59 protein-coding genes and 3 riboswitches (1 of these 62 running past the window's edge) are annotated in these 57,671 nt (G+C 45.8%); of the genes, 10 read left to right on the top strand and 49 right to left on the bottom strand.

Annotation, left to right across the window (positions count from 1 at the left end; translation table 11 throughout):
• From ureC to urtA, 8 genes are all read right to left on the bottom strand, one after another.
• Positions 1-500: the start of an urease subunit alpha gene (gene ureC, locus ADA01nite_RS05190; protein ID WP_146808911.1), read on the bottom strand. 1,213 nt of this gene lie to the left of the window's left edge; the window shows 500 of its 1,713 coding nt (coding positions 1-500); it begins with the start codon at positions 498-500; the stop codon falls past the left edge of the window.
• A gap of 50 nt (positions 501-550) precedes the next feature.
• Positions 551-859: an urease subunit beta gene (locus ADA01nite_RS05185; RefSeq protein ID WP_146808894.1), complete on the bottom strand. Its 309-nt coding sequence runs from the start codon at positions 857-859 to the stop codon at positions 551-553.
• A gap of 32 nt (positions 860-891) precedes the next feature.
• The gene (locus ADA01nite_RS05180) at positions 892-1,194 is read right to left on the bottom strand and encodes an urease subunit gamma (RefSeq protein WP_146808893.1); all 303 of its coding nucleotides are present in this window, start codon (positions 1,192-1,194) and stop codon (positions 892-894) included.
• Between the two features lie 17 nt (positions 1,195-1,211).
• Positions 1,212-1,913 carry an urea ABC transporter ATP-binding subunit UrtE gene (gene urtE / locus ADA01nite_RS05175; protein ID WP_146808892.1) on the bottom strand — a complete coding sequence of 234 codons (702 nt, stop codon included), beginning with the start codon at positions 1,911-1,913 and terminating at the stop codon, positions 1,212-1,214.
• Positions 1,891-2,667 carry an urea ABC transporter ATP-binding protein UrtD gene (gene urtD / locus ADA01nite_RS05170; RefSeq protein WP_146808891.1) on the bottom strand — a complete coding sequence of 259 codons (777 nt, stop codon included), beginning with the start codon at positions 2,665-2,667 and terminating at the stop codon, positions 1,891-1,893. The genes urtE and urtD overlap by 23 nt, the downstream gene beginning before the upstream one ends.
• Complete coding sequence (urtC, locus tag ADA01nite_RS05165; protein ID WP_146808890.1) at positions 2,636-3,727, bottom strand: urea ABC transporter permease subunit UrtC; 1,092 nt, start codon at positions 3,725-3,727, stop codon at positions 2,636-2,638. The genes urtD and urtC overlap by 32 nt, the downstream gene beginning before the upstream one ends.
• Positions 3,728-3,737: 10 nt before the next feature.
• Positions 3,738-4,643, bottom strand: a complete 906-nt coding sequence (gene urtB / locus ADA01nite_RS05160) for an urea ABC transporter permease subunit UrtB (RefSeq protein ID WP_146808889.1) — start codon at positions 4,641-4,643, stop codon at positions 3,738-3,740.
• A gap of 90 nt (positions 4,644-4,733) precedes the next feature.
• Entirely contained in the window at positions 4,734-5,942 is a 1,209-nt protein-coding gene (gene urtA / locus ADA01nite_RS05155) for an urea ABC transporter substrate-binding protein (RefSeq protein ID WP_146808888.1), read from the bottom strand.
• 712 nt (positions 5,943-6,654) lie between these two features.
• On the opposite strand from urtA, the gene ADA01nite_RS05150 reads away from it, so the two are divergent.
• The 5 genes from ADA01nite_RS05150 (at position 6,655) to ADA01nite_RS05130 (ending at position 13,522) form a co-directional block, all read left to right on the top strand.
• The gene (locus tag ADA01nite_RS05150; protein WP_146808887.1) at positions 6,655-7,803 is read left to right on the top strand and encodes an iron-containing alcohol dehydrogenase; all 1,149 of its coding nucleotides are present in this window, start codon (positions 6,655-6,657) and stop codon (positions 7,801-7,803) included.
• A gap of 9 nt (positions 7,804-7,812) precedes the next feature.
• Complete coding sequence (locus ADA01nite_RS05145; protein ID WP_146808886.1) at positions 7,813-9,516, top strand: GAF domain-containing sensor histidine kinase; 1,704 nt, start codon at positions 7,813-7,815, stop codon at positions 9,514-9,516.
• On the top strand, positions 9,516-11,033 hold the full coding sequence (locus tag ADA01nite_RS05140) for a sigma-54-dependent transcriptional regulator (RefSeq protein ID WP_146808885.1): 1,518 nt from the start codon (positions 9,516-9,518) through the stop codon (positions 11,031-11,033). The genes ADA01nite_RS05145 and ADA01nite_RS05140 overlap by 1 nt, the downstream gene beginning before the upstream one ends.
• A gap of 165 nt (positions 11,034-11,198) precedes the next feature.
• Positions 11,199-12,719 (top strand): aldehyde dehydrogenase, encoded by a 1,521-nt coding sequence (gene adh / locus ADA01nite_RS05135; RefSeq protein WP_146808884.1) that lies wholly within the window; start codon positions 11,199-11,201, stop codon positions 12,717-12,719.
• Positions 12,720-12,808: 89 nt separating this feature from the next.
• The gene (locus ADA01nite_RS05130; RefSeq protein WP_170230152.1) at positions 12,809-13,522 is read left to right on the top strand and encodes a creatininase family protein; all 714 of its coding nucleotides are present in this window, start codon (positions 12,809-12,811) and stop codon (positions 13,520-13,522) included.
• A gap of 41 nt (positions 13,523-13,563) precedes the next feature.
• On the opposite strand, the gene ADA01nite_RS05125 is transcribed toward ADA01nite_RS05130, so the two are convergent.
• From ADA01nite_RS05125 to ADA01nite_RS05035, 19 genes are all read right to left on the bottom strand, one after another.
• Complete coding sequence (locus ADA01nite_RS05125; RefSeq protein WP_146808882.1) at positions 13,564-14,985, bottom strand: VWA domain-containing protein; 1,422 nt, start codon at positions 14,983-14,985, stop codon at positions 13,564-13,566.
• A gap of 16 nt (positions 14,986-15,001) precedes the next feature.
• Positions 15,002-15,907, bottom strand: a complete 906-nt coding sequence (locus ADA01nite_RS05120; protein ID WP_146808881.1) for an AAA family ATPase — start codon at positions 15,905-15,907, stop codon at positions 15,002-15,004.
• Between the two features lie 120 nt (positions 15,908-16,027).
• A complete protein-coding gene (locus tag ADA01nite_RS05115; RefSeq protein WP_146808880.1) occupies positions 16,028-17,245 on the bottom strand; it encodes an iron-containing alcohol dehydrogenase family protein in 1,218 nt (405 codons plus the stop codon).
• Between the two features lie 89 nt (positions 17,246-17,334).
• Complete coding sequence (mftF, locus tag ADA01nite_RS05110; RefSeq protein WP_146808879.1) at positions 17,335-18,840, bottom strand: mycofactocin biosynthesis glycosyltransferase MftF; 1,506 nt, start codon at positions 18,838-18,840, stop codon at positions 17,335-17,337.
• 19 nt (positions 18,841-18,859) lie between these two features.
• Complete coding sequence (locus ADA01nite_RS05105) at positions 18,860-19,729, bottom strand: electron transfer flavoprotein subunit beta/FixA family protein (protein ID WP_146808878.1); 870 nt, start codon at positions 19,727-19,729, stop codon at positions 18,860-18,862.
• A gap of 13 nt (positions 19,730-19,742) precedes the next feature.
• A complete protein-coding gene (locus ADA01nite_RS05100) occupies positions 19,743-20,027 on the bottom strand; it encodes a ferredoxin family protein (protein WP_146808877.1) in 285 nt (94 codons plus the stop codon).
• A gap of 12 nt (positions 20,028-20,039) precedes the next feature.
• A complete protein-coding gene (locus ADA01nite_RS05095; protein ID WP_146808876.1) occupies positions 20,040-21,338 on the bottom strand; it encodes an FAD-dependent oxidoreductase in 1,299 nt (432 codons plus the stop codon).
• The gene (locus ADA01nite_RS05090) at positions 21,335-22,372 is read right to left on the bottom strand and encodes an electron transfer flavoprotein subunit alpha/FixB family protein (RefSeq protein WP_146808875.1); all 1,038 of its coding nucleotides are present in this window, start codon (positions 22,370-22,372) and stop codon (positions 21,335-21,337) included. The genes ADA01nite_RS05095 and ADA01nite_RS05090 overlap by 4 nt, the downstream gene beginning before the upstream one ends.
• Positions 22,373-22,384: 12 nt before the next feature.
• Positions 22,385-24,334 (bottom strand): mycofactocin system FadH/OYE family oxidoreductase 2, encoded by a 1,950-nt coding sequence (locus tag ADA01nite_RS05085; protein WP_146808874.1) that lies wholly within the window; start codon positions 24,332-24,334, stop codon positions 22,385-22,387.
• Entirely contained in the window at positions 24,334-26,289 is a 1,956-nt protein-coding gene (locus ADA01nite_RS05080) for an oxidoreductase (protein WP_146808873.1), read from the bottom strand. Before ADA01nite_RS05080 ends, ADA01nite_RS05085 begins: the two co-directional genes overlap by 1 nt.
• A 33-nt stretch (positions 26,290-26,322) precedes the next feature.
• Positions 26,323-27,354: a mycofactocin radical SAM maturase gene (gene mftC / locus ADA01nite_RS05075; RefSeq protein ID WP_146808872.1), complete on the bottom strand. Its 1,032-nt coding sequence runs from the start codon at positions 27,352-27,354 to the stop codon at positions 26,323-26,325.
• Positions 27,344-27,610 carry a mycofactocin biosynthesis chaperone MftB gene (mftB, locus tag ADA01nite_RS05070; RefSeq protein ID WP_146808871.1) on the bottom strand — a complete coding sequence of 89 codons (267 nt, stop codon included), beginning with the start codon at positions 27,608-27,610 and terminating at the stop codon, positions 27,344-27,346. The genes mftC and mftB overlap by 11 nt, the downstream gene beginning before the upstream one ends.
• A gap of 19 nt (positions 27,611-27,629) precedes the next feature.
• Positions 27,630-28,436 carry a mycofactocin-coupled SDR family oxidoreductase gene (locus tag ADA01nite_RS05065; RefSeq protein WP_146808870.1) on the bottom strand — a complete coding sequence of 269 codons (807 nt, stop codon included), beginning with the start codon at positions 28,434-28,436 and terminating at the stop codon, positions 27,630-27,632.
• 57 nt (positions 28,437-28,493) lie between these two features.
• Entirely contained in the window at positions 28,494-28,607 is a 114-nt protein-coding gene (gene mftA / locus ADA01nite_RS05060; RefSeq protein ID WP_146808869.1) for a mycofactocin precursor MftA, read from the bottom strand.
• Between the two features lie 372 nt (positions 28,608-28,979).
• Entirely contained in the window at positions 28,980-29,201 is a 222-nt protein-coding gene (hfq, locus tag ADA01nite_RS05055) for an RNA chaperone Hfq (RefSeq protein ID WP_146808868.1), read from the bottom strand.
• Positions 29,202-29,658: 457 nt separating this feature from the next.
• On the bottom strand, positions 29,659-30,558 hold the full coding sequence (locus ADA01nite_RS05050; protein ID WP_146808867.1) for an NAD(P)-dependent oxidoreductase: 900 nt from the start codon (positions 30,556-30,558) through the stop codon (positions 29,659-29,661).
• Complete coding sequence (locus ADA01nite_RS05045; protein ID WP_146808866.1) at positions 30,555-31,346, bottom strand: hydroxypyruvate isomerase family protein; 792 nt, start codon at positions 31,344-31,346, stop codon at positions 30,555-30,557. The genes ADA01nite_RS05050 and ADA01nite_RS05045 overlap by 4 nt, the downstream gene beginning before the upstream one ends.
• Before the next feature lie 401 nt (positions 31,347-31,747).
• Positions 31,748-32,491, bottom strand: a complete 744-nt coding sequence (locus tag ADA01nite_RS05040; RefSeq protein WP_146808865.1) for a YheC/YheD family protein — start codon at positions 32,489-32,491, stop codon at positions 31,748-31,750.
• 137 nt (positions 32,492-32,628) lie between these two features.
• A complete protein-coding gene (locus tag ADA01nite_RS05035) occupies positions 32,629-33,090 on the bottom strand; it encodes a PepSY-associated TM helix domain-containing protein (RefSeq protein ID WP_146808864.1) in 462 nt (153 codons plus the stop codon).
• Between the two features lie 223 nt (positions 33,091-33,313).
• Between ADA01nite_RS05035 and ADA01nite_RS05030 the strand changes: the two genes are divergently transcribed.
• From ADA01nite_RS05030 to ADA01nite_RS05015, 4 genes are all read left to right on the top strand, one after another.
• Positions 33,314-33,988 (top strand): response regulator transcription factor, encoded by a 675-nt coding sequence (locus ADA01nite_RS05030; protein ID WP_146808863.1) that lies wholly within the window; start codon positions 33,314-33,316, stop codon positions 33,986-33,988.
• Positions 33,978-35,396 (top strand): sensor histidine kinase, encoded by a 1,419-nt coding sequence (locus ADA01nite_RS05025; protein WP_246147225.1) that lies wholly within the window; start codon positions 33,978-33,980, stop codon positions 35,394-35,396. Before ADA01nite_RS05030 ends, ADA01nite_RS05025 begins: the two co-directional genes overlap by 11 nt.
• Before the next feature lie 113 nt (positions 35,397-35,509).
• Positions 35,510-35,926 (top strand): hypothetical protein, encoded by a 417-nt coding sequence (locus tag ADA01nite_RS05020; protein ID WP_146808861.1) that lies wholly within the window; start codon positions 35,510-35,512, stop codon positions 35,924-35,926.
• A 1-nt stretch (position 35,927) separates the two neighbouring features.
• Entirely contained in the window at positions 35,928-36,596 is a 669-nt protein-coding gene (locus ADA01nite_RS05015; RefSeq protein WP_146808860.1) for a PspA/IM30 family protein, read from the top strand.
• 110 nt (positions 36,597-36,706) lie between these two features.
• Here ADA01nite_RS05015 and ADA01nite_RS05010 read toward each other — a convergent pair whose 3' ends face one another.
• The 16 genes from ADA01nite_RS05010 to ADA01nite_RS21910 form a co-directional block, all read right to left on the bottom strand.
• Positions 36,707-37,093, bottom strand: coding sequence for a DoxX family protein (locus ADA01nite_RS05010; RefSeq protein ID WP_146808859.1), 387 nt, complete (start codon positions 37,091-37,093; stop codon positions 36,707-36,709).
• Between the two features lie 165 nt (positions 37,094-37,258).
• Positions 37,259-37,885, bottom strand: coding sequence for an arylformamidase (gene kynB / locus ADA01nite_RS05005; protein WP_146808858.1), 627 nt, complete (start codon positions 37,883-37,885; stop codon positions 37,259-37,261).
• A gap of 24 nt (positions 37,886-37,909) precedes the next feature.
• Positions 37,910-38,758 (bottom strand): tryptophan 2,3-dioxygenase, encoded by an 849-nt coding sequence (gene kynA / locus ADA01nite_RS05000; protein WP_146808910.1) that lies wholly within the window; start codon positions 38,756-38,758, stop codon positions 37,910-37,912.
• Positions 38,759-38,833: 75 nt separating this feature from the next.
• Positions 38,834-40,120 (bottom strand): kynureninase, encoded by a 1,287-nt coding sequence (gene kynU / locus ADA01nite_RS04995; RefSeq protein ID WP_146808857.1) that lies wholly within the window; start codon positions 40,118-40,120, stop codon positions 38,834-38,836.
• 179 nt (positions 40,121-40,299) lie between these two features.
• Positions 40,300-41,337 carry an aliphatic sulfonate ABC transporter substrate-binding protein gene (locus ADA01nite_RS04990; RefSeq protein WP_146808856.1) on the bottom strand — a complete coding sequence of 346 codons (1,038 nt, stop codon included), beginning with the start codon at positions 41,335-41,337 and terminating at the stop codon, positions 40,300-40,302.
• Positions 41,338-41,360: 23 nt separating this feature from the next.
• A complete protein-coding gene (locus ADA01nite_RS04985) occupies positions 41,361-42,107 on the bottom strand; it encodes an ABC transporter permease (RefSeq protein WP_371863538.1) in 747 nt (248 codons plus the stop codon).
• 157 nt (positions 42,108-42,264) lie between these two features.
• A complete protein-coding gene (locus ADA01nite_RS04980; RefSeq protein WP_371863536.1) occupies positions 42,265-43,044 on the bottom strand; it encodes an ABC transporter ATP-binding protein in 780 nt (259 codons plus the stop codon).
• Positions 43,045-43,080: 36 nt separating this feature from the next.
• Positions 43,081-44,265, bottom strand: a complete 1,185-nt coding sequence (locus ADA01nite_RS04975; protein ID WP_146808854.1) for an LLM class flavin-dependent oxidoreductase — start codon at positions 44,263-44,265, stop codon at positions 43,081-43,083.
• A gap of 266 nt (positions 44,266-44,531) precedes the next feature.
• Entirely contained in the window at positions 44,532-45,323 is a 792-nt protein-coding gene (locus ADA01nite_RS04970; protein WP_218029534.1) for an enoyl-CoA hydratase, read from the bottom strand.
• Positions 45,324-45,368: 45 nt separating this feature from the next.
• Positions 45,369-46,100: an ABC transporter permease gene (locus ADA01nite_RS04965; RefSeq protein WP_146808852.1), complete on the bottom strand. Its 732-nt coding sequence runs from the start codon at positions 46,098-46,100 to the stop codon at positions 45,369-45,371.
• Positions 46,094-46,903 (bottom strand): ABC transporter ATP-binding protein, encoded by an 810-nt coding sequence (locus ADA01nite_RS04960; RefSeq protein WP_146808851.1) that lies wholly within the window; start codon positions 46,901-46,903, stop codon positions 46,094-46,096. Before ADA01nite_RS04960 ends, ADA01nite_RS04965 begins: the two co-directional genes overlap by 7 nt.
• A gap of 14 nt (positions 46,904-46,917) precedes the next feature.
• Positions 46,918-48,030 (bottom strand): ABC transporter substrate-binding protein, encoded by a 1,113-nt coding sequence (locus ADA01nite_RS04955; RefSeq protein ID WP_146808850.1) that lies wholly within the window; start codon positions 48,028-48,030, stop codon positions 46,918-46,920.
• 67 nt (positions 48,031-48,097) lie between these two features.
• The gene (locus tag ADA01nite_RS04950; RefSeq protein ID WP_146808849.1) at positions 48,098-48,856 is read right to left on the bottom strand and encodes a CoA-transferase subunit beta; all 759 of its coding nucleotides are present in this window, start codon (positions 48,854-48,856) and stop codon (positions 48,098-48,100) included.
• A gap of 6 nt (positions 48,857-48,862) precedes the next feature.
• Positions 48,863-49,882: a CoA transferase subunit A gene (locus ADA01nite_RS04945; RefSeq protein WP_146808848.1), complete on the bottom strand. Its 1,020-nt coding sequence runs from the start codon at positions 49,880-49,882 to the stop codon at positions 48,863-48,865.
• Positions 49,883-49,973: 91 nt separating this feature from the next.
• Positions 49,974-50,074: riboswitch (SAM riboswitch) on the bottom strand.
• 508 nt (positions 50,075-50,582) lie between these two features.
• Positions 50,583-50,753, bottom strand: coding sequence for a Fur-regulated basic protein FbpA (gene fbpA, locus ADA01nite_RS23005; RefSeq protein WP_170230151.1), 171 nt, complete (start codon positions 50,751-50,753; stop codon positions 50,583-50,585).
• Positions 50,698-50,835 (bottom strand): hypothetical protein, encoded by a 138-nt coding sequence (locus ADA01nite_RS21910; RefSeq protein WP_170230150.1) that lies wholly within the window; start codon positions 50,833-50,835, stop codon positions 50,698-50,700. The genes fbpA and ADA01nite_RS21910 overlap by 56 nt, the downstream gene beginning before the upstream one ends.
• A gap of 14 nt (positions 50,836-50,849) precedes the next feature.
• Positions 50,850-50,957, bottom strand: a riboswitch (SAM riboswitch).
• A 268-nt stretch (positions 50,958-51,225) separates the two neighbouring features.
• On the opposite strand from ADA01nite_RS21910, the gene ADA01nite_RS04935 reads away from it, so the two are divergent.
• On the top strand, positions 51,226-51,522 hold the full coding sequence (locus tag ADA01nite_RS04935; protein ID WP_246147224.1) for a DUF2325 domain-containing protein: 297 nt from the start codon (positions 51,226-51,228) through the stop codon (positions 51,520-51,522).
• A 225-nt stretch (positions 51,523-51,747) separates the two neighbouring features.
• Here ADA01nite_RS04935 and ADA01nite_RS04930 read toward each other — a convergent pair whose 3' ends face one another.
• From ADA01nite_RS04930 to ADA01nite_RS04905, 6 genes are all read right to left on the bottom strand, one after another.
• On the bottom strand, positions 51,748-51,951 hold the full coding sequence (locus ADA01nite_RS04930) for a YezD family protein (protein ID WP_146808845.1): 204 nt from the start codon (positions 51,949-51,951) through the stop codon (positions 51,748-51,750).
• A gap of 172 nt (positions 51,952-52,123) precedes the next feature.
• Positions 52,124-53,263 (bottom strand): sulfate/molybdate ABC transporter ATP-binding protein, encoded by a 1,140-nt coding sequence (locus ADA01nite_RS04925; protein WP_146808844.1) that lies wholly within the window; start codon positions 53,261-53,263, stop codon positions 52,124-52,126.
• Positions 53,264-53,275: 12 nt separating this feature from the next.
• On the bottom strand, positions 53,276-54,145 hold the full coding sequence (gene cysW / locus ADA01nite_RS04920) for a sulfate ABC transporter permease subunit CysW (protein WP_146808843.1): 870 nt from the start codon (positions 54,143-54,145) through the stop codon (positions 53,276-53,278).
• Between the two features lie 3 nt (positions 54,146-54,148).
• Complete coding sequence (gene cysT, locus ADA01nite_RS04915) at positions 54,149-54,991, bottom strand: sulfate ABC transporter permease subunit CysT (RefSeq protein ID WP_146808842.1); 843 nt, start codon at positions 54,989-54,991, stop codon at positions 54,149-54,151.
• A gap of 15 nt (positions 54,992-55,006) precedes the next feature.
• Positions 55,007-56,020, bottom strand: a complete 1,014-nt coding sequence (locus ADA01nite_RS04910; protein WP_146808908.1) for a sulfate ABC transporter substrate-binding protein — start codon at positions 56,018-56,020, stop codon at positions 55,007-55,009.
• A 162-nt stretch (positions 56,021-56,182) separates the two neighbouring features.
• A riboswitch (SAM riboswitch) is annotated at positions 56,183-56,287 on the bottom strand.
• A gap of 366 nt (positions 56,288-56,653) precedes the next feature.
• Complete coding sequence (locus ADA01nite_RS04905) at positions 56,654-57,532, bottom strand: hypothetical protein (protein ID WP_146808841.1); 879 nt, start codon at positions 57,530-57,532, stop codon at positions 56,654-56,656.
• Positions 57,533-57,671 lie beyond the last annotated feature (139 nt).

Genomic DNA, 57,671 nt, shown 5'->3' with positions numbered 1-57,671 from the left:
CCGGTAGCCGGTCCTGTTCCTCCTCCAATCATCGTCGTAATTCCGGACGCCAAAGCTGTTTCAATCTGCTGCGGACAAATAAAGTGGATGTGGCTATCCACTCCTCCTGCCGTGACAATCATTCCCTCAGCAGCAACGACCTCTGTCGAAGCGCCAATCAACAGGTTTACACCATCCATCAATAAGGGATTCCCGCTTTTGCCAATCCCTGCGATCCTTCCGTCGCGAATTCCGATATCCGCTTTGTAAATCCCCGTATAGTCTATAATAACCGCATTGGTAATGACGGTATCGAGCACCCCTTCCGCACGGGCAGCCAACGGATGTTGTCCCATCCCGTCACGGATCACCTTGCCGCCGCCGAATTTTACTTCATCACCGTAAACGGTAAAATCCTTTTCAATTTCAATAAACAACTCCGTGTCCGCGAGACGAATCGCATCCCCTGTTGTCGGTCCAAACATGTCTGCGTACTGTTTTCTTGACATTTGAAAACTCATCATCAGTCATCCTTTCTTTTTATCCGCTCCCGCATGCTTTTCGTTTTACATTAATCCAGTTCTCCGTTGGTTTTATTATTCAATCCGTACACTTGGCGCAGCCCGGAAAACGGAACGACCTCTATCTCTTTAACATCCCCGGGTTCAAAGCGGACCGCCGTCCCTGCCGGAATATTTAAATGCATACCAAACGCCTTTTCACGATCAAATTCCAATGCTCGATTGATTTCATAGAAATGAAAATGTGAACCAATCTGTACCGGCCGATCGCCTCGATTGAGGACCGTCAGTTTCACGGCCGCCTTTCCCGCATTGCAAACAATTTTCTCCTTGCACAGTCGATATTCTCCTGGAATCAAATCTTCCCACACCTTTCTTTGATGATAGCAACCTACCGGATGGGGTCATGGACAGTCACCAATTTTGTTCCATCCGGAAACGTCGCTTCCACTTGAATCTCCCGAACCATTTCCGGCACCCCTTCCATGACATCCTCCCTGGTCAAAATCTTTGTCCCCTCTCTCATCAATTCGACCACTGACTTTCCGTCTCTCGCCCCCTCCATAATTTCATACGTAATAAGGGCCACCGCTTCCGGATAATTCAGCTTCACGCCGCGATTTTTGCGGCGGAGGGCCAAATCGGCCGCCACAACGACCAACAATTTTTCTTGTTCCCTTGGTGAAAGTTTCATTCGTTTTCTCTCCTCATTTAAACGACTAAGTATTGTTTAATCGCATCCTCATTAAACGACCGGGTATCCCCCTGCGTAACGATGGAGGACTTATCGATCACATAAAAGTAATCAGCGCATTCCAAAGCCAAATCCAGACTGTGCTCTACGAGCAGAATGGATACGGTCTTCATTGCGGCAATCCGTTTAATGACATCCGCGATTAACAGAACAATGGAGGGTTGAATGCCTTCCATCGGCTCATCTAGCAAAAGCAGCCTGGGCTTTCCGACCAGCGCCCGGGCAATGGCCAGCTGCTGCTGCTGTCCGCCGCTCAAATCTCCCCCTTTGCGGTGAAGCATCGTTTTTAATACAGGAAACATGTCATATATATCTTCCGGAATCCCGTTTTTCCATTCTGCTTTCGGGAGGGTTTCAAGCCCCAATAAAAGGTTTTCTTCCACTGTAAGGGTAGGGAAAATATCTCTTCCCTGCGGAACGTAGCCAATTCCTCGCCTGGCTCTCATTTCAGGCGGCAGCGCGGTAATGTCTTTCCCCATAAATTCAATTGTCCCTTTTTTTGCTTTGAGCAACCCGACGATGCTTTTTAATAATGTAGTCTTGCCCACTCCGTTTCTTCCCATTAGCGAGACGACGGTTCCCGGCTCAATGCGGAGATCGATCTCCCGCAGCACCATACTCTCCCCGTACCCGACATCAAGTTGCGACACTTTCAGCATGTTCTGCCTTCCCCTTCCCGAGATATACTTCCGCCACACGGGGATCCCGCTGTACTTGCTCCATTGTTCCTTCACACAGAATCTTTCCCTCATGCATAACGGTTACTTGTTTGGAAAACGTCCGCACGAAATCCATATCATGTTCAACTACAATGACAGAGCAAGTCTGAGCAATTTCACGGATAAGTTCTCCCGTACGCTCCCGTTCCGTCCCCGTCATCCCCGCGATAGGCTCATCCAGAAGAAGGAGCTTCGGCTCCTGCATAAGCTGCATGCCAATTTCAAGCCATTGCTTCTGCCCATGGGAAAGCAAGCCCGCCTTTCGTTCGGCTTGATCAGCCAAGCCGATTTGCGCAAGCACCTCCATCATCCGTTTTCTTTGCCCACTGTCAATCCTGGCTCGCAAAACGGCCCATAGATGCCGGTTTTGCTTCATTGCCAGTTCTAAATTTTCAAACACGGTAAGATTTAAAAAAATAGATGGTGCCTGAAATTTACGCGCGATGCCCAGGTTAACAATCTCATGCTCTTGCTTTTTCACGATGTCAATCCTGTTATGAAACCATATCTGTCCGCTCAACGCTCTCGTTTTCCCGCAAATGACGTCGAGCATCGTTGTTTTTCCCGCCCCATTCGGTCCAATAAGAAAGCGAATTTCCCCTTCTTCAATCGTCAAATCGACTCCTTGAATCGCCTTGAATCCATCAAAGTCCACCACGATATTACGACACGACAGTATGGGTTGCCTGCTCATCTTTCGCCCCTCTTTCCCTTGTAATAAACAGTTTGCCTTTGATTTTTTCAAAAAGACCTACAAGTCCGTTAGGCAAAAACAGCACAATGATGACAAATGAGGCACCTAATAAGATCAACCATATTTCTGGATATGACTCGCTAAAAAAGCTTTTCGCCCCGTTGGTTACTATCGTTCCGATAACCGCACCAATCAACGATTGACGCCCGCCAACGGCCACCCATAGAACCATTTCAACGGAAGGAATAATGCCCATCATGGCCGGAGAGATAATTCCCACTTGAAGCACAAACAAAACACCGGATAAGCCCGCGAATGCAGCCGATAAACAATAAACAAACACACTATAACCGGTTGGGTTGAATCCGCAAAAGCGCACACGATTCTCCCCATCACGAATGGCGATAAGCAAACGCCCTAAACGGCTGTGAACCAGCCAGAGACAAAACGTAAAGACGAGTCCAAGCACGGCTAACGTAATCCAGTAAATCGCTACCTGTACCTCGGGAGCAGCGAGCCCAAAACCAAAAACCGTGGAAAAATTCGTCAGTCCGTTTGTTCCACCCGTATATTCCTGCTTTCCGATAAACAGCGTGACCAGAATGATAACAAGAGCTTGAGAAAGGATCGAAAAATAAACACCGCGAATCCGGTTGCGAAAGGTTAAATAGCCAATCAGCGCCGCCAATAAGACAGGAATGAAAATCGCTGCGCCCAGCGCAAAGACCGGGCTGGCAAAAGGCTTCCAAAACCAGGGAAGGGCGGTTAATCCGCTCCATTCCATAAAGTCGGGCAGATGGCCTCCCGCGCTTTCCAGCTTCAAATACATGGCCATGCAATAGGCGCCCAGTCCAAAATAAACGCCATGACCCAAACTAAGAATACCGGTGTACCCCCAAATTAAGCAGAGTCCGAGTGCCAGAATCGCCAAAGATAAGAATTTTCCTAATAAATTCAAGCGAAAATCGGATAAAAACAACGGGGCGATAGCAAGCACTGCCGCAAAAGTCACATATCCGATCCACTGCATACGGGACCGTGAGCGAATCAAACTGTTCATCCTGCACCTCCTAATCCAATGCTCTTGTTCGCATATTGACAAGTCCGGAAGGCTTCCATTGCAAAAATGCGATAATAAGCGCAAATACAATCACTTTAGCCAGCGTAGCCGTAGTTGAATATTCAAGAAACGTTCCGAGCAAGCCAATAAGAAACCCACCGGCTACTGTTCCGGCCAGTTTACCTACGCCTCCCAACACAACAACCATAAAAGCGTCGACAATGTAATAAGAGCCAATGGACGGTCCAATCGGTCCAATCAAGGTCAAAGCACATCCGGCAATCCCCGCTAGCCCTGACCCTAACGCAAATGCATAGGCATCAACCTTTCGGGTAGAAATTCCCAGGCAGGATGCCATCCCTCGATTAAGGGTCACCGCCTGCATTCGGCGTCCAGCGGAAGTCCGGTACAGGTAGAAATACAATCCGACGATACACGCGACCACAAGAAAAATGATAAACAAACGCTTGTAAGGAAACGTTACGTTCCCCATTAGCGTAAGTCCGCCATTCAGCCAATCGGGGGCGGTGACTGCAACGTTCGGCGCCCCGAAAATGCTCCGGGCAATCTGCTGCAAAATCAAACTGATTCCCCACGTGGCCAGCAAACTGTCTAAGGGACGGCCGTACAGATGGCGAATCAGAAAATGTTCCAACAATAATCCAATAAGTGCAGAAACAAGAAAAGCGATGGGGATCGCGATGAGAAAATAAAAACCATGCATCGATTCGGGTGCATAATGGGAAAAGAACAATTGAGTGAGATAGGTCATATAAGCCCCGATCATGATCAACTCTCCGTGAGCCATGTTAATCACATTCATCAACCCGAACGTAATCGCTAAGCCCAGGGCGATTAATAGCATAATGGAACCCAGACTCATTCCGTTAAACAACTGAGTTAACATAACATCCATATGGTTACCTCCTTATTCGGATCGGACTTAATAAGGAAAAGAGGGATTAACCCGTGTGAATGCTTCACCACTCCCTCTTTTCCTCCTTTTTTAATTCCCCTGGCTCAGTCCGCTTCCCCAAGGATAGCTTTTCAAGTACGGATCCGGCTTTACAGCTTTCCCCGAATTCCACAGTTCCTTAAACTGTCCATCAGATTGGATTTCTCCAATACGGACGGTTTTCCAAAGATGCTGATTCTCACCCTCGATTTTGACCGTTCCGCCCGGTGCCTTGAATTCAATTCCTTTGGCTGCCGCCTTGACTTTCTCCACCTCAAAAGAGCCGGCTTTCTTTACCGCTTCCGCCCACAGGTGAACCGCATCATAAGCCGCTTCAATCGGATCATCCGTCACCCGATCGTTGCCGTATTTCTCCTTGTACTTCTGTACAAATGTCTTATTCTCCGGCGTGTCTGTCGTTTGGAAGTAATTCCATACCGCTAAATGGCCTGCCAGAATATCTCCGCCAATGCCACGTATCTCTTCTTCTGCGATACTTACAGACATTACGGTCATATCGCCCGGCTTAATCCCGGCATCTTTTAATTGTTTAAAGAAAGCTACGTTACTATCGCCATTTAACGTATTAAAAATGACATCAGGCTTTGCGCTCTTAATTTTGCTAATGAGCGTATTGTAATCCGTATGACCCAGCGGCGTATATTCTTCACCCAGCAACTCTCCGCCTTCCGCCTTTAACTGGGCTTTAATGATTTTGTTGGCTGTGCGGGGAAAAACGTAGTCAGATCCAATCAAGAAAAATTTCTTTCCGCGATTCTCAAGCAACCAGGATACTGCGGGCACAATTTGCTGATTTGTCGTTGCTCCGGTATAAAAAATATTAGGAGATGATTCCATTCCTTCATATTGTACGGGGTACCATAATAGCCCTTTGTTCTGCTCTACTACCGGGAGCATCGCTTTACGGCTGGCCGAAGTCCACCCGCCGAAGATCGTAGCTACTTCATCTTTCTGTAAAAGCTTCTTGGCTTTTTCCGCAAAAGTCGGCCAGTCGGAAGCACCGTCTTCAATGACAGGCTCAATCTTCTTACCCAACAGTCCACCCGCTTGATTGATTTCATCAATAGCCATCAGTTCGGCATCCTTTAAAGAAACCTCACTAATCGCCATCGTTCCGCTTAAAGAGTGCAGCACTCCGACTTTTACCGTATCAGAGGAAGGGGAAGCTCCCGAATCGCCATCCTTCTGCTCTACCGCTTTGCTGCCGCATCCGGCCAGCATCAAAAATATCGCCAACATAGAAATCCCCAGTTTGCTTTTTACACACCTGAACAGATGAATGCACCCCTTTTTTAATTCTAATTATGTAATAATTAACATCAGGCAATGATTTGAAAACTCATTGCCTGGACGAAACACGACCCACTATCGCCGGTCATCGTCTTTTTTGTTATAAAAAATAACATCACCCTTTCATTTTTCGTCATGATTAGAGTCATTCAGGATTGAACATGGTTTTATTATAGAAATGCATAAAAGATAGCGCAAATGACTTGTTATAAAATCTGACATAATTAAGCAAAAATTCTTGCATTACTTGTTTTTCATAGGGGAAGCAAAGATTTTTTTCTGGATTTGTCCGACTGCTCTCCATATATCTTCAAAATGTGTCTGATAACAAAATAAAACCTGACGAATATACTTGACATATTCATCAGGCGTCCTATATAAACATGGATTGAAAACTTGACAAAATCACGATGAAAAATCAAGAAGAGGCAAATATTTGAACAAAAACATATAATACCGGCAGCCAATTTAATGTTATAATATAGTGAATATTTGCATTTTTTGCACGAAACTTTGTTTTTTATTTCTCTTTCTATCCCCCTCGAACCGCATCGAGGGCAAAAATTCACTTCGATAGACATACCTATCCCCTCTTTTACGAAATGACATTTTCTGACTATCCTATCACTTATATACAGAGTTGAAAAGGAGGACCGAACGCATGGAGATCACAAAATTCGTTACTCCCGAGATTATCTTTGGCTCAAACTCTATTTCTCAAATTGGAGACTGTATTCTACGTCTGGGAGGCACAAAAGCTTTCATTGTCACTGATCGCGGAGTCATAAAGGCAGGTTGGGTTAAAAAAGCTGTTGCATATATATCTGAATGCGGAATCGACTATCATATCTTTTCTGATATAACAAGCAATCCAAAAGATTATGAGGTCATGAGAGCTACAAAGGAATATAAGCGTGTACAGTGTGATATTGTTGTTGGAATTGGTGGCGGAAGCTGTCTTGATTCAGCCAAAGCAGTAGCGCTCCTGTCTGCAAATGAAGGGGTTGTCCATGAGTTTCAGGGGATTGATAAAATAGAAAACCCTCTCCCTCCTATGATTATGATTCCTACGACCGCCGGATCAGGAGCAGATATATCCCAGTTCTGCATTATTACTAACACAGAAAAAAAAGTGAAGATAGCCATTATATCAAAGTCTCTCATTCCCGATATTTCAATTATCGACCCTACCACATTAATAACGAAAGAACCCATCTTTACAGCATATACAGGAATGGATGCGCTTACACACGCAATTGAAGCGTACTTGTCAATCGCCTCGACTCCTCTTACCGACCTGCTTGCATTGGATGCGATTCGATTGATTTCAGGGAATCTTCGCCAGTCTGTCCGCTCGAAAACGGATATAACGGCTAAGACGAATATTGCGATGGCCAGCCAGCAGGCTGCCATGGCCTTTTCCAATGCGATATTGGGCGCTGTTCATGCAATGTCACACCCTTTAGGCGGACTGCTTGATATGCCGCACGGAGAGGTAAATTCTATTCTATTGCCGCATGTTATGGAATTTAATAAATCGGCGGTCCCTCATAAATATACAAACATTGCTATCGCTATGGGAGAAAATGTTGAAGGCCTGTCTGATACAGAAGCGGCGCTGCAAGCAATCAACTCTATCAATCGGCTTGCCAGAGATATCGGCATTCCAAAACGACTTTCTGAAGTAGGCTTACAAAAAAAATATATTTCACAGCTAAGCGAGTGCGCCATGGAAGATGCCTGCCTTATTACCAATCCAAAAGAGGTAACACAAACGGATATAGAAGATATTTTTAAAGAAGCGTTTTAAGGAGGAGCTATGTACGATAGTAAAAAAGATGCGTTGGAGAAACTGACGGGTATTCGTTCCTCAAAGAAAAATTATTACATGGAATTAAAAAAAACAATTCAGGAAGTTACAAGACAAAACGTTCAACTGGAAATCATTAATAAGCTTGTACGAAGCATTACTATTGATATGTCTTTTCAGGATATGATGAAAGAAGTTGTATCTAAACTGAGGGAGGTTATTCTTTTCGACCGTCTGGCTTTACTATCAATGGAAAGCAACGAATTACGGATTACTCACGTATTTCCGGATACGCTCACCGAATTGAAGTACGGAGAAAAAATTCCCCAGAAAGACTCGTTATACTGGGAGTCAATTTACAAAAATACTCCTATCTACCATCATGTCTCCTCAGAATGCAATCAATATTTTGAAGATACTATTTTACGTAATCTCAAGATTAAAACGGTTATGGTATTTCCGCTTATCATAAAAAAACAACCCATTGGTGTCTTATCGCTGGGCTGCAGGGATAAGGTCGACTTTCATCAGAATGATATCAATTTTTTGAGCCAGGTTGCGGATCATCTATCTATTTGTATTGATAATGCCTCCTTATATACGAAAATGGCTAACATGCGAACAGATCTGCAAAATATCTTCGATGCGGTTACCGATATGTTAATGCAAGTTGATCTACATTCAAGAATTGTCCATTTCAATCATGCTGTCCCGAAATTTTTCAATAAATCACCCGAACAGATCATGCTGCAAAAATGGAATGACCTGTTCTACAACGGAGAGACACCCCTGACTTCCAGTCCGCTTGAAGAAGTGCTTACAACAAACACAAGCATGACACACCGTATCCATTTGAAGAATGGAAAAATACTCGATGTTTTCTCCCACCCGAAATATAACGATGGAAAATTGTCAGGCATTATTTGTTATGTAAAAGATATTACAGCAAAACTTGCATTAGAACAGCAACTCATTCAGTCAGCCAAGCTTGCGGCTATCGGAGAAATGGCTGCCGGAGTTGCCCATGAAATAAACAGCCCACTTACAGCCATTCTAGGAAATACTCAGCTTCTTATGATGGAAGCTGATCCTAAAAGTGAGGAAACGGAGCTTCTATCGGATATTTACAACTGCGGTGTTCGAAGTAAAAAAATTATCCAAAACTTATTAACGTTCTCCAGGCAGGATCATTACGCATTCGAAGAAACATGCTTAAATACAACAGCAAAACAGGCTCTTAATATTGTCGGCTATCAGATTAACCGGAACAAAATCGCTATTCATCTTCATCTATCTAAAGCGCTCCCAACTATTTTTGCCAGTAAGCAGCATATCGAACAAATTATTATTAATTTTATACTAAATGCCAAAGACGCATTAGTCGGTATACCAAACGGCGAAATTCATATTGAAACAGGGACCGTCAGCCATGACATTCCACTGCTCTTGTATGAAAAAAATAAAAACATTGACACATACGCATATATAGCAGTACGTGATAATGGATGTGGCATTCCACCGGAAAATTTACCGCAAGTTTTCAATCCGTTTTTTACAACGAAAGATTCAACAAAAGGAACTGGACTTGGTCTCTCCGTCAGTCTGGGTATCGCCGATGCTCATAACGGCACCATTCTTATTGACAGCAAAATAAATGAAGGAAGTACATTTACTCTTTATATCCCTGTTGATGGAAAAGGAGGCGTACAATAATGGCTCATATTCTTGTCATCGACGATGAAGTAGAAGTTACCACGTTCTTTAAATATTTTTTGCAAAAGATGCAGCATACCGTCACAGTTGCTCATGACACACGTCAAATTAACGATGTAATTGAGAATGATGTTTTCGATTTGGCCATCGTTGACCTCAAGCTGCCTGATACGGACGGACTCGCTATCTTGAAAAACATTAAAAAGGTTCAGCCGTCTACACAGGTAATTATTATGACGGGGTACAGCACAGTAAAAACAGCGGTTGATGCGATTCATATGGGGGCATACGACTATATCGAAAAACCTTTTGATGACATTCTTAAACTTAAACAAATTATTGAGCAAGCGTTGCACAGTCAAAGCCTGCAGACAGACGAACTCGATATGATTTCTGAAGAGACCGGTTTTATCATAGGAGCAAACCAGGAGATGAGGCGGATTATTGAAATCGCCAAAAAGGTTGCTCCAAAAAACATTTCCATTCTTATTAACGGAGAAACAGGAACAGGAAAAGAAGTATTCGCCCGCTTTATACACCATATAAGCAGCCGAAACAATCATCCTTTTATTGCGGTAAACTGTGGAGCGATTGCTGAATCCCTACTCGAATCTGAATTATTTGGCCATGAGAAAGGCTCTTTCACCGGCGCAAGCCAGGTGCGCAAAGGGGTGTTTGAAATCGCCAATCAGGGAACGTTGTTTCTCGATGAGATTGGTGAGGCAAGTTTGCAAACCCAAGTCAAGCTGCTCCGCGTTCTTGAACTACAAGAATTTATGAGGGTGGGCGGGGAGAAAACAATTAAAACAAATACAAGAATTTTATCCGCTACAAACGTAGATCTTGAAACAGCTGTACAAAAAAAGGAATTTCGTTCCGATCTTTTGTATCGGCTTGAAGGCGTGAAACTATGCCTTCCCCCTTTACGGGAAAGAAGAGAAGATATCCCTTTGCTCATTCAACATTTTACAAAACGGATGCAAAAAACGTCGACTTTCTCTCCTGTTTTTTCGCCTAAAGCTATAGAAGTGTTGCAAAATTACCAGTGGCCAGGAAATATCAGGGAGCTGCATAACGTCATTATGCACACATTGGCTCTGGCTGATAAAGATAGCCGGGAGATCGATATTAAGCATCTTCCTGAAAAAATCCTCGATTCCGTTATAAAAAGACACGTTCCTGCTTCGGCAGATGTTTCATTCGAAGAAAAGTCTTTACATACAAACAACGTAACACCTCTTCGAAAAAAAAGCTGTACAGATGATTTTTCTGCTCTTGCAGATGAATTTTGCAGCGAGTTATTAAAAAAAATTGAAGTGGAAAATGGATTTGATCTGCCAAACTTATTAGCGTTGATTCGTGATATAGAGACAAAAGTAGGACATGAAGTAATCAAAAAAGCGCTGAGACAAACAATGGGAAACCGGAAAGAAGCAGGAAGACTATTAAAAATCAATCCGAGAACACTACGATATTTATTGAACGAAAAGGGAAAATCTGTTCCGTTAGGCGAATAATGTTCTTTTTGTGCCAAAATTCCGTAAAAAAGTGCCGATATATAGTTAACCATCAGGCAATAACTGCGTATGATTCCCTGCTATTCAATGAAAGAAATCTGGCATGTATTTTGAATATACAAAATTATGAGCAATTCATTTCTAAATAGAGGAGGTTTTTTTGTTATGATCGTCGCACAACCAAATCAGGCTGAATCAAAAGTAAAATTCAAAAACAGGTACGATAACTTTATTGGGGGAAAATGGGTTGCCCCCATCAAAGGACAATACTTTGAAAATATTACTCCGGTAACCGGAAAGCCATTCTGTGAAATTGCCCGCTCCACAGAAGACGATATCGAACTGGCACTTGACGCAGCACATGCGGCAAAAGACGCCTGGGGCCGGACTTCAGCTGCTGAACGTTCGCTTATTTTAAACAAAATTGCTGATCGAATCGAAGAAAATCTTGAAATGCTGGCTGTTGCGGAAACATGGGATAACGGCAAGCCACTGCGTGAAACGATGGCCGCTGATCTTCCGCTTGCGATTGACCATTTCCGTTATTTTGCTGGTGTTCTGCGTGCTGAAGAAGGAACAATCAGCGAAATCGATGAGCACACAATTGCTTATCATTTCAATGAGCCGCTTGGCGTTGTTGGACAAATTATCCCATGGAACTTCCCGCTTTTGATGGCATGTTGGAAACTGGCCCCTGCTCTTGCAGCCGGAAATTGTGTGGTGCTCAAACCTGCGGAACAAACACCTGCTTCCATTATGGTTCTTGTTGAACTGATAGAAGATTTACTGCCGCCAGGCGTACTTAATATTGTAAACGGTTTCGGATTGGAAGCAGGCAAACCGCTTGCTTCGAACCCGCGTATTGCAAAAATCGCATTTACGGGTGAAACGACAACGGGCCGTCTGATTATGCAGTATGCTTCGCAAAATCTGATTCCGGTTACGCTTGAACTTGGCGGAAAATCCCCGAACATTTTCTTTGCCGATGTACTTGCGCAGGATGATGCGTTCTTTGACAAAGCAATTGAAGGATTCGTGATGTTCGCCCTCAATCAAGGAGAAGTATGTACATGTCCGTCACGTGCCTTAATCCAGGAATCCATTTACGATGAATTTATGGAAAGGGCACTGGCACGCGTGAAGCAGATTAAGCAGGGGAATCCGCTTGACACAGACACAATGATCGGTGCACAGGCATCAATGGAACAGGTCGAAAAAATTATGTCCTACATTGACATCGGCCTTCAAGAAGGCGCAGAATGCCTGGTTGGCGGAGGCAGAACGGATCTTGGAGGCGATCTTGCAGGTGGCTACTATATCCAACCGACCGTTTTTAAAGGAAACAACAGCATGCGTATCTTCCAGGAAGAAATTTTCGGACCCGTTGTTGCAGTTACAACATTTAAAGACGAGACAGAAGCACTGCATATTGCCAATGATACCCTCTACGGACTGGGTGCTGGCGTATGGACGCGTGATATTAGCAGAGCATACCGCATGGGTAGAGCGATTAAAGCGGGACGCGTATGGACAAACTGCTATCACGCATATCCGGCACACGCCGCTTTCGGTGGATACAAACAGTCTGGTATTGGTCGAGAAACACATAAGATGATGTTGAACCACTATCAGCAAACGAAAAATCTTCTGGTAAGCTACAGCCCGAACGCTTTAGGTTTCTTCTAAAAGCAAGACTGCTGCCTCTCCAGCATGGCAGCAGTCTTGTTCTGCAAAAGTCAAGAAAGAAGAACTACGATTCAAGGGGGCCATGTACTTTGCTACCTTTCTCCGGAGCAACATGGTGTGATATAAAGCAGTATGTACAGAAAAAAAGCAGCTGTATCCTAACAGTTGGCAGCTACGAGCAGCATGGACAGCATCTCCCGCTAGCAACAGACATATTAATTCCTCTGTCGCTTGCAAAAGAACTAAAGAGAAGGACAGATACGGTTTGCTTTCCTCCTGTCTCTGTTGGTCTGTCGGATTGTCATTTATTTTTTCCAGGTACGTTAAGTTTAAGAGCGGACACCTTTTATTGCCTGTTAACCGATATTCTATTGTCTATTTATTCCCACGGATTTACCCACTGCCTGATTATCAACGGCCATGGAGGAAACACACCTGTTATTCAGGATGTGATTGCACATCTTTCCTCTGCCTCGCCAGCATGCAAAACATCCCTGTTTGAATGGTGGAACGACAAAAACGTTCAGGCATATATGTCAGAGGTCTGGAACGAACAAGAGTATCATGCGTCCGCTCCTGAAACATCGCTTATGCTGTATCTTCATCCCGAGCTTGTTGATATGGCTAAAGCTTCAGGACATCCTGTAAATCAATCTACATTGACACCCGATGCCAGACAGTTTTATGAATGGTATCCTTCAGGATCTGCAGGAATTCACCCGCACCTTGCTTCTGCTGTTCACGGCGAAAAAATCTATCGGTATTCGATTTCGGCCTGTCTTCGTCTTCTGCCCTCGGTGTAAAATACAAAGAAAGACGAGTGCGTTGTTTGCACTCGTCTTTCTTACTTCCTTGCAGCCAGACGCTCCTGCGCCATCTTCTCATACTCATTGGATATCGTAACGGAATTTCTGAAGATCGCCATACCGAAATCAGATTCTGATTCTGGCTCTCCTTCCTGTTCCCAGTCAATATTTCTTCCTCCGCGGTACATATTACGGATTAGCTTTTCCACTACGCGGCTTAAATCTTCCACGTTTTTTACTACTTCGATAGCATCTACATGCTCTCCATATTCTTTAATTACACAATCTCCAAGATCCCAGTTCCCTTTTCTTTCAGGTGTTAACCACATCGTAAACACCGATTTTTCTTTAACTTCTTCCAATACCCAGGCGTTTGACTGGTTGTAATTATTTCGTGCATCACCCAAGAATATTACAGCAGGCTGTCCTTTCATACTATCAATAAAATTCTTCTGGAAAGTTAGCAGCGCATGACCATAATCGCTATTTTCATCTACATCCACTACTTCTCCGAGGGAAATCTTGTTCATCGATTGGTGAACATCATATTTATTCAGAAGTTCCGTAACTTCGATCAGCTCTTTAACAAAAACAAAGCTGCGAACGGACAATATTGTATTTTGCAGGCTGTGCATTAGATGAAGCAAAAAACGTGAGGCATAACTGACAGAATAGCTTACATCGCATAATACAACAATACGCGGTTTTTCTTTATTCCTTTTCTTAAAATGCGGCTCAAAAGGAATCATGCCAAAGCGGCTGTTTCTCCGCAATGTCTTTGTAACATGCAGCTTTCCGTCATTTTTCTTCTTTCTCAATTTTTTAATATCTTTCTTTAAACGATTGACCATTTGAATGACCATTTCATCCATTTTGGAAATTTCTTCTTCTGTGTACTCATTAAAATTTTTTCGCTTCCACTGTTCCATTTGTTCTTCATCAACAAAGTACTTTAATTCTCCTGTTGAATAGGTACCTTCCGGATTCGGTGACTGTAAGCGCTCTCCCAAATGCAGATTCGTACTAAGACCAATTCCACTGCCAACCCCAAGTTCCTGTTCAATCAGTTCCAGATCATCCAGACTGACTTCCACATCTTCAAGTTCCTCTGTCTGAATCATAATTTTAAAACCGGAATGCTCTCCACCCTCAGGCTGTTTCTCTCCTTCTGCCAGATGTTTCATTGCGATCGCTGCTTCCCTGACCGCTTCAGAAGGCAATTCCGGCTGTGCCTCTACTATGTTCCATAGAACTTTAAAATACTGGTCAAACCATGTATCAAATGTATCTAAATCTTTTTCATTTTTAATAAGCGTCATCTGCAGTACTGATTTGCATGCCTGTCTGTCACTCAGCCCCACATAATAAAGACCTTTTAAAGCATCCATATTCTCATCAGGGGATACACGAACTCCCCTTCGCCTCAGGCCGTTAATGAATTGTGTTAGAATCCCCTTCATCGTATCAACCCCGATTTTAAATATGAACTGTCTGTATCAACTCATCAACTTTACCATAATCCGAGTGATGCTTAATAAGGGAGCCCATCGTATCTTTAATAACAGACGGATTTATTTCTTTTACTTTTAATAGAGCAAGTGTTTGTGCCCAATCAATTGATTCACTGACACTTGGAGATTTCCGTAAACCAAGCTCTCTTACTTTCTTAAGGAACTCTACAATCTGTCCTGTTAATTCTCTTGAGATTTCCGGCACCTGCTCCTGAATAATCTGGATTTCCCGTTCTGCGCTCGGATAGCCGATATGTAAAAACAGGCAGCGTCTGCGCAGTGCATCAGAAAGCATTCTTGTATTATTGCTTGTCAAAACAACAAGCGGTTTATGCTTCGCGGATACTTGCCCCAATTCCGGAATGGTCACCTGAAAATCGCTTAAGCTTTCTAACAGCAGCGCTTCGAACTCATCATCTGCCCGGTCAATTTCATCAATAAGTAAAACAGACGGTTTATCGGACATAAAGCTGCGTAAAATAGGACGCCTGAGCAAAAAATGTTCTGAGAAAAAAATATCTTCTTCCTTACTCATTTTTTCAACCGCCTGTGAAAGCGTAGATACTCCATCAAGATACTGGTCGAGTGTTCCTCTTAACAACTGGGTATACAGCATTTGTTTGCCGTACTCCCAATCGTATAACGCCTTGCTTTCATCAATCCCTTCATAGCACTGCAGGCGTATAAGTTCACAGTCCATAATGCTGGCCAGCGCTTTTGCAAGCGATGTTTTCCCTACTCCCGGCGGACCTTCGATAAGGATAGGCTTATTCAGTTTGTAGCTTACATAAACCGCTGTAGCAATTTCCGTATCACATATATAATGAGCAGAACGAAGCTGCAAAGTTACGTCTTCGATGGATTGAAACATGTATTTCATTCCTCCCTCTTTTTTTGAGAAAAACAGGAAAATGATAAGAAAGAAAAACTAAGATGTAGAGAAGAAAAAGGGGGCACGAACTCCCCCTCCCCCTTTTCTGGCTGTATGCTCTTACGCCAGTACTTCTGCTTCTACTTCTACCGCAGGGTCCATACACTCTCTAAAGATCTGCTGAATTGCATCTGTCGTTACGATCCTTGGATTGCCTCCTGTGCAGACATCGTTAAATACAACTTCCGAGAAGCGCGGCAGATGGTGTTCTTGCAGTCCAAGTGAGCTGAAGTTTTCCGTAATGCCGATTTCTTTACGCAGAGTATCAAGCGCTTCAACTGCGCTCTCAGCTGCCTGCATAACCGTCATGCCTGTTGTGTCAACCCCCATCGCACGGGCGATATCAGCATAACGTTCCGGACATGCAACCATGTTATAACGGGCTACCGGAACCATCGCAATCGCGTTACACTGACCGTGCGGTGAATCAAACAAAGCGCCAAGGCAGTGTGCAATGGAGTGCGTGATTCCAAGACCTGCACTGTTGAAAGCCATACCTGCCGTATATTGAGCCCATGCTTGTTTTTCACGCGCTTCTGCATTGTCCGGGTTCGCATATGCCTGGCGAAGTCCTTCGTTAATTAACTTAATCGCATGAATAGCCAGACCCTGTGATGTAATAACCCCAAGACGGGATACATACGCTTCTACCGCGTGTGTTAATGCGTCCATTCCTGTCCATGCTGTCAATTTCGGCGGCATCGTTCTCATCAATGCCGGGTCAACAATTGCACGGGAAGTAATAATGGTCGGGTCGAAAATAACCATTTTATATAATTTCTCAGTATCTGTAATAACAGAAGCCCAGCTTGTTTCCGAGCCGGTTCCCGCTGTTGTAGTAATCGCAAGCTGCGGGATAAGTATCGGCTTCTGACATGTATTCATTCCGTTAAACTCACGAATTGACTGTCCGTCATGCGCTTCAACGATACGAACTGCTTTCGCGCAGTCATGAGAAGAGCCGCCCCCGACCGAAATAATGCCATCACACTGCGCCTGTTTATACAATTTGTGAGCTGCATGTACTTCATGATCTTTCGGGTTCGATGTTACGCCATCATACACTGTGACTTCAATTCCTACATGCTTTAAAACACCGGTAATTTCATCAATGATTCCTGTACCGCGCAGTCCAGATGTAACAATGAGGGCATGTTTAATGCCTAGTTTTTTCGCTTCTTCACCGGCCATCCGGTAAGCACCCCAACCGATCAGTGCTCCAGGGGTAGGATGATACATCTTCAACGGGAATTCAGTGTGGTTAACATTAAATGACATAACAATTCTCCTCCTTATAAATTTTTATAAAATCAAAGGGCCTTGCTGGATAATATAGAGGGGCATCACCTCCTTTCATAGAAAAATTGCTAGATAATTGTAATCTGATGAAAAAGCGGAGTTAGATTACGCTCTTTGCAGCATCCCCGTAGAACCCCGCACTGATAGGCCAGCATCTCAACAATGTAAATCAATATAAATACAGGAAATGAAAGTTCCGGCTTTTTGGTAACGTATTCAAAATAGGCCGATAATACATAAACAACAGCCCAGAAAACAAACATCAACGGAAAAATGATACTCAGCGCTAACAGAAACAGAGAATAATAACGTGAAAGTACAGCCGTAAAATGTCCTGCAAACGCAAGGTGCGAACGCCAGAGAGAACGCGCGATTTTATCTGCCGGAAGCGTAAATCCAAGCGCTTTTATTCTTGATTTTTTTACTAGCATTTCGCATACAAAGCTGCATAAAAGGAGAACCAAACAAAAAGTGAAAATGGTTAAAAAGGAATGAATCGAATTGTGATAATTCAAAAAATTATATAGAAATATTCCTGACAGAAGTATGCTGCCATTTATCATGTTCCATGAACTTATGAACATCTTTTTCCGATTAAATGAAAAGTTCTTTTCCAGCAATGCTTCAGAAGCTGCATACTGCGCCCGTCGTACTATAAATTCAGACATTCGATTACGGTGACGATGCAGAATCCTCCCTTCCGGTATGTACCAGCCTTTGTTTCCCTGCTGTAACACACGCCATATGAGGTCCACATCTTCCCCTACACGCATTTCTTCTTTAAAACCGCCGACTTGTAAAAAGGCGCTTCGCCTGATAAATACATTACATGTAGGAATATACGGAATCAGTTTTCCGGGACCGATCTCCCCGCCTCGCTCTCCCATATGCAGCGGCGAACGAACCTCCTCATAACGATCCAGCGCTTTTTTCGAGCTATAGGAATCAACCCCGCCTCCTACAATAGCTATGTTCTCATCTACAAACGGCTGCGTGAGAAGCCGCAGCCAATTATGACTTACTACACAATCGCTGTCTGTAAAAGCGATCACTTCTCCTTTCGCCTCCCTAACACCGATATTCCGGCAGCATGATTGCCCTACATTTTGCTCCATTTCAATCAGGCGAACATCATATTCCTTAATCGCTTCCTTCGTTTCATTGTCTGTAGAAAAGTCATCGATCACAATAATTTCGAAGCGATCACGGGGATAATGGCAGCATAAAACCGATTCAATGCACCTTCTTATATCAGCGGGTCTATTGCGTACAGGAATTACGATGGATACAAACGGAGTGTATTCTTCAATGCTATCTCCTGTATAAATACGGCTAAGTATCCCTCTTTTGGCGAACGAATCAAGAAACTGAACAATTTTTCCCTTTTCAATACCTGGATATTTTTCAATGATTTCATCCAATGTAAGAGAATTTGCGCAATCATACAGCAATCGGTAAGCAGTATCATTTATCCGTATAACACCAAGGGGATGATCTGATAAAAGCACACCGCCCCGCTCATCTTTCATCAGATTCATTCCCGTATGCAAACGATAGCTCCAGGAATATTTCATATCTTTTCCTCCACCTGTATCAAACAAAGCCTTTTCCCTTTAAAAATTGAAATGCTTCTTCCGCCAATTTCTCAGCATCTCCCTCAATCATCATTCCTTTTTTCTGCTCCAGCCCCCCCGACACAATCGCACGAATACGATCAAGTGGATCAAGATTGGAATCCGGGGTAAAAATGGCTTGTGGAACCGGACTAGGAGGAGTAATGCTAACAAGGCGAGTCCGTACGTTCCAGCTTGATATTTCATCTTCTGCTATTCCTAATTCATGCAGGGGAATCTCTTCTATTTGATAGGCAAGCGCTTCCACATAGTGGTTGAGCGACGCATATGGCATTCCGCTGCTTTCCATACCTACCGAAATAACAGCCGGGATTTGCACCTTTATTTTTTCCCTCGCTCCTTTTTCCAGACGACGAAAGGCGATGAGATGATTGCCTGTGTATTTAATGTCGGCCGCTACCCCGGTTACCTGCGGCATGTCCAGCATTTCGGCAACGAAAGCAGGCAGTTGCCTGTTTCCTGTATCACCGGAGCAGCTTCCAAAAAATACAACAGCAGGGTTTATCTCCTGGAGAAATGAGGAAAGAACGAGCGCTTTTCCATGTGTATCAGTCATCTCCAGATTCTCATGCCAAATCCGGCAGACACGCTCCGCTCCTAGCGCTTTTACTTCCTTCAAATAATAATCCGCGTCTTCCGGTGCGATCATAATAACCGTCAGAAATGCATCGTATTTGTTTTTAAAGCGGAGTGCCATTTCCAGCGCAGCTATGCTTCCCGGATCCATTCTATTTATAATAAAATCTTCGTCCAGCATTCCGGTGGCCGCATTAACAACTTCTGGCACATCCATATCTGGTATGAGCTTTAGGCATACCGCGATTTGCATACGTATTCTCCTTTCACAATAGACGGTAAAGCACACCAAACCCGCCCGGCGGATACGTCCAGGTTACCGCTCCCTGATCACACATCACATCACACGTTCCACACTCTACACACCCATCGTAGGCGAATTTTACTTTGCCATCGATTACCCGGTAGCAGGTTGCGGGACAGCCGTATACACATGCTTCATGCGGACATACCTCACATTTAGAGCTATCAACAACAATATGGGCTGTACGATGTATACGTGTCCGGACAAGTGAAAGCTTATTATCTACATCAGACCAGGTTACTTTCATATGCTTTCCCTCCTACCATAATAAACCTCTTCCACCGCTCCATCCGTCTTTTACTATATCCAAGAGACTGACTTTTGAGCCGAATTGACTTTTTGCCATTTTCATGATTTTCTGGCGCGGCTGTCCGTCTGAAGTAAATAGTTTTTCCATGAGCTCTGTAACGCCGGCTGCATACGTATCATGAATTCTTGGATTTTGCACAAAAGAAGAAGCATGTCTGAATTCCTTCAAATCTCGCAGCACAAAGCTTTCTTCTAACAGGGTTTTATAGCAGCTAAGCTGTCCTGCTGAATAATTTTCTGCCCGCAAAGCACGCAAAGCCGCTTTCGCTGCCGCAATCCCGCCGGCCATAGCATAATTCATTCCTTCTAAAGCAAGCCCTGTTGCAAAAACCATTCCTGCCGCATCGCCCACTACCAGCATTCCATCTGTATATAATTCAGGCATCATATTAAATCCGGCTTCCGGAATAAGGTGTCCGCCGTATTCAACAGGAACGCCATCCCGAATCATTTCTTTTACAGTAGGATGATTTTTAAAATCTTCCAACACTTGAACGACCTGTATTTTTTTCTCTTTTAATGCAGCAAGTTCTGCGACAACGCCGATAGAAATCGTATTTTTGTTTGTATAAAGAAAGCCGCCACCTTTAACCGGTATTCCCCCGACAAACTCATTGGCCATCCCCTCCTGGTGTCCGAGCTTAAAACGTTCCTCTATTACCTCTGAAGGTAATTTGAGCACTTCTTTTACACCGACAACGAGATGATGCAAAGAGAAATCTTTACGCAGCCCTGCCTGCCTTGCCAGAAACGAATTGACACCATCGGCTGCAATGACGATGTTTGCATATAAATCCCCATGCTCACGTCTTGTTCTCACACCGGCAACTTTTTTTCCTTCATACAGAAGACTGTCTACCGTTGTGGCAGGAATCAACGTTGCTCCTTGTTCCACTGCTTTTTGGGCAAACCAGTTATCGAATTTAGGACGGAGAATCGTAAATCCGTTATAGGGGGGCTGTGCATATCTACGGCTATTTAATTCAATTGCGACAGAAGCCCGTGAAGACATGAGTGTCAGGAGGCGTTTTGTTACAACTCTTTCAATTGGAGCTTCCTCCCAGAAATTTGGAATTAATTCATGCAGAACACGCCCATAAAAAGCTCCTCCGAACATATTTTTTGAGCCGGGGAATTCCCCTCTCTCAACGATAGCTACATCCACTCCTGCCCGTGCCAGCTGGAATGCGGCAGCTACACCTGCCGGACCCGCGCCTACAACAATCACATCAAATTTATTAGTACTCACCTGATTTCCGCCACCTCTCTTTGCTGTGCCACTGTTTTCTGTTCTTCTTTATACTTTTGGATTTTTTGTATTAATAACGGAATCACTTCATGCATATCGCCTACAAGACCTATATCAGATAATCCAAAAATGGCGGCTGACTTATCATAGTTTATCGCTATAATCGTTCCCGAATCCTTTATTCCCATCGTGTGATGAATCGCTCCCGAAATGCCGCATGCAATGTATAATTTTGGTGCAACGACTTTGCCTGTTTGACCGATTTGCCGCTCGAACGGTACCCACCCCTCATCGGTTGCGACACGCGATGCACCTACCGAGGCTCCCAGCGCATATGCAAGTTCATGAATGAGCATAAACCCTTCTTTGCTTTTCGCCCCGCGACCTCCAGCTACAATCATACCGGCTTCAGAAAGATCAACTGAGCTTGCCTCCGCTTCGATAACACCCAGTACCTGTGTCCGTATATCCGAGGAATTAAGACGGATCGGAACATTGTATACTGGTACTTCCTCTTCACATTGTTTAGGAAGTGCCGGTGGAAAAACTTTCGGTAATACCGTTGCAAGCTGTGTTCTACCTGTGTGAGAGTCAAACGTGCAATGAGCCTTTCGATTGTATATGAACTTTGTCATTAACAATACATCGTCGCTGCCCCAGGTGAATTTTACGCAATCCGTTACGACTCCAGTTTTCATACGTGCTGCTAGTCTAGGCGCCAAATCCCGGCAATTGGTTGTCGAAGGCATGAACAGCAGAAGCGGACGATACATAGTAAGGACACTCTCCAGCGCTGCAACATACGCATCTGTCGTATAGGTAGCGAGCAAGCTGTGTTCTACGCTATAGATTGTCACTACACCATAACGCTTGATATCCTCATAAACTTCTTTCACCTTCTTCCCCATTACAAGGGCATGTACTGTTTTTCCTTTTATACGTGCTAAACGATGGGCTTCATACAGGATCTCTTTACAATTTTCGATCATCTCTCCATCCTGGTATTCAATGAAAACCCATATCTCATCTCTCACGAAGACTCCTCCTTAAATGGCTCTTCCTATTCGATGCCCGTCCAGAACGGCCTGCTCTACTCTTCTTGGCGCAAGACAATCGCCGATTCTATACAATTCCTTTACTTTTCCTTTCAGCGCAAAATACAAATCACTGTCGGGCATTCCCATCGTCGCATACACAACAGAATCTGCTTCAATTTGCCATTCTGCTCCTGAATAATGATTAAACACTGTAATTTTTTTGCCCACGTCTTTTACAACAACATTAGATGTAATCGTAATTCCTTTGCTCAGTACCCTGTCATACCACAGAGGAAGGTCCTGCGTCGGACCGAGATCAGCACCCGCATACAATGCCGCTGTCAACAATTCAACTTCATGTCCGTTATCAATCAGGAACTCCGCTACGCTCGTTGCTGGCTGTCCGCCTGTAAAATCTACGAGTACGACCTTTTTACCAAGCGTCAATCTGTTGTGCAGAACATCTCGCGTATCACCTAAAGGAATGGCGTCTTCGCTTACAGCAAACGGCGGGTATCCTTTCTTGCCTCCTGTCGCAATTACAACTGTATCAGGGTTTTCTCGCATGACCAGATCAGCTGTAACATCTACGCCAAGCTTAATCCTAACGTCTAGTTTCTCTAATTGGTTCAACTGGTTGCGGATATGATCACCAAATTCAGCGCGATTCGGTATTTTTGTAAACAAGCCTACAGTACCGCCAAGCGTCTGTTCTCTTTCATAAATTGTGACGTCATGACCTCTCTCCGCTGCGATTTTTGCCGCTTCCAGTCCTGCAGGGCCACCGCCGACCACCATAACTCGTTTTCGAGTAGAACAGGGTTGTAATGTGTCAATTCCATACTGCTTTTCATTTCCCGCACCGGGATTTTGAATACAGCTCAGGAACCGATTTAGCCCCATACGCCCTACACAGTATTGATTGCAGGCAATACATTTACGGATATCATTCAACCGCCCCTGCTGGGCTTTTATTGTAAATTCAGGATCACAAATTTGGCCTCTGACAACACCGATCATATCGGCATGTCCCTCTGCCAACAGCTGCTCTGCCTGCACCGGGTCATTGATACGCCCGGCCGTAAAGACGGGAATGTTTACAACCTTGCGGATAGCGGAAGCCATATACGTTGCGTATCCGAGGGGAACGTGCATCGAACCTTCTACCATAAACAGATTATGGAAGTTTCCGATACTCGTATTGATATAATCTATTTTTCCTGTTTCTTCTAGCTTCCTGGCAATTTCTAGTGTCTGCTCTAATGTGATTCCACCAGGAATTAACTCATCGCCGCATAGCCGGATTCCCAAAGTAAAATCTCTACCGACAGCTTCACGGATCGCATCAATAAGTTCAATTACATAACGCATCCGGTTCTCCAGCGAACCCCCATACTCGTCGTTTCGTTTATTGGTAGCCGGGGATAAAAATTGCCGAATAAGCGAACTGTGCGATGCCTGAAGTTCCGCGCCGTCAAAACCGCCTTCCCTGACATGCCTTGCTACAATCGCGTATCCTTCCACAACCTGACGGATATCTTCCTTTTCCATTTGCTTCGGAATTTCCCGGAAAATAGGATCTGGTATTGCTGAAGGCCCCCATACGGCCATTCGAGAGTATGTGCTGTTCCCCTGACTGCCATTATGATTAATCTGGGCGAAGATTTTGGTTCCATAGACATGAACAGAGTCAGTTAGCTTTTTATAGCCATGGATAACGCGGCGATCGAACGCATCGATCAACTTCTCATACGCTCTGTCTGTCGGATGAACGGATTGCTCCTCCGTAATAATGAGACCTGCGCCGCCCTTCGCCCGCTCCGTATAGTAGGCAATATGCTTGTCAGTGACTACGCCTCCCGCTCCGTTGTTTGTCATATGAGCCGAGAATACAACACGGTTTTTCACAGTTACACTTCCAATTTTTAAAGGGGAAAATAAATAGTTATAATCGTTCATTACACTCTTCTCCCTACCTGGTTTCCTTCAACAATTGCCATCCCGATGCCACGGGGCGCTACACAATCCCCGACCCGGAACACCTGCCGAACGCTGTCTTTTATTTCATAGTACAAGCTCTCCTGCGGCAGCTCAGGCAAGCAGAAAATAACGGTATCAATCTCACGCAATACACTTTCTACCTTGCTGAATCTCTCAAAAATATGTACATCCCTCTCTGTAATTTTTTTAATTCGTGAACGAGGAATCATCGTAACACCTAACGAGTACACCCGCTGGTTCCACAGTGAAATATCCAATGTTTGTGCCAAGCTAACACCAACGAACAGTTCACTGGTGATAGCGGTTACATTTTTGCCTTCTCTTGCTATCTTTTCGATAAGCGTGGTCGACTGATAGCTCCCCACCTCGTCTACGATAACTACATTGTCTCCGATATCCGCCCCATTCCAGGCATCAAAGCCCGTAATAACATGGGGTAAGCTTCCTCCCTCGTATTCATGGGGCAGCCGGTGGACTGACCCTGTTGCAAGAATTACCGTATCAGCAGCAGCTGATACCACCTGCTTTTTATCTACATACGTATTTAGATATATATCTACACCGAGATGCCTTAGCTCATTTTCCAAATACCGAACAACTCCGGCTATCTCTTCACGTCCCGGCCCCTTCATTGCTGTATTTACCTGGCCACCAAGCTTGCCTGCTCCATCGTATACACTGACATGGTGACCGCGAATAGCCGCAATACGGGCCGCTTCCAATCCGGCAGGACCACCACCAATCACCATTACTTTTTTCTTGTTCCGCGAAGGCTTTATTACACTGGCGCCAAGCTCCTTCTCGTATCCAGCGGCCGCATTGTGAATACAGCTTACTTTCCTGTTCAGGCTCCCATATACGCTGCACTCCTGATTGCATCCAATACAGGGACGGATACGGCCTATCTGATTATCTTTATATTTCGTTACCAAAGCAGGATCAGCAATTTGCGCCCGCGTCATTTCTACAAAATCCATTTTCCTGTCTTCTAAGAAGGACTCAGCCTGCTCCGGATGTACAATACGCCCGCCTCCCATTACAGGCAGATTAGAAACCGCTTTTATACGGGCTGTATAATCTGCCGCAAATCCCTGTGAGACATACATAGAAGGTCTTGTCATATGTGTAGAATAGATGCTTCCTACACTTGTGCTAAAGAAATCGAGCATTCCATCGACCGTAAGAAGGTGAACGATTTCCTCCGCCTCCTCCGGAGTAATCCCTGCCCAGGGTGCATATTCGTCTACAGTAACCCGCAGCCCAATTGGAAAGTCACGTCCTACTTCTTTTCGGATAGCAGCGATAATCTCTCTAACAAACCGCAAACGATTTTCCAGCGTTCCCCCGTATTCATCCTGCCGATGATTCGTTAGTCCTGACATAAACTGACGAATCAATGAACGCTGCCCGCCATTTAATTCGATGCCGTCAACGCCCGCCTCCTTAACATGCCGGGAAGAGGTAACAAATCCCCGTACTACCGCCTGAATATCTTCCTGCTCCATAATCTTCGGTACTTCCGCATCTGTCTGAAATCCGGAAGGTGACCATAGTTCCCGCTGGCTCAGGCTGCTGTCTGCCTGGCTCCCGCTGTGACCTAACTGTGCAAATATCTTTGTACCATACTTATGAACAGCATCAGTGAGCTGCCTGTATCCTTCCGTTACTTCCGGTTTATAAGCTAGAATGGCATATTCATAAGGAAAGTCAGACTCGTGCACATATCCTTCTTCTACAATGATAAGACCGGCTCCGCCTCTGGCTCTTTCTTCGTAATAATGCAGATGCCTTTCCCCCGGTATATTTTTCTCGGCAAAGTTTGTCGGATGCGCCCCAAAAACTACACGGTTAGGTATCTCTATGGAACCTATAGTTAAGGGAGCGAGCAATTGTTTTTGCTTTGTTATACTCACAGTTCCCCCGCCTCGCAATACGTTAATTTACCTTTATACCGTTACCTCTTTTCTTTTTGTCTTCCTGTAAGAAATCAGACATTCCGGGTCTTTTTCAAACAAATCGCCTGTTAAATGGTAGCTCACCGCATGGCATCCACCACCGCAATCGTTGTAACTTGGACAGCCCAAACATGCTTTAACCCTTGTCGTGCGGAATTTTTCAAATAAAGGAGTATCAATCCACATTTGCGAAAGCGGCTTCTCGCGAATGTTTCCTACCATACAATCATCATTGATGAGAAATGCGCATGGATATACATTGCCTGTTGGTGTAATACAACATGTGGCCCGTGATGCACCGCAAACGTTCAGTCCGGGAATCGGTTCTCCTAAAGCGGAAAGAATAAAATAAGAGTCGCCTGTCGTTACATCAGGATGAGCTTTTACCCATTGGTACAGCTGTATATTTTGTTCCGGCGTTAAATGCAGGTAATGATAGCTGTCTATCCCTCGGCCGGACGGACGAAGACGTGCTACGCGAAATTTTGCTCCGTGTCCTCTTACAATTTGATATAAATCCTCGATCTGATCAAAATTGCTGCGTGTGGCTACCATGTTTACCGAAAGTTCGATGTTTTCCTTGCTTAGTAATTCAACCGCCCGCAGTGCGCCGGCAAAACTTCCTTTTCCCCGTATACTGTCATTGACTTCTTCTGTTGCCCCGTCAATGCTAACCTGGACACGGACATGCGGGATAGCGGCAATCCTCTTAGCCATTTTCTCTGTTATAAGCGTACCGTTTGTGCTGAATTGTACGGGTAGCCCTTTTTCCCCCGCGTATTCTACTAACTCAAGAAAATCTGGACGCATCAGAGGTTCTCCTCCTCCGATGTTTATATAACAGACGCCCATAGCGGCCAAATCATCGATCATTGCTTTTGCTTCTTCATATGTCAACTCATCCGGTTTCCGCTTTCCGGAAGCGGACAAGCAGTGTTCGCAACTTAAATTACAAGCAAACGTCACTTCCCATGTTACACAAATCGGAGCCGTCAGTCCTTCAAGCAGCCATTCATACTTCATGTATGACTCCTCCTTTATGAAGATCCGTTAAACTTTTCATGATAAATTCCATTGCGTTTCCTTTTATTTTCCCCGGAGCGATTTTTTCTGCCATTTCCTGAACAGAATATGTTCCGTCATTCTCTAAAAAACACATGATCAAATGTGAATGAATAAACTGAAGCTTGCCATCCTTGTGGTCGTAAACAAGTCCGCCAAATTTTTCTTTTCTCACTTTCACTTCGTCGCGCAAACGATATTTTGTTTGTTCATTCATATGCCGTATTCTCCTTTTCTTATCGCTGTGCCCATCCTCTATCCATATTCCAGACTGCTCCGGTCACCGACCGGGACGCATCGGAAGCGAGCCACATTACAAGCTCGGTCGTATCTTCCGGCTGAATGAGTCCGGGTAATAAGTGATAGCTGGCAAATAAAGTTTTCGCTTCATATACATCTGCCTCGATTTCAGGTGCCAGTCCAGCCAGCATGTCTGTGTCTACAGAGCCCGGACAAATACAATTAACCGTAATTCCATAAGGAGCAAGATCAATGGCTAAAGCTTTCGTTAGCCCTGCGACACCGTGTTTGGCGGCCGTATAATGAACTAAATTAGGGATGCCTTTCATCGCTGCGATCGACCCGACATTAATAATCCGGCCATAATGCTGGTTTTTCATCACAGGAATTACGGCTTTACAGCTATTCCATGTACCGGTTAAATTCACGCCGATCATCGCATCCCAATCAACGTCGTTAATTTCCCACGCAGGTTTGATATTGCACACTCCCGCATTGTTTACCAGAACATCAATTCGACCAAAACGCTTAATTCCTTGCTCTGCCAGCCTCGTAACAGACGTGCTATCACGTACATCGCAGCGTGCACTTACAACCTGTCCGTTTGTTTTATGTGTAATCTCTTCAAGACAAACAGAAAATTGTTCTTCTGTCCCCAGTGAATACGTTACCCCTTCTATATCTTCGCAAATATCACAGACAATAAGCTTGGCGCCGAGCTCGGCAAATTTCACCGCATGGTTTCTCCCCTGTCCTCTTGCCGCTCCAGTAATCATGACAACTTTATTTTCAAACGACTTCATATTTGTACCTCCTCCGTCACGATTACTGGACGGGTAGCCTTTGTTAAGAAAAGTAGATTAATAGACGCCACAGATACAATCAATGGTCATTTCCTCTACCATAAGTTCATCCAACACTTCCGGCTCATTCATCAACTCTTCAATTTCCAAGAGCGCTGCTTGAGGTGCCATACTATGTTCCCCCTCTCTTTGCTGATTTTTCGTACACCTATCAATATAGGCAAAACGCATGCCAATATTTTTCTTATCATTTTCTGTATATTCTTGTCGAAATTGATAGGCGTATACTTTTTTTTGGTATAAACAGGCGAAAATTTGGCACTTCATAGCATGTTTTCGCCCATAAAAAACAGCCGCCCTGGGTGAGGGGCGACTGCCGCGGGGATGGGTTGTCTATATAAATCACACTTGATATACCGACATTCTGGTAGTGGAGCGAGGTAGAAGGAAGAGAGCGAAGTCGGAAAGAAGAAAAGTAAAGATATGCGCTAGGGAAGCTAACAATTTGTTTTTCTCGCACGTTTAAATGGAGAAGCGGCCTTTTTATTTCGTTGTTAGCGAAACAGGCTTCAAAGGGACAATGGTGGAAATGGCTGCTTTGTAGAGAATATTTTGTTTGTTTTCAACCTGTATAGCAACCGTATATTGATCAAAGGAAGCGATAAGCCCCCGCATTTGTACACCATTTATTGTAAAAACAGTAACCGGGATTTTGTTGCTACGTAGTTGATTTAAGAAATAATCTTGAAGTTTTGCTTTTTCCAATGGATAACATTCCTCCCTCTATGTAGTAAAAACAGTGGTACGCTTCATTGCTCCTCTTCTACTATACCATTATACCATATACGTTGCCCTTCTCTTCTTTTCTAATTAGACAGCTTGATAACGGAAAAAATAATTTTTCAAAATTCGTCCTAATAAAGGACAAGGGCTTTGAGAAAAATATACAGGGAAAACATATGAACACAAGTTTATTACATGAATGGAGGAACGGATATGGAAAAGTGCTATTATTGTGAGCATTCACTGGAATATAATTTAGGCATTGTAGATGAATACGATACTTTAATCAATACAAGGTTATAAAAAAAATGATTCATAAGAAAAACTCGCGGGCGTTGCCGGTCTTTCCCTCCCTTAAGGTCCACACGAAAAAAGCAACGGTCGGCACACGCCTCGCAGGTTTTTCCTCAATTACTCATGGAGGGAAAGACCTTGTGCACTATTTATATTTGGAACGCTGCACAATAACATTTGCTTTCCGTTCCAGCGGTTGAATCACTGCCGACATATCAAGCTCAGCCAATCCTTGCTTTGTTGCCTCTTCAAAAGCTGTTTCTGCCGCTTGACCCGTACGTACTGACACGTTTGCTTGCAAGAGCATTTGATTGGCCAGGCGGACATCTTTGAGCAAATACTTCACCGCACCACCGGGGGCAAACTGCCGGTCAAGCACGAATCCTTCCATATGTCTGCGCAGCATACGGCTATCTCCGTAGCTGGCACGTAAGACATCATAAAGTTGCTCGGCGTCCAGGCCGAGTGCCGCTCCGGCCACCATTACTTCGCTGGCTGCCAAGGAATGAACAGCGACAAGATATTGATTCAACAGCTTGGCCACACTTCCCGATCCGCTTTCCCCTAAATACTGTATGTTCTCGCCGATGGTTTGCAGGAGAGGGTGCACCTGCGTAAATATGCGCTCCTCCCCTCCTACCATAATCGTCAACGTTCCCTTTTCGACTCCCTCTGGCCCCCCGCTCACCGGCGCATCAAGATAGTACACCTGGTGCTGCTGACCAAGCTTATGCATTCGTATGCTTGTATCCCGATCCACAGTTGTAAAGTCGATACAAATCGTTCCTTTTTTGGCATGGGCAAACACACCCTGTTCTCCTCCATATACCATCTCTACATCGTGAGGCATGGACAGACAGGTACATAAAACATCCGCTCTTCTTGCTACCTCAGCAATGCTTACACACGGTATAGCTCCTGCAGCCATGGCTGATGTCAGCTTCGATTCCGAACGATTGTAGACGTAGACTTCGTATCCTGAAGCTCTCATCTGCTTTACCATACGCGAGCCCATGACTCCTAACCCGATAAATCCAACGATCATTTCTCTTCCCCTTTCTGCCACTTCCAAAGCCAATGCAAACTGTCATCCGTGTCTCCAAAAGGGGTGTATTCACACCCAATGAATCCGTTGTATCCAGTAGCTTCAAGCATCTCAAAAATTTTCACATAATCAATCTCACCCGTTCCGGGCTGGTGCCTTCCGGGATGATCGGCGATTTGGACATGTTCGACGAGCGGAGCCACTTTCGAATAACTGTTCAGCAATTCTCCTTGCATGCGTTGAATATGATAGAAATCAAACTGCAAACGGACATGTGGTGAATCAAATTCTCTGATGAATCGCTCGGCTAACGTCAATGATGACATATAATATCCCGGCATGTCGATTTGATTGATCGGTTCGATAAGGATCGTAATACCATATTGTGCCGCTTCTGCTACCGCATATGCCACATTATCGTGCAGCACTGCATAGGCTTCCCCATGTTCAAGTCCATCAGGCAGGATACCGGCCATACAATGAAGTCGTGAACAGCCCAGCTCCGTAGCATAGCGAAGCGCTGTTGTCACGCTCTCTTTGAAGTCCTCCCGGCGCTTCGGATCAATCGCCAGACCTCGCTCGCCCCGCTGCCAATCGCCAGGTGGTAGATTAAACAAAACAAGTTCGAGCTCATGCTCTTGCAGCTGCGCTTGAAGATCCGCAATACTGTGAGCGTAGGGAAATTGACACTCCACATACCGAAAACCTGCTGCGCGTGCTTTGCCAAACCGTTCAAGAAACGGAACATCTGGATACAGTGTTGTTATATTTGCTGAAAACCGAAGCATGTATGCTCCTTCCCTCCCCATGCTGCTAATTTAATATTCAAAAGTTTATTACATCTGCCTAAATAAGAATACATTCGCCGTCATCTTAGCGAATCCTCTCTATCGCTTTCCAAACTTCTTGCTCATGAAAAAGAGTGCCGTAAATGCGGCGACTTTATCGAAGAACAAATAGAACCTTCTATCTATGAATGTGAGCGCTGTTTTGGTCACAACCATGAATAAAGAGGGGAGCGAATGGCGGTAGATGATATGGATAGCACCCTGCGTGTTCCTAAAATTTAGGATAGGCAGGGTGCTTCTGTTTTAATATGTCATCCTAAACCTACAGCCTCCCCAACTATTCCGGGAGGCTGCCGTCCTCGTTTTAATGGTCAACTTTAAACCGGTCGACGCTTCTTTTGCTATTGCGGCTTACGCCGTCTGCGGGCCGTATTCATGCTCCGCATCTTCCTATACACCGATTTGTCTTTTAGCCGTACGAACAGCGACCGGGAAGAACCGATGTTTTCCTCAATTACCCAGAGCTTGCCGTTTCTATCCACTGCAAAATCCAGTCCGATTTGCTCGTACGTTCGGAATTCGTCAAATTTCTCCCCAATTCTATATCCTACTTCTTTCATTTCATCCTGCAGGACATCGATGGCGTCATCGCGAAGGCCAAGGGCTTTTTTCAGCGCATTCCGTACACCTGTTACATAACCCTTCCCCCGTGCAATATTAGTCACCGCGCTATTTGGTCCCGCTACCTTGGCCAGCATCCCGATCGCCTCCCACCTTCCGCTCTTGCGCATCATAGCCAACCGAATATCGAATGGGCGTCCGTTGATTTTTGCCAGCCGAACCCCTTCCTGAATCACATATCGTTTCCCGGGCTGCAGGTCTTGTTTTATTTTCCTATATAATCTTTCCATCGTTCGGCAGCGAACTATACGGCCCCGCTCCCGGATAAACGTATACCCCTCCTTCGTACGCCAAATCTTCACAACGCCTCTGCCCCCTCGTCCGTTGTCCGGTTTTACAAAAACGAGCGGATACATTGCCAAGTAGGAGCGCAGTGTATGTTCGGAAAACATCGCCGTAGACGGCAGATACGGTCTTATGGTTTCATCAGAGGCAAAAAAATTCCACAATTCCCATTTTCCCATCTTTCCATGCTTCCGCCTTCCCTCCGACACGCTTATCACCCGCTTTATCCAAGCTTCTTTCTATATCATATGTAAAAGAGAAGAGAAAGGGAGCACTATACTGCAATTTGAGTCGCCACCAGGGTTTCTTGTCAATATTAAACCACCTTGTCTTGAACACCTTTGATTGTTTTTTTCCTTCTACTCTGCGCCCTTACGATTTGAATCGATAAAGTGATACCTGTTACAGTAAGAATAATTAAGCCTATCGCCGTAATATCCACCAGGATTTTAACGTTTGTGCCCCCAATCCTTCCCTCGTGAAGCCCTCTAATAAAACCCATAAGACCAAAACCTCCCCTGTCCTCTTCTGGAGAAATTGCTCCCGGTTTACCGGCCTGAGACAGCACGCTTTCACTTTGATTCGTGCTTTGAGAAGGGAGACTCCCCTTTTCCCGGGTTGAAAATGACGCTCGTTGCTCCATTCCCGGTCGCCTTTCACCCTTGTCCATCCCGATAAGCCACGGCTCAGACAGAAGAAGCCCCGTAATAGCTTCAATTAGTATAAAGAAAGAAGTAAGTAATCCAATCCACAAATGTAACTGGCGTCTTTTTTTCATAATCCTGTCTCCTCATCTATAAAGTTTTTAGCATTTTTCATACATACACGCTCCTTACTACGACCTTTTGTTTTAAACAATTCCTACTTTAGGCATGGATGGTGAAAAAACAGTGAAATTTTGCGGGGAATATAGATTTTTTACGCGTTTTTCACCAAGGTCGTTTACAATCATAAAAGTAAATAAACAAAAAACCGTAGCTTCTATATAAGGAGGAGGACCTGTGAACATTTTATTGGCTGAAGATGATCTGGTCTTGGGCGAGCTCATTGCTCACCTTTTGAAAAAAAAGGGGGGATACAAAGTAGAATGGCTTACTCAAGGAGATGATGTGTACGATTATGCTATAGAATCTCATTATGACCTGCTCATTCTCGACTGGATGCTGCCGGGCGAAGAAGGGGTGAGCATATGCACCCGCCTGCGAAAAGAAGGATATTCAGGTGCCATCATTATGCTGACGGCTAGAGATGCCCTTCAAGACCGGATTATCGGATTGGATGCGGGAGCAGATGACTACTTGATCAAACCGTTTGAGATAGATGAACTTCTTGCGAGAATCCGTGCATTAACCCGACGGAACTATGCGCCGATCCAAGAGCAAATCGTGCAGATACAGAATATTACAGTGAACCTTACGAACCGTACAGTCTCATCTAAAGAGAAAGAAATTTTGCTGACACCACGGGAATTTCAACTGTTGGATTTGTTGATTCGCAACAAAGGACAAGTCCTCTCCCGCGACGTTATTTATGACAGGATTTGGGGATATGATTCTGATGCAACAATGAAAACCATTGATGCCACCGTTAAATTGCTTCGCAAGAAATTACATGAGGCCGGTCAAAGGGACATCATTCAAAGCATTCGCGGGGTGGGATATAAACTTGAGATTTAATTGGCTATCACGCATTCAACATTGGAAAAAAGACGTATTTATCCATACACAAACCCGGCTCACCTTTCAATACAGCGTGTTAATTATGGTTTTCCTTACGCTGTTTATTACCATAGTGTACTTTTTGGTCCACACAACAATCTCTCGTGAACAAGAGCAGCAGCTCCACATCCTCGCCGACCAACAAACGCTCGAAATTAAAAATGCACTGAAAGATGGAGTGCTTAGCCAGCAGGAGTTGGACAATATCAATACAACGCAAGAGAATGGAAATCAATTTTTTTACTATGTGATAAATCCAAGCGGAAGAATTCTTTTTGGAGAGGCGGTCATTGGTCGGAGCCAGCCGGAAATTTTACGCCTCCTCCAGGGGTGGATGCCCCAATCGAACGAAATCCATTATGGGACTATTACCATCCATCCTCCCAGACGCGGCGGCCCGCATGAGGGGCCTCTTCGTAAAGGACCGCCTCATGAAGAAGAGCGGCATCCTATCGATTTGATGATGACCGGCCGAGCCATTTATCTAGGGGATCAATTGGTAGGGATTTATTATACGGGAAAAGACATTTCCTTTTACTATGAATTGATCCGCCGGCTGCTTGCCATTTTAGTTACATTGGGACTCCTGTTTTTGGGCATTGCGCTCGGGCTTAGCTATTTCATGTCCAAGCGAGCCATGATTCCCATTCGAAATTCTTTTCACCGGCAGCGGGAGTTTGTCGCGGACGCTTCCCATGAACTGAGGACCCCTCTGAGTATTCTGCAATCCTCTCTTGATGTTCTCGAAATGGAGGAAAGCAAGCAGATGTCAGGGTTCTCTCAAAACGTATTATCCAATATGAAAAATGAAGTCAGGCGGATGACGCATTTGGTCGGTGATTTATTAACGCTGGCGCGTTCCGATTCCGGAGTACCGGTTCTTCGCTATGAAACCTTTGATTTGATCCCGCCGGTGGAACAATTGATCCGGTCTGCACAAACCCTTGCGCAAGCCAAGAACATCAACCTTCAGTTCCACGCACCTTCGACGCTGACGGTTCACGGCGATCATGAAAGGATAAGACAGTTGCTTTATATCCTGCTAGATAATGCCATTAAATACACGCCGAATGAAGGGAGTGTAAGCCTTACGCTCTCCGCCGCATCGCGTGAAAAACAGCAGGCCTTGCGTATCGTTGTTCAAGACACCGGTATCGGCATTCCGCCTGAGGAACAAGGCCGCATTTTTGATCGGTTCTACAGAGTAGATAAAAACAGATCCAGGCAAATGGGAGGAACCGGTCTTGGTCTGTCGATTGCCAAGTGGATCGCAGAAGCCCATCATGGAACGATTCAAGTTTCCAGCATACCGGAAAAAGGGAGCACTTTTACCGTTATGATGCCGATTGTGCGCCAAAAAGCGTAACGCTATCCGTTGCGCTTTTTCTTTTTTCGCTGCCTCCTTGGTTTTCACCATTCTTTCACCATTCCCTCCTATAATCAAATCTGTCGAAAGGACAAGCCAAAGGAGGAAAGATAATGAAAACAAAAGCATGGAAAGTCGTACTATGGATGCTGGCAGCCCTCTTTATTCTGCTTGCTATCCAATGGGTTATGGGAATGCCGGGGGGACCGGACATGCATGCAGCGCATCATGGTCCTCCATCATTCCATCCCGGTTATGGGCATGGACGTCCCCATTTTATGTCTGAACACCACCCGGCGGGCATGTTCTATTTCATTGGCACTGCTTTATCCCTTGTTTTCTGGTTGGCGCTCATCGCTGTCATAATCGGATGGCTGCTGAAAAAAAGAGGCACACGCCATTTCAATCATGCAATCACAGAAGCGCCGGTTTCTTTTTACAGCTATACCACCAATCCCCATCAGCTAGATCTCTTAGATGAGTGGGAAAAAAAGCAAGCAAACCAAACAAATCATAAGGAGGAACAATAACATGGGAATTTTTAAACGTATCAAGGACATTACCACGGCTGAAATAAACAGGCTGCTCGATCAGATAGAAGACCCGATTACCATGCTGAACCACTATGTGCGGGAGATGGAGGCGGGAATTGCCAAAGGACAGCAGGCTCTTTCAAACCAAATTTTCCTCGAAAAGAAACAGTTGGCACTTATACTAAACACAGAGAAAATGATAGCCAAAAGGACGCGCCAGGCGAAACTGGCTGTGGATCAGGAGGAAGAAGCCATCGCAAAGCTGGCCTTGCAGGAAAAACTGAGCCTGGAGAAAAAAGTAACACTGTATAAAGAACAGTATGAAACGATTAAAAACCAGACAGGCGCGCTATGCGAAAAGCTGAATCAACTCAAGAAGAAATATAATGAATTGCAGCACAAGAGGCTCCTTTTACTCTCCAGGCTCAACGTAGCTCAATCGATGAAACAGATGCACAATACATCCGTTTTCTTGCGTACAGAAACCATAACGAAAGGGGTGGCTCGTGCAGAAGAACGAATTTTGATGATGGAGGCTGAGGTCGAGGCAAACAGTAGACTGCTCCAGGATTCGCAAATCATTTCTTCCTATATGAAGGACGCTGCTCTTGAAGAAGAGGTACAGAAGGAATTAGAGAACCTAAAGAAAACCCGGATTTTATCTTGACAATCCGTAAGCGCTGTCGAGACACCTGGGCAGCATGAAAACCCGGAACTCTAAATTCCGGGTTTTCGTTGTTGAACGGCTTACCATAATAGGCGGGAGCGAACAATCATTTAGAAAAGGGTATAAGAACCGGGACCGATCAGCGCTACGCCAATCGCGATGGCAATCAAAACCAAATTGTATTCAAACCCGTTTGCGGTTGCCCAGTATCCGTTTTTCGCATGTACAGTAAAAGTGGCGACCAGCATAATGATGACGATAAGCGCAGCACCAACCGACGTCAAAATGCCTGCCGCAAACAAAGCACCTCCCACCAGCTCCCCTGCTCCGGCCAGAAAGGCCATCCATACACCCGGTCTCACACCAATAGACTCCAACCATCCACCGGTGCCTTTCAGTCCATAGCCGCCAAACCAGCCAAACAGCTTTTGTGCACCATGCCCCATAAAAGTTAAGCCAATAACCAAACGGATAAGTAAAATTCCAGCGTCCGCCATTTTGCAACCCTCCGTTTATATTTTTGTACATTACTAACTTTATGAAAGTACAGTAACGCTTATTACTTACTTTTATAAAGGCAATATCATAAAAAACCGGCCTAAAAGCAGGCCGGCTTATTCGCTTCCACGTTGTTCATTCTTCCCGAAGCATCCGCCGATTCGTTAGCGGCACTTTCTTAGTACAGCCCTCACCGGACTTCCATCCGCTTCTGCCAGAGGCAATGGAAGAGCCGCTAGTTCATAGTCTCCGGGCGGTACATCGTCCAGCACGATTCCTTCCAGGATGTGAATCCCGTAACGGGTCAGCCTATGGTGGGCGGGCAGCTCTTTGCTGTCCAACGGGTCGACAGAAGGCAAATCCAGGCCAATCAGGCGAACCCCTTTTTCCGAAAGATAGGCAGCTGCTTCAGGCTGTACATGGGGGATGTTCTCCGGGAAAACACTCCGGTCCCGCCAGGCACCTGTATAAATCAATAGCCGGTTTACTCCCTCTATCCCTATGCTATTCAATTCATTCAAACCAATCCTGTCAGTGCCGGGCAGATGAATGACACGGGCACGACCAATATATACATCCAGGTCCAGTTCAATCACCCGCTTTCCTTCATCATCAAAATGAAAAGGAGCATCAATGTGCGTACCTGTATGCACGCTCATGGTGATCTGACCTACATTGACCGATCCGCTGTCCCGCTTTCCCCAATTCAGCCGATAGGAAAAAGGCGTATCCCCCGGCCAAACGGCCGCCTTTTCGTCCAGCCGCTGGGAAATGTCAATCCATGAATTCATCGGTACCCCTCCGTTGGACTCCGCTTACAGCTTCGTTCTCAAACTCCATAATTCAGGGAAAAAGTGCTGCTCCAGCGCCTTTTTTAAATACGTAACACCCGATGATCCGCCGGTTCCCTGTTTATGGCCGATAATACGTTCCACCGTGATCATATGATTGTACCGCCACAACTGTTGCCCGCTTCCGATATCCACCATTTTCTCCGCCAGCTCATACAAATCCCAGTATTTATCCACATTGCGGTACACAGTCAGCCAGGCGGCTTCCACACTGGCATGAGGCTGATACTGTTGTGATAGATCCCTTCCAAGACACTCCCCATCAATCGGCAGTCCGCGGGCTGCCAGCGCTTCAATCGCCGCGTCATAAAGGCCGGGCTCATGAAGCGCTTTCTGCATTTGGGCATACAGTTCAGGCTGATGCCGAAAAACGGCCAGCATATGAACGTTTTTATTTCCAAGAGCAAATTCGATCAGCCTGTTTTGGTAAGATTGGAATCCGGATGCATGGCCCAGTTTATCCCTGAACTCCATATATTCAGCCGGTGTCAGAGTGGACAGGACACTCCATGACTGAATCAACTGCTGCTGTATTCTGGAAACACGGGATAACATCTTACACGGCGCTTCCAGCTCGCCGCAGCGGATACACCGGATGGCTGCGGATAGCTCATGTAAAATCAGCTTCATCCATAACTCGCTGGCCTGATGAATAATAATAAAGAGCATTTCATCATGATGCGCGGACAATCTCTGTTGACTGGACAATACCTTATCAAGCTGGAGATAATCTCCGTAAGACATCTCTTTTTTAAAATCAGTATGAATGTCTTTTCCTAATCCCGACTTGGCATCGTCCTCATTTTTGTTCATGTGCGGCATGACGTTTTCCCCCTCCGCTTTCACAAATGGGCTTTTTATCCGCTTTCGGCTAATTCCACTTGATAATTAAGCGATCACTTCGCGCTCGTTCTTAAATTTTTTGTATTGTTTTTCTTCCATTATATTTTTCAGCGTTTGTACGGCTTTCCAAATCTCCGCATAAGAGGTATAGAGCGCGATCGGCGCAAGACGAATCATGTTAGGCGCACGAAAATCGGGAATGACACCGTTTTCTTTCAGCGATTTGCAGATGCGCGCGGCCTCTTCGTGCTCAAGGCTAATGTGCCCTCCCCGGCGCCTGTCATCTCTCGGATTTCCAATGACAAAACCCATATTCGGAAGCTCGTGTTCAAGCAAATCCATCAAATACCGGGTCATATGCAGGGATTTCCGGCGAATGTTCTCAATGCCAGCCTCTGCAAAAATTTCCAGAGAGCCGATCAAAGGAGCAAGACTCAATATATGGGGCGTTCCAATTTGATAAGCACCCGCTGTTTCCGCCGGCGTCAGCGTATGCTCCATGTCAAACTGTTTGTCTTTTTTTGAACCGAACCACCCGGCCAGACCTGGATGACGCCCGAAATGCTTCCGATTAACATACAATCCACCCACACAGCCGGGACCGCCGTTTACATACTTGTAGTTGCACCAGTAAGCAAAATCTACACCCCATTCACTAAAGGAATGCGGGATTGCCCCAATGGAATGGCATCCGTCGAATCCGATCAAAATTCCGCGGGCATGGGCTTCCTTTGTCAATCGCTCCATATCCAGGATTTGACCACTGCGGTAAAGAACGGTCGGCAGGATAACGAGAGCAATCTCGTCCGTCATAGCGGCAATGATATCTTCCTCTTCAAGGAATCTGCCATTCCGGCTTCTTACCTGAATAAGATGCGTATCCGGCTCGTATCCGTGCAGACGAAGCTGGCTTTGCAGCGCATAAATATCGGATGGAAAAGTAAGCTCATCCGCTAGAATCCTGGTTCGTTTTCCTTCGGGCTGATAGAAAGTAGCCACCAGTTGATGTAAATTCACCGTGGTAGAGCCAGTTACGATTACTTCATCAGGAGCAGCTCCCACTAATGGCGCACTCATCTCCCCCAGTCGCTCTGACAGATAAAACCAGCGATGGTTTCCTCTGCTCCATCCGCCAATCCCCAGCTCTCTCCAATCATCCAGAGATTCCAACAATGTTTTCTCCGCTCTCTTGGAAAGAAGGCCCAGCGAATTTCCATCCATGTAAATGGAGGTAGGAGGTAAGTAAAACTCGCTGCGAAAGCGGGAAAGTCTATCGTTTTGATCCAACTGCCGGGCGCATTCTAACGTTGGTTCAAAAAAATAAAGAGACATAATAACCTCCTTGATGCGGAAGACTGTTACACGAATAAAATCATAGAAACAATATAGTGAGTATACATTACTAAAGATTCCATCATTTTATGCCCGATTTATACACTCTTTTTGCCGGAGTGCTACATTCGCAACAAAAAAGGCCCACTATGAAAGTGGGCAAAAAACGCTTCTATACTTTATTTGTTTTCCGCATTATACTCTTTTAAGGCTTTTTCAATATAAGAGTTATCCACGACTTCTTTGGTATCCACCTTCCTCTTAAGTCCGCCAAGATCGTACAGAAGATCTGCCGTTTCCTGCTGGTTTTTTATCACTTCATCGGTGATCGGAAGGTTCGCCGCTTCGGAGTTTTTGATAACCTGGCGAATAATCTTTTCGTCTACTTTCTTCAATTTTGCATACAATTTAACGGCTTCTTCCGGATGTTCTTTTTGCCAGCGGGTTGCTTTTTCCGTTACTTTCAAATAACGAACAACCAGGTCGGGATTTTCTTCCGCAAACTTACTGCGCACGATTTGAAATCCCGGGCTTGATGATTGAATCGTTTCCCCGTTAGCGATCACTTTCGCACCATTTTTGATAACCTGTGTGGATTGGAACGGCTCCCAAATCGCCCATGCATCGACGGAACCGGTTTCGAAAGCCGGCTGCGCTTCATCCGGCTGTAGTTGAATGATTTTTACATCGGCCGGGTCGATGTTCGCCTTGGCCAGAGCCTTGTATAACAGCCCGTAAGCGCTGCTTCCTTTGGCTACTGCAATTTTTTTGCCTTTTAAGTCCTGAAGCGTGCGAATCTGACTGTCTTTGCGAACCAGAATGGCATCGCCTTTCTCCCCGTTGCTTCCATTTGCGATTTCTTTAAACGGGACATTGGCCGCCTGGCCAGCAAGGACGGGAATGTTCCCCACCCGTCCAAAGTCCAGCCGGTTGGAAACGATAGCTTCAAAATAAGCAGGTCCACTTTGAAATTCCACCCAGTTCACCTTCGCACCGACTTTTGCGAACTCTTCTTCAAACCAGCCCTTTTCTTTTGCAATCAGAATTGGCCAGATGCTCTGTTGAATGCCGATATTTACGACTTTTTCTTCCTTGGTCTGAGCCTTTGCTTCTCCTGCATCCTTTTGACCCGCAGTTTCTTTATTTCCGCACCCTGCCACCAAGGCAAAAACCACTGTCAAAAGAAAAACCCCCATTAAACCTCTTACTTTTTTCATAACAAGCCTCCTTCTTCTTTATCCTATAGGGTGCCTTCTCCTTTATAGCTTTCACGCCATTTCAATAATTTGGATTCAAAATAGCGCACCAAAGAATCTGTCAATTTACCAACCAAAGCAAAAATAATAATGCCTACAAACACAATGTCGGTCTGGGTAAACTGTCTGGCGTCCATAATCATATAGCCTACCCCTTCACTTGATCCCATCAGTTCAGCCACAACAAGGCCGAGCCAGGCAATCCCCAGCGAGAGACGGATGCCGAGCAAAATGTTCGGCATGGCTGCAGGCAAAATGAGTTTGGTGACCAGCTTTACTCTGTTAAACTCAAGAATGCGTGCCACCTCAAACAATTTTGCATCGACTCCGCGAATGCCAAGGAATGTATTGAGATAGACCGGAAAGAATGCCCCTTTTGCAATCAACAGCACTTTGGACAGCTCCCCAAAACCGAACCACAGAATAAACAGCGGCATGACAGCCAGATGCGGAATGGTTCGCAGCATTTGAAGCGTAGGATCCACCGTCTGTTCAGCCCGGTTGAAAAATCCGACCAGTGTGCCCAGAATCAGCCCCAATCCCGCTCCTAGCAAAAACCCCAGCACGGCACGGAATATACTGATTTGTAGATGAGAGAATAATTCTCCGGACACAATCAGGTCGATGAAGGCCTGGCCAATTGCTACGGGCGTAGGTAAAATGGTACTGGAAACCAGATTCATCGCCCCAACCGTCTGCCATATCCCCAATATCATCGCAGGAAGAATCATTCCTTGAACTGCCTGTTTTCCTTTTGTTTTCAGTGCCGTAACCGCGTGACGATTGGGTTTGCTTTTTGCACTTTCCGTCGCGCCTGTAATGCGAATCGCTTCGTTCGTATTTTGCATACTGCCTCCCTCGCTGACTCTTCGTTTTTTAGGGGGGGCGTTATATACCCGACCCACCGATAAACTGAGCTTCTTCTATTTTTTCGAATTCGCTCATCACTCGTTGTCGAATCTCCTGAAAGCAAGTGCCCGCCCGCGCACGGGGATAGGGAAGATGGACAGGAATGATTTTGCTGATCCTTCCCGGCCGCGGACTCATGATGAAGACCCGATTGGCAAGATAGATGGACTCGTCGATATCATGGGTAACAAGGATCATCGTTGTTTTGTTCCGCCGCCAGATGTCCAATAAAACATCCTGAAGGTGATTGCGGGTAAAGGCATCCAAAGCTCCGAACGGTTCATCCAAAAGAAGAATGGCGGGTCTGCGCAGAAGTGCTCTCGCAATCGCCACACGCTGGGACATTCCTCCGGACAATTCCCGCGGGTACGCCTTCTCAAATCCTTCAAGGCGTACAACACGAATCAATTCATCCACACGGTTGCGGATTTCCGGGTCTTTCAAAGATAAATCGGCGGCGATGTTCTTCTCTACCGTCAACCAGGGAAATAAACGGTGTTCCTGAAAAATAAACCCCTGGTTAATGCCGGGACGCTCGATTTTCTTACCGCCGAGAATGGCTGCTCCTTCGTAATCCGTATCCAGCCCGGCGATAATTTTAAGCAATGTGCTTTTTCCGCATCCGCTTGGTCCAATCACCGTGATAAACTCCCCGGGCTTTATCTTAGCATTGATGTTATCCAGCACATGAATTCTGCCCTGCGGGTTCGTAAACGATTTATGAAGCGAGTCAATGCGCAGTTCTGCAGATTGCGTCAAGTCTCTTTTCTCCTCTCTCGCAGATATTGTTCATCGTTAAAGCTGAACGGTGGTATTTTTTTGCTGCTGCAGCTTTCTTTTTACGACGGGCAATAAAAGCTTCCCTGTGATTTCTGCTTCTTCCAGATTTGGGTAACCGGAAAAAATAAAGGAGGAGATGCCAGCGTCCACATATTCAATAATACGGTCAGCCACTTGCTCAGGCGTTCCTACCAGCATCATAGCGCCGCCTCCCCGTACGATGGATAAGCCCGCCCAAAGATTCGGAGCAATCACATACCCATTTTCCTCTGATTCGCTGCGAAGCTGGTTTTGTCTTTTCTGCCCTACTGCATCGGTTTGGGTAAATCGCACGTTGGATTGTTCTACCGCTTTTTTGTCTACTTTACTGATAATTTCCCATGCGGCTGCCCAGGCCGCCTCTTCCGTTTCCCGGACGAGTACCTGAGCCCGCAGACCGTAACGGAGCTGGCGGTCGATCCCTTTTTCCTGCCGAAGCTCCTTACGAATGCGTTCCATTTCGTCGATTTGCTCTTCAATCCATCCCAGCGGCTCCGGCCACATCAGGTAAACATCCGCGATTTCGGCGGCTGTGCGTTTTCCGGCTACTGAACTGCCACCAAAGTAAATCGGCGGATGCGGTTTTTGTACGGGAGGGGGGTAACTGGCCCCGCCCTCAATCTCATAATATTTCCCTTTAAAATGAACTTTTTTGATTTCCCGGTAATTTTCATTTGCAGCCAGATATTTAGACTTATGTGTATTAGAGTTAATCAGCACCTCTTTTACGATGGTCATGAATTCCAGCGTTCTTTCGTATCTTTCGTCATGCGAGAACGCCAGCGGATCGCCCATCGCCACAAGATCCGGTGGTGTACCGCCCGTTACTACGTTAATGGCGACTCTTCCGTTGGAAATGTAATCGAGGGATGTCGCCATACGCGCCGCCGTAATCGGTGAAATAAGACCTGGACGCATAGCCACCAGCGGACGCAATACCTTGGTATGGGTTGCGATAGCCGAGCCTACAATCCAGGCATCCAGGCAGCCGCCTCCTGTCGGAATAAGCGCAAACGTATAGCCCGCCTCTTCGGCAGCCTGCGCTACCTGAATCATGTAACCTGCTGTAGACTCGCGTTCTAATTCTGTTCCAATATATTTCCCATCGCCTGTCGTAGGAATAAACCATCCAAATTCTACATCCTGTACCGCTGTTGACATTTTCTCCGCCTCTCCTTTTTAGTAATGTCTTCGATAATGACGAAGCAAAAACAACAAAAAAAGACTCTATCATTTTGCAAACACAGGCAAAATAACAGAGCCTTCAGTTGACTGATCGGCCATCTAAAATGCTATCAATTTCTCACATTATAAACATTTATATTCCGATAAGTCAAGTAAGAATAAAAAATCACTGGATGGATCAACACGCCTTTCGGTGATAAAAGGCAGGGGTTTTGTTAGAGCTACGGAAATGCATAGTATGATTAGCGCCCTCTCCAGATCGGAGGACGCTTTTCGAGAAAGGCGCAAATGCCTTCATGCGCATCTTCCGCTACTGCATTTACACTCATCACTTCACGAGCAAAAGAGTAGGCAAGAGACTGTGGCATCTCCATCTGTTTATAGAAGGCTTGCTTGCCGATTCCGACCGTATACGGACTGGCTTCCGCGATTTTGCGGGCAAGCGCTTCTGTCGCTTCCGTCAGCTTCTCTTCCGCCACAGCCCGGTTAATGAGTCCGGCGGCTACGGCATCCTGAGCCGACATTGCCTCTCCTGTCAAAAGCATCTCCATCGCTTTCTTGCGGCCGATGGCACGGGAAAGAGCCACCATCGGTGTAGAGCAAAACAAACCGATTTTCACGCCCGGGGTCGCAAAAACAGCCGTATCCGCTGCCACAGCAAGATCGCACGTCGCTACCAACTGGCAGCCGGCGGCGGTGGCGATACCCTGCACCTGTGCAATAACCGGCTGTGGGATTGTCTGAATCGTTTCCATGAGTTCACTGCAAACTCCAAATAAATTCCGATAGAATGACGCCGTCTCTCCTCTCATTTCTTTCAAATCGTGACCGGCGCAAAAAGCAGGCCCGGCGCCGCGCAATACGACAACAGCAACAGAACGGTTTTCTTGTATTTGTTTAAAGCAGTGGAGCAACTCTTTCATATGTTCAAGAGAAAGAGCATTTCTTTGGGCCGGACGATTCATGGTTACATAAGCAATCGCCCCTTCAATTTCAAATAAAATATGTTGATAGGCCTCTGTTTGAATAGACAAGTGAAACATTCCCCTTTCAAAACGAATTATTTTTTGTTCCCGGGACTAACGTTCACGCCAGCGCAGCACATAACGCTCCGTCCGCCGCATAATCTGCGTGAGTCCTGCTACAACCAGGCCGATAAAGAGAATCCCGGAGACGACACGTGGATAATCCCCAAAATCACTATAGTTTTTTACATACCATCCGAGACCGGAAGATCCCCCCACAATTTCCGCCGCCGTAAGCAGAATAAATGAAAGAACAAGACCGATCGTCATCCCGGAAAAAATGCTGGGCATCGCTCCAGGCAACAAAATTTTGGCGTACCAATCTTTTCTCGAAATGCCAAGGGTATGCGCGGAATCCAGTAGCCGGTGGTCAATCTGCTTGACTCCGTTCACGGTATTTAAAAAAACCGGCCAGAACGCCCCGATATAAAGAATAAAAGAGGAGGCGAGCCAGAATGTCGGCAGCAGCGCCACTGCATACGGAATGTATACGATCGGTGGAATCGGACTAGCCAGATTTGTGAATGGATGGATAAGCCGCTCGATCCGTTTGCTTTGTCCAACAAGCAGTCCGAGCGGAATAGCCGTAACGATAGCGCAGCCAAACGAAACAAATAAAAGAGTAAGGGATGAGAGCAAACTGGTGAAAAGGAAAGGATAGTCTTCCCCAATTATCGACAGTACGGCTGTCGGACCCGGAAATAAAAAAGGATCTAACCATTGGAAAACATCCGTTGTGATATACCATACGATACCGATAAGAAGAAGCGGCAACCACCCTACCATCCGGCAACCCTCCCTTGCTGTCCCGAAACGTCTTCTCCCTGCAGCAGGCTAAGAAGGCGGGCGCGAATATCGAGTAGCTCCGGATTGCTCAAAAGCTCATTACGTTTGCGCGGCCTCGCCCATGGAATCGCAATCAATTCAGTTATGCGCCCCGGATTGGCTGCCAGAACGGCAATCCGATCGGATAGGTAAATCGCTTCGTCCAGATCATGCGTAACCATAATTACCGTGGGCTTCGGCTTTTTTTCCTGCCAAAGCCGCAAAAGAAGCTCCTGTAGCTGCGCACGGGAAATAGCATCCAGCGCGCCAAAGGGTTCATCCAGCAGCAGAAGCGGCGCTTCGAGCAAAAGCGCACGGGCGATGGCTACCCGCTGCTGTTGGCCGCCGGACAGTTGAATGGGATATTTCTTTTCTGAACCGCTTAGTCCGACCTGGTCAAGGATATGGCGGACCCGCTCCTGGTGATCCCGCCTGGCTCCCTTTCTTTCCTTTTGTTTCAGCGCAAAGAGTAAATTGTCCTCCGCCGTCATCCATGGGAAAAGGGAGTACGTTTGAAACACAACGCCGCGGTCAAGTCCAGGACCTTGAATTTTATGTCCCTGCCACAGAACGCAGCCCTGGGACGGCTCAGATAACCCCGCCAATATATGAAGCAGGGTCGACTTTCCACATCCGCTCGGACCCAACAGGGCAAAAAATTCACCCTGTTGGATCGTGAGACTGACCCGGTCAAGCGCCACAAATTGTTCTTTCTTTCCGGTTGCAAAAACTTTGGATACGCCTTCGATGCTAAGCCCGTTCATTTTGTTCTCCTTTCTCAATGATGCCCATGATTGGCGGCGGTAAAGGTTTGCTGCGCTTGTTTATAGAACGGATCCTGCGGATACTCTTTTTGCAGCTCGGCCAATGCGGTTGCATAAATATCGGTAGTAAAGTGGTCATGCACCTTTGTCGCATCTTTGATGTAGCCCACGGTTTGCATCTGCTCGGCAAATTTAAATACACCGTCTTGATTCGGATCTGCCGAGCTAACTTGATATCCGCCATACAAATCTTTCTCTAATGTGTCTTTGTCCACATTGATATATTTTGCTACATCCGCCACTGTCTTCTCTTTATTTTCTTGCTTGAATTTTTCTGCCTGAATAAGCGCTTTTACAATTTTTACGTATTTTTCCGGGTTTGTTTTTATGTTTTCTGATTTTGCGATGACACGGCAGCACGGATGATCAGGGAATAGTTCATTCGAATAGCTTGTAATCGCCAGCCCCTGCTTCGTAGCAAGCTGAATAAACGGCGTCCATACTACCCCGGCATCCAAACTTCCTTTTTTCACACCCTCAATGACCGCCTTTGGGGAGTCGAACTCTATAATCTTGACATCTTTTTCAAGGTTTAGTCCTTGCTGCGCAAGGGCACCGCGTAGTACAGCATCGCCGGTGGCCAGACGCACAGTTCCGATTTTCTTTCCTTTTAATGTATGCAAATCTTTAAAGCGATCCGCATGTTCCGGCTTCGCAACCAGTGCAGCACCTGTCCCCATGGTGCCTGCGTACATGGTAAGATCCGCATCTTTATCAAGGAACGTCAGCGGTGCCGCAGTACCGAACGAGCCAGAGTCCAATTTGCCGGACAACACGGCATTGATGCCTTCCCCTGAATTGGTAAATGCATGCAACTCTGCCTTAAGGCCCTCTTTTTCGAAAAAGCCTTCTTCCTGGGCAATAAAGTATAAGGCGTGTCCCGAGGAAGGAAGGTGGCCAATTTTCACTACTTCTTTTTGCTCTGGACTCTTGCTGTTTTCTTTTGTTTCATTGTGAACAGGAGCGGACGCGCTATTTTTCCCCTCCTGAGGCGCGCACGCTGTTACCCCTCCTAGCAGAGAGAGCGCGAGTAACCCCGTTCCCCACCATTTTATCGACTGTTTCATTTTTTACCCCCTTTTCATATGTATAAACTTGGTTTTTTGTATGTGTGTTATCTTTCTCTCCCGTCCATCAGGCAAGGACAATGCCATCCGGATCCAAATTGTACATTTGGTTTACCTCTTCTTCCGTAGGATCAGGAATCGTCTCTACATCGGGATGAATATCAATATCAAATCCACTGTTGGCCTGCACATCTTCTATCGTAACTCCTTCATATATCTGCAAAAGTGTCATACGGCGTGTCTCTTCCGGAAACCCGTATACGCCAAGCTGCGTCACGACACGATACGGGCCGGTATTCGCCGGAAGTCCGCTTCTCTCCCGTGCGCCTGGTCCGTCTAAATACCCCGGACTGGTTAAGAAGTTCAGCTTCGGCGTGAATTTTCGTTTGTCCTGACGCATCAAAATAATGGTACGCCAGCAGAGGGAGGCGATATCGGAACCGCCGCCCGAACCCGGCAGGCGAACCTTCGGATTCTCCCAGGACCCGATGACGGTAGTGTTAAGGTTGCCGTACGGATCGATTTCAGCCCCGCCCAGGAATCCATATTCAATGTACCCGGCCTGCGCCAGGCTCATGACATAATCCATTGACCCGACGATGACCCCGTTTTGGAAAGTCAACGATTCGCTAACCTGAATGGGGAGTCGCCCTTCCGGCTGTCCGCCTACGCCGCCCCCTTCATAAATCGTAAGCAATCCCGGCGCATGAAGGCGCTGTGCAAGCGAAGCCGACAGCATGGGCATACCGGTGCCAACGAACACGCTTTTGTTATCCTCCAGTAGTCTTGCCGAAGCCACAATCATGCGTTCCGTATCTGTAGCCATCGCTGTTTACCTCCTTTTTGCAACTTTCGGGTATTTTTCGATGCCATGTTCGATATGTTCTAGCTGACGGAGCCTGCAAAGACCTCCGATTTTTTCAAGATATTCGTAATGGTCTTCCGTCCCAAGAATATAGCGGTGCAGATAATCCTTTACCCCTTCATCCGTAAGAGACGCATCCAGCCATTCCTGCCAGTGTTGTTCATCAAAGGAATACAAGTACGGCACCTGATTCGGATGCGAGCCGTACGGCACTTCTACAACCGCATCAACCACAAAATAAGGAATTTTGGTCAAGTCCGGACGGCGTGTAATTTCTTCTTCCGGGATAATCCTTTCCGTTGTAATGATTACGTGCTTGGCAGCATGTGCGAGTTCAAAATCTTCAGTTATATTGCCGTCGATTTGGCAATTTCCATACTTATCTGCCCGGTGTACATGAAGAATCACCACATCCGGATAGCATGCCGGAATTAATTCGATCGGCTTGCCGGTAAATGGGTCTTCAATTTTCTTCGATCCGCTATAATGCAGCGTATCGGTTCCGATAGCGGTACGGGTGGGATAGAACGATAAGCCTTTCATGGCCGCAGTAAACCGCCATTGAAAAGCTGCATTGGTCGTCTCAGAGATAACAGAGAGCTGCCCGCTTTCAACTGCTGCACGCGCCGGGCGGGAGAGTCCCCGAATCTCATCGCCAAATCCGTATGCAACCTCTGCTCGGCTGACAAGGCCCGCTGCCGTAAGCAGGTTCCAGTCATGCTGTGAGCCTTTTGCGCCTACGGTTAAATCGCCGATTCCCTGACGAATGATTTCATATACAGCAGCCATTGGCGTCCGTACTGACCCCATTCCGCCAAAAACAATATAGTCTCCCGGCTTTACGCCCTGTTCAATGGCCTGTTTTAATGCTACTCGTTTGTCCTTTTTTTCTACTGATTTGTGCTGTCTGCGATAGGCTCGCATTTCGTCCGGATCGGCCCAGCCGTACAAATACATATCTTTTTTGTTTTCTACAATCTGACTCATTTTCTCCTCCTTGTGTAAAATTGCCAATAAAAAACCAACCTTCTAAAAGATAAAAGGTTGGTTATATGATTGCATTTTACCAGAATCCAACCTCTTATCTTTCAGAACTGTGTGTCTGCTGGAATTGGCACCGACTTTATATCGGTTGCCGAGGTTTCATCGGGCCAGTCCCTCCGCCTCTCTCGATAAGAGAATATATTTTTATATAATTACGACATTTTTATTTTAAGTCGATAATTAACATTTGTCAACTTGGTTTTATTCCATTAATCTACTCATTTTTATGAATTAGCCGAGAACACTCGTGACTTCAGCCATGAGATGAATCGGCTTCGGACAAGGGAAGGTTTTAGCCTTCTCGCAAGTCCGACTGGATGGTATAATATATTTGTACAGATTGCTCATTGAAAACTGAATGTATGGGGTTGTGACAGGAAATCGGTCTGTCACGTAAAACATTCAACCTTCACACGCCACGCTGACCGAAAAGCGAAAACCAAGCAGTACGTCAGCGTGCCGAGTCCAACGTACAAGGTTTGTAACAACCGCAGGAACTGCGGGGATAGCTTGGTGGTACATCATGTACTAATTCTGTTCAGTAGAACGGACTAACCAAGAATCTCGTGGCTTTAGCCATGAGAGGTTCAATATATATCCATTACGAACGAGACCGACAGAGGGATTCATTAGGGCTAAATTGTTATATCCTGTATTCATCCTCCATATTAAACAACTCACGTTCTCCCAGGTGAATCCGACATAACAATATAATTTCCTCGATCGTGCACTCATAAAAATGGCGCCCATCTTCCCCTTTATAGATCCCTTTCTGGAACAGTTTCTCCTGCAGCCTTTCTCTTATTTCTTCCATATTGTTCATCACTACCTTTTTCGCTTTTCATACACGTGTTCATGCCGACATAAAAAAAGACCTCGAGAAGAGGTTTTTCCATGTATCAAAAGCCTCTTCTTATCTCTCAGGTTTCCCACCCGCTGGATGTAGCACCGTGCAGGCATCTGCCTGTGGTCGCTGAGGCTTCATCGGGCCATGTCCCTCCGCCTCTCTTGATAAGAATCATTTTTATGCAGTTCAAATGCTATATAATGCAGCCTAAAAGTCGGATTTTTCATCAGTATCCTGTTGTGCAATTTTGACTTCCTTGTTTGTTCTATCCCCCTTTCTTCATCAACCGGTGAAAACCTTCTCTCTGTAAATAAACTATACACAAAATCAAAAATAATTCCAAGTATTCTTATTATATTTATTTGAAATTCGAAAAAAAAATGATATGATTTAAAAAACATCGGTAATCGCGACAATGAAACAGGAAGGAGCAGATAGTATGAAGACGATCGCAATTATCGGCGGAAGCCAAAAACGCACCCTGCAAAAGTTAGCACAAAAGGAAGGATACCATGTTATTTTTCACGATGGAAAAACCAGTAAGAAAAAAGCGAAAGAATTTCTCCCTATTTTACGAAAAGCGGATTGTGTCGTCGTAATGGCCGGAGCGCTTAGCCACCCAAGCATGTGGACAGTACGTGAAGTTGCAGAAAAGCTTGGCAAACCCATTGCGTATCATCAAGGTTTTGGGGCTACAGGCGCACTGAAGAAAGGCACTAAACTCGTTACCTCATGAAAACAAACCTATCCGCTTTCAGAACAAGCCGCTCACCCTTCCCGGGCAAACCAAGGCGCAGGGCAAGAAATTGCCCTGCTCTCTGTTTTCCTTCGTACCACAATAAGAATGTTGATAAGTCAAGTGTAATGTACATACAAAAGGCTCCCGCTCCCTTGCGTACTGGCAGGCAAGTAGAGCCGGAGCCTTCGGTTGACCGATCGGCTGTCGGTGTGGTTTCGTTTGTTACTTTCTTTTAGACGAGAATCTCGATACATCAGTTGTTGAAGAAGACGACCGCTGAAATGGGAAGCGTTGCTTTTCCAAACGATCGATTTGTGTAATTTTTGAATCATGGATGGTGATTTGAATCGATCCATATTGCAGTCCTTGCAGCGCATCCAAAATATAATCGATCGTTTGGTTTCGTTCTTCTTTTTCTGCGGACACATAAACACCCCCTTCCCCTTATGAGATCACTTTGTTTTTGACTGTCAGAAAACCATCATGGCGTCTCAGCCGCAACCCCGACATAAAAAACCGTGGGAAGGATGGCTTGACTTTTGTGGTACGAAGGAAAAGAGAGAATTTCACAAAAAATAAGGTAGAATCGCTCCCATACCTAAGAGATATGAACGCGTTTATTTGTACTTAGATTTTCAGAAAGAAATGAGCCGTCAGATATGTCCAGGTCAACAAATCCGCTTCCTTCAATAAAAATTCGCGGCTTCTTGAAAGCAATGAAGACCGATCGGTTTTGTGCCAGCCCACTCTGCTGCCAGTACTCTTCCGTAATATCGACTTCAATCGGCACAGAATTTCCTTTTATTTCTACCTCCAACCTGACTCGCGCACCTACCGGGTATACCTGTGTCACTCTTGCCTGTAATCTCTGTGCCGCTGGTTCGGTGGTAATCTCCACTTCATGTGGACGAACAAATGCGATACATTCCTTGCCGTCTGGATGATGATACCCGGACAGATCCCATTCCAAGGAATCAAACTTCGCTTTCCCATCTTGAATCCGACCACGCACTTGATTCACTTGACCTAAAAACTGATACACAAACGGATTAGCAGGCTGCTGATACACTTCCCACGGCGTTCCGACTTGCTCCACCTTCCCCTGATTCATAACCACAACTTGATCCGCCACTTCCAACGCTTCTTCCTGGTCATGTGTCACAAAAATTGTAGTAATGTCCAATTCATGATGTAGCTGCCGCAACCAACGCCGCAGTTCCTGGCGCACTTTCGCATCCAGCGCCCCAAACGGCTCATCAAGCAGCAATACTTGCGGCTCAATCGCCAGTGCCCGGGCCAACGCCACACGCTGTCGCTGCCCGCCGGATAATTGGTCCGGATACCGATTCTCCAGCCCTTCCAGTTGCACCAGCTTAAGAAGCTCAGCCACTTTCACGCGAATTTCCTTCTTGGACGGGCGGAGTCTGCGCGGTCGAACCTTTAGACCAAACGCCACATTATCAAAGACTGTCATGTGACGGAAGAGAGCGTAATTTTGAAATACAAACCCGATACGAGGTGCTGCTATTTTTCTTTGTGCTTCTGCTTCTCCACCGAATAAAACATTGCCGGAATCCGGAATTTCCATCCCGCCAATGATCCGCAGCAGCGTCGTTTTTCCGGAACCTGACGGACCGAGCAACGCGACAAGTTCACCTTCAGGAATGACGAGATCAATTTCGTGTAACGCTGTAAAATTGCCGTATTTCTTATTCAGTGCTTTGATTTCAATGCTCATTTTTTACCCCCCTTAATGTCCCCGGCGAGCCGTTCTCCACTCGACCACACCTTTCACCACCAATGTCACGATGGCCAGAAGCGCCAGAAGCGATGCGACAGAAAAAGCAGCGGCGAAATTGTATTCGTTGTACAAAATCTCTACGTGCAGCGGCATCGTATTGGTTAATCCCCGAATATGACCCGATACGACCGACACGGCCCCGAATTCGCCCATGGCCCTCGCATTGCATAGAATTACGCCATACAATAGGCCCCATTTGATATTAGGAAGCGTCACCCGAAAAAATATCTGCCAACCGTTCGCTCCAAGCATGCGCGCCGCTTCTTCTTCCTCCGTTCCCTGGGCTTGCATCAGCGGAATAAGCTCGCGGGCGATAAAAGGAAACGTCACAAATATGGTGGCCAACACAATCCCCGGCACGGCAAAAACAATTTTCATGTTATAGGCTTCAAGCCAAGGGGCAAACATTCCCTCCATACCGAACAGTAGCACAAACATCAACCCGGAGATGACCGGCGAAACGGCAAAGGGCAAATCGATCAGGGTCAACAAAATATTTTTTCCCCGAAATTCAAACTTGGCAATCGCCCAGGAAGCGGCGACCCCAAATACAAGATTTAACGGCACGGCAATCGCGGCCGTAAGTAACGTGAGGGCAATCGCAGCCTGTGCATCCGGTTCCGCAATCGAAGCAAGATACATCTCTATCCCATCCTGCAAAGCTTCATAGAATACGATAACCAGCGGAAGTACCAGGAAAAGAAGAAGAAAGAGCAAAGCCATACCGATGAGTACCCAACGTACAATTCCCTCTTTCTTTGATGCCACGTTGACGACTTCCGTTTGCCTTCTCGATGATACCAGAATCGGATTCGCCATCTCTTACCCCCCTTTGGCAGTACGGCGATGACCGGTACGCCATTGAATGATATTAATGAACAGGAGCATCACAAACGAGGCAAGCAGCATAACGACGGCAAGCGCCGTGGCCCCTGCGTAATCGAACTGCTCCAGCTTGCTCATAATCAGCAGCGGCGTAATTTCCGTGTACATCGGCATGTTCCCGGAAATAAACACCACCGATCCGTATTCTCCAAGCGCCCGGGCTAATGCCAGCGCAAACCCTGTCAGCAGTGCAGGGTACAACTCCGGCAGAATAACCCTGCGAAACGTCTGCCATCTCGTTGCGCCGAGCGAGGCAGCCGCTTCCTCCACATGTCTATCTACATCTTCCAATACCGGCTGCACCGTTCGCACCACAAAAGGCAACCCAATAAAGGTAAGCGCAACAATGACTCCGAGCGGCGTAAAGGCAACCTTGACGCCAATGGTCTGTAAATAATGGCCGACGACGCCATTCTCAGAATAGATGGCCGTCAGCGCAATACCTGCCACAGCAGTTGGCAGCGCGAACGGCAAATCGACCAGTCCATCAATGACTCGTTTGCCCGGAAAAGAATACCGAACCAGCACCCAGGCCACAAGCAGGCCGAATACAACATTAATCAGTGCAGCAGCAAAAGCGGCCCCAAAACTAAGACGATAGGACGCCAGTACCCTTTGATCCGTTATTGTCGACCAGAACGCCTCCCATCCCATCGTCGCCGTCTTTAAAAAGACGGCGGACAGCGGGAGAAGAACCAGTATGCTTAGATAAAGCAGGGTAAACCCTAATGATATGGAAAAGCCGGGTAGGACGCTGAATTGTTTCCATCCTCGTTTCATGTCTTTCTCCTTGTGTTACGGTTTGTAGATTTGGTCAAAGATGCCTCCGTCGGAAAAATGCGTCTGCTGTGCTTTCTCCCATCCGCCAAACAGTTCATCGATAGTAAATGTCGCAATTTTCGGGAATTGCTTTTCATACTTGGCTGCAACGGAAGCAGAATGCGGGCGATAGTAGTTTTTCGCGGCGATTTCCTGGCCTTCTTCTGAATATAAATACGAAAGATATTCTTCCGCCACTTTGCGCGTGCCGCGTTTATCGACGACTTTATCCACCACGGCGACAGGCGGTTCAGCCAGAATACTCAACGACGGGTTGACGATTTCGAAATTTCCTTTCCCCAGCTTATTAACGGCAAGCAGCGCGTCATTTTCCCATGTAATCAGCACATCACCAATGCCCCGTTCAACGAAAGTCGTTGTCGCTCCCCGCGCTCCAGAATCCAGCACCGGCACATTTTTAAGAATGCGTGTAACAAACGCTTTTGCCTGGTTTTCATCTCCTCCTTGCTTCTTCAATGCATAGCCCCAAGCCGCCAGGTAATTCCACCTTGCACCCCCTGATGTCTTTGGATTAGGCGTAATCACAGAGATGCCCGGTTTCGCCAAGTCATCCCAATCTTTGATTCCTTTTGGGTTGCCTTTTCGAACAAGAAAGACGATGGTGGAAGTATACGGTGAGCTGTTGGAGGCCAATCGTTTCTGCCAATCTTTTTGAATTAAACCCTTCTTTTGAATCGCATCGATATCATACGCGAGGGCCAGCGTAACCACATCGGCTTCCAAGCCGTCAATGACAGCCCGTGCCTGCTTTCCAGAACCTCCATGCGATTGCTTAATGTTTACTGTCTGCCCAGTTTTCGTCTTCCAATACTGTGCGAACGCCTTGTCATATTCTTGGTATAATTCACGCGTTGGATCGTACGATACGTTCAAAAGTTGCACGGTTTCTTTCGGGGGCGAAGCAGCGCCGGTTGTTGTCTGCGCCTCCTTGGAAGCATTGCCGCATCCGCTGAGTGCCAAAGCCAGCATACTAACAGCCAGGCCGCACAGTACCCCTCTCTTCTTTTTCTTCTGATTTTCTTTACCTGTTACCATTTCTCTTTCCCCTTTCTGTGTGTAATCTTCATACAAATAAAAACGACCTCTTCGGTAGTAAGAGGTCGACAAAAATGCAGCATAGGAACGTCGCACCTCTTATCTTTCGAAACAATGTTTCGCTGGAATTGGCACCGGTTGAACGTGTCAATGGTTGCCGAGGTTTCATTGGGCCAGTCCCTCCACCTCTCTCGATAAGAGTCTAAATATTTTTTATTTCATACAGGTATATTAATCCTTTAAAACTCAGTTGTCAACTATGCTTTGTTCGTTTTATATGTTTTTCACTCCTTCCTCATGCCATATACGGAGTACATGCTTTTGAATCTTCCCAACGGATGTTCGGGGCAGCTCGGTTATAAATTCTACATATTCATGAACTTTGAACCTGATCAGCCGGTATTTGCAGAAGGAAATGATCCCCTCTTCCGAAACCTGTTCATTCTCCTTTAGAGAAGAAATGTTTTATCAGGATGAAGGGCTGTCTTTTCGTTAAGCAGGTCTCGCAAGGTTCCATTTCCAATTACATCCATTCCATTTACCTCTTTCCATTAATCGCAAAAATTTTTACGAATGCAACTTTTTCAATTGGGCAAGTACCTTTTCAGGTTCCGCATTCCCGGGGATCATCCCGTAAGCGAGTCCTATAGAAGGGAGTTCAGAGAAATCGGAATTCCCCTCCCAAAAATTCCGATTTAATCCCCCTCCAATGGCAAGTCCCTTCTTCCAAAGAGGAAGCAAGTCGCTACTTTCGCTATCTCCATAGAGATAAAAATCTAGCTCATCCCCGTCCCCGGTAATTCCATGAGCTATTCCCTCCTGCTGGATTCCCACCGACCACTGATAGTGTTTTACTATATTGAATACGGGCTGGTAGAGAGACAGAGCTTCATTTAGATCTAAAAGTGGAGAATCACTCTCCATGATGACAATCGCCGATAGTCCTGAAGTAGAAAAAGACCGTAAATACTCGGCCAAATATATAGCTGCCGCCTCGATATCATCATCGCTTATCGGATGATCCTGATCAAGCTGCACCACTGAATCCAACCATAAAAGCAATCTTTGTGGAGAGGGGATCGCAAGTACGATAGGCGGATTTCCCCGATAAAGAGTTTGTAGTCCTGATAAAACATCCAAAAGAACCCTTCTCGGTTCTTCCAGTGCCAGCAGTTTTTTTAAGGCAAATGTCGGTTTTCTGCCCACCCACGGTTCCCTGACCTCCGGTTCACGATGAATAAAGTCCGCGTAGAAGTCAAGGATAGAAAGACTCAGCACATCTGAACGAAGCAGTCCCTGCCCCTGGCTATAGATGGAGATAAAGGTATCTGGATTACTCCATAAGTCTTCCCTGCCTGCTGCAAAAAGGCGGTTGGCATAGTCAAGAAAATCTAACCAGACTTTTCTCTTCGTATCGGACGGAAATAAAAACTGTTTAAAATTCATTCCTCATTCCCCCCTTCATTTTTATAGTAGCTGGAAAAGCCAGCAAAAAATGACTTGCTGACTTTTCAGTTAACTATATTAATTTTATCTAAAGATTAGGAATTAATTTTTTCTTTTAATTCTTGAAGTTCTTTTTCTA

Origin of the sequence: Aneurinibacillus danicus (assembly GCF_007991215.1) — a bacterium.
Lineage (GTDB): Bacteria > Bacillota > Bacilli > Aneurinibacillales > Aneurinibacillaceae > Aneurinibacillus > Aneurinibacillus danicus.
The sequence above is the reverse complement of the archived record's forward strand: the minus strand, read 5'-3'. Positions and strand labels throughout refer to the sequence as shown.

Excerpts from the sequence above, each read along its gene's own strand:
- ADA01nite_RS05180 (WP_146808893.1), bottom strand. The coding sequence starts at position 1,194 with ATGAAACTTTCACCAAGGGAACAAGAAAAATTGTTGGTCGTTGTGGCG.
- urtE (WP_146808892.1), bottom strand. The coding sequence starts at position 1,913 with ATGCTGAAAGTGTCGCAACTTGATGTCGGGTACGGGGAGAGTATGGTG.
- urtD (WP_146808891.1), bottom strand. The coding sequence starts at position 2,667 with ATGAGCAGGCAACCCATACTGTCGTGTCGTAATATCGTGGTGGACTTT.
- urtC (WP_146808890.1), bottom strand. The coding sequence starts at position 3,727 with ATGAACAGTTTGATTCGCTCACGGTCCCGTATGCAGTGGATCGGATAT.
- urtB (WP_146808889.1), bottom strand. The coding sequence starts at position 4,643 with ATGGATGTTATGTTAACTCAGTTGTTTAACGGAATGAGTCTGGGTTCC.
- urtA (WP_146808888.1), bottom strand. The coding sequence starts at position 5,942 with ATGTTGGCGATATTTTTGATGCTGGCCGGATGCGGCAGCAAAGCGGTA.
- ADA01nite_RS05150 (WP_146808887.1), top strand. The coding sequence starts at position 6,655 with ATGGAGATCACAAAATTCGTTACTCCCGAGATTATCTTTGGCTCAAAC.
- ADA01nite_RS05145 (WP_146808886.1), top strand. The coding sequence starts at position 7,813 with ATGTACGATAGTAAAAAAGATGCGTTGGAGAAACTGACGGGTATTCGT.
- ADA01nite_RS05140 (WP_146808885.1), top strand. The coding sequence starts at position 9,516 with ATGGCTCATATTCTTGTCATCGACGATGAAGTAGAAGTTACCACGTTC.
- adh (WP_146808884.1), top strand. The coding sequence starts at position 11,199 with ATGATCGTCGCACAACCAAATCAGGCTGAATCAAAAGTAAAATTCAAA.
- ADA01nite_RS05125 (WP_146808882.1), bottom strand. The coding sequence starts at position 14,985 with ATGAAGGGGATTCTAACACAATTCATTAACGGCCTGAGGCGAAGGGGA.
- ADA01nite_RS05120 (WP_146808881.1), bottom strand. The coding sequence starts at position 15,907 with ATGTTTCAATCCATCGAAGACGTAACTTTGCAGCTTCGTTCTGCTCAT.
- ADA01nite_RS05115 (WP_146808880.1), bottom strand. The coding sequence starts at position 17,245 with ATGTCATTTAATGTTAACCACACTGAATTCCCGTTGAAGATGTATCAT.
- mftF (WP_146808879.1), bottom strand. The coding sequence starts at position 18,840 with ATGAAATATTCCTGGAGCTATCGTTTGCATACGGGAATGAATCTGATG.
- ADA01nite_RS05105 (WP_146808878.1), bottom strand. The coding sequence starts at position 19,729 with ATGCAAATCGCGGTATGCCTAAAGCTCATACCAGATATGGATGTGCCA.
- ADA01nite_RS05100 (WP_146808877.1), bottom strand. The coding sequence starts at position 20,027 with ATGAAAGTAACCTGGTCTGATGTAGATAATAAGCTTTCACTTGTCCGG.
- ADA01nite_RS05085 (WP_146808874.1), bottom strand. The coding sequence starts at position 24,334 with ATGAACGATTATAACTATTTATTTTCCCCTTTAAAAATTGGAAGTGTA.
- mftC (WP_146808872.1), bottom strand. The coding sequence starts at position 27,354 with ATGAAGTATGAATGGCTGCTTGAAGGACTGACGGCTCCGATTTGTGTA.
- mftB (WP_146808871.1), bottom strand. The coding sequence starts at position 27,610 with ATGAATGAACAAACAAAATATCGTTTGCGCGACGAAGTGAAAGTGAGA.
- ADA01nite_RS05065 (WP_146808870.1), bottom strand. The coding sequence starts at position 28,436 with ATGAAGTCGTTTGAAAATAAAGTTGTCATGATTACTGGAGCGGCAAGA.
- mftA (WP_146808869.1), bottom strand. The coding sequence starts at position 28,607 with ATGGCACCTCAAGCAGCGCTCTTGGAAATTGAAGAGTTGATGAATGAG.
- ADA01nite_RS05050 (WP_146808867.1), bottom strand. The coding sequence starts at position 30,558 with ATGATCGTTGGATTTATCGGGTTAGGAGTCATGGGCTCGCGTATGGTA.
- ADA01nite_RS05045 (WP_146808866.1), bottom strand. The coding sequence starts at position 31,346 with ATGCTTCGGTTTTCAGCAAATATAACAACACTGTATCCAGATGTTCCG.
- ADA01nite_RS05040 (WP_146808865.1), bottom strand. The coding sequence starts at position 32,491 with ATGGGAAAATGGGAATTGTGGAATTTTTTTGCCTCTGATGAAACCATA.
- ADA01nite_RS05035 (WP_146808864.1), bottom strand. The coding sequence starts at position 33,090 with ATGAAAAAAAGACGCCAGTTACATTTGTGGATTGGATTACTTACTTCT.
- ADA01nite_RS05020 (WP_146808861.1), top strand. The coding sequence starts at position 35,510 with ATGAAAACAAAAGCATGGAAAGTCGTACTATGGATGCTGGCAGCCCTC.
- ADA01nite_RS05015 (WP_146808860.1), top strand. The coding sequence starts at position 35,928 with ATGGGAATTTTTAAACGTATCAAGGACATTACCACGGCTGAAATAAAC.
- ADA01nite_RS05010 (WP_146808859.1), bottom strand. The coding sequence starts at position 37,093 with ATGGCGGACGCTGGAATTTTACTTATCCGTTTGGTTATTGGCTTAACT.
- kynB (WP_146808858.1), bottom strand. The coding sequence starts at position 37,885 with ATGAATTCATGGATTGACATTTCCCAGCGGCTGGACGAAAAGGCGGCC.
- kynA (WP_146808910.1), bottom strand. The coding sequence starts at position 38,758 with ATGAACAAAAATGAGGACGATGCCAAGTCGGGATTAGGAAAAGACATT.
- kynU (WP_146808857.1), bottom strand. The coding sequence starts at position 40,120 with ATGTCTCTTTATTTTTTTGAACCAACGTTAGAATGCGCCCGGCAGTTG.
- ADA01nite_RS04990 (WP_146808856.1), bottom strand. The coding sequence starts at position 41,337 with ATGAAAAAAGTAAGAGGTTTAATGGGGGTTTTTCTTTTGACAGTGGTT.
- ADA01nite_RS04985 (WP_371863538.1), bottom strand. The coding sequence starts at position 42,107 with ATGATTCTTCCTGCGATGATATTGGGGATATGGCAGACGGTTGGGGCG.
- ADA01nite_RS04975 (WP_146808854.1), bottom strand. The coding sequence starts at position 44,265 with ATGTCAACAGCGGTACAGGATGTAGAATTTGGATGGTTTATTCCTACG.
- ADA01nite_RS04965 (WP_146808852.1), bottom strand. The coding sequence starts at position 46,100 with ATGGTAGGGTGGTTGCCGCTTCTTCTTATCGGTATCGTATGGTATATC.
- ADA01nite_RS04960 (WP_146808851.1), bottom strand. The coding sequence starts at position 46,903 with ATGAACGGGCTTAGCATCGAAGGCGTATCCAAAGTTTTTGCAACCGGA.
- ADA01nite_RS04955 (WP_146808850.1), bottom strand. The coding sequence starts at position 48,030 with ATGAAACAGTCGATAAAATGGTGGGGAACGGGGTTACTCGCGCTCTCT.
- ADA01nite_RS04950 (WP_146808849.1), bottom strand. The coding sequence starts at position 48,856 with ATGGCTACAGATACGGAACGCATGATTGTGGCTTCGGCAAGACTACTG.
- ADA01nite_RS04945 (WP_146808848.1), bottom strand. The coding sequence starts at position 49,882 with ATGAGTCAGATTGTAGAAAACAAAAAAGATATGTATTTGTACGGCTGG.
- fbpA (WP_170230151.1), bottom strand. The coding sequence starts at position 50,753 with ATGGAAGAAATAAGAGAAAGGCTGCAGGAGAAACTGTTCCAGAAAGGG.
- ADA01nite_RS21910 (WP_170230150.1), bottom strand. The coding sequence starts at position 50,835 with ATGGAAAAACCTCTTCTCGAGGTCTTTTTTTATGTCGGCATGAACACG.
- ADA01nite_RS04935 (WP_246147224.1), top strand. The coding sequence starts at position 51,226 with ATGAAGACGATCGCAATTATCGGCGGAAGCCAAAAACGCACCCTGCAA.
- ADA01nite_RS04925 (WP_146808844.1), bottom strand. The coding sequence starts at position 53,263 with ATGAGCATTGAAATCAAAGCACTGAATAAGAAATACGGCAATTTTACA.
- cysW (WP_146808843.1), bottom strand. The coding sequence starts at position 54,145 with ATGGCGAATCCGATTCTGGTATCATCGAGAAGGCAAACGGAAGTCGTC.
- cysT (WP_146808842.1), bottom strand. The coding sequence starts at position 54,991 with ATGAAACGAGGATGGAAACAATTCAGCGTCCTACCCGGCTTTTCCATA.
- ADA01nite_RS04910 (WP_146808908.1), bottom strand. The coding sequence starts at position 56,020 with ATGCTGGCTTTGGCACTCAGCGGATGCGGCAATGCTTCCAAGGAGGCG.
- ADA01nite_RS04905 (WP_146808841.1), bottom strand. The coding sequence starts at position 57,532 with ATGAATTTTAAACAGTTTTTATTTCCGTCCGATACGAAGAGAAAAGTC.